This window comes from Algoriphagus sp. NF (assembly GCF_028823735.1).
Lineage (GTDB): Bacteria > Bacteroidota > Bacteroidia > Cytophagales > Cyclobacteriaceae > Algoriphagus > Algoriphagus marincola.
Genome location: NZ_JAPEIB010000005.1, coordinates 1 through 57,671, shown reverse-complemented (window position 1 = coordinate 57,671; position 57,671 = coordinate 1). Strand labels below are relative to the sequence as shown.

At 43.0% G+C, this 57,671-nt stretch carries 48 protein-coding genes (1 of these 48 running past the window's edge); 30 read left to right on the top strand and 18 right to left on the bottom strand.

The annotated features are described in order from the left end of the window. The 6 genes in view from OU792_RS03500 to OU792_RS03475 are tightly spaced (at most 60 nt apart) and all read left to right on the top strand, a layout consistent with a single transcriptional unit that may run on beyond the window. Window positions 1-1,396, top strand: the 3' portion of a protein-coding gene (locus OU792_RS03500) for a TonB-dependent receptor (protein ID WP_274669491.1). It extends 1,016 nt beyond the left edge of the window; only the last 1,396 of its 2,412 coding nucleotides appear in the window; its start codon lies off the left edge, out of view; the stop codon is at window positions 1,394-1,396. Window positions 1,397-1,446: 50 nt separating this feature from the next. After that, window positions 1,447-4,014 carry a calcium-translocating P-type ATPase, PMCA-type gene (locus OU792_RS03495; protein WP_274669490.1) on the top strand — a complete coding sequence of 856 codons (2,568 nt, stop codon included), beginning with the start codon at window positions 1,447-1,449 and terminating at the stop codon, window positions 4,012-4,014. A 60-nt stretch (window positions 4,015-4,074) separates the two neighbouring features. After that, window positions 4,075-4,932: a metallophosphoesterase gene (locus OU792_RS03490; protein WP_274669489.1), complete on the top strand. Its 858-nt coding sequence runs from the start codon at window positions 4,075-4,077 to the stop codon at window positions 4,930-4,932. A 55-nt stretch (window positions 4,933-4,987) separates the two neighbouring features. Next, a complete protein-coding gene (locus tag OU792_RS03485; RefSeq protein WP_274669488.1) occupies window positions 4,988-6,289 on the top strand; it encodes an APC family permease in 1,302 nt (433 codons plus the stop codon). A 35-nt stretch (window positions 6,290-6,324) separates the two neighbouring features. Next, a complete protein-coding gene (locus OU792_RS03480) occupies window positions 6,325-7,194 on the top strand; it encodes a cation diffusion facilitator family transporter (RefSeq protein WP_274669487.1) in 870 nt (289 codons plus the stop codon). Between the two features lie 60 nt (window positions 7,195-7,254). Continuing rightward, window positions 7,255-7,857 (top strand): methylated-DNA--[protein]-cysteine S-methyltransferase, encoded by a 603-nt coding sequence (locus OU792_RS03475; protein WP_274669486.1) that lies wholly within the window; start codon window positions 7,255-7,257, stop codon window positions 7,855-7,857. Here the strand turns inward: OU792_RS03475 and OU792_RS03470 are convergent. The 3 genes from OU792_RS03470 to OU792_RS03460 form a co-directional block, all read right to left on the bottom strand. Continuing rightward, entirely contained in the window at window positions 7,854-9,050 is a 1,197-nt protein-coding gene (locus OU792_RS03470) for an acetate/propionate family kinase (protein ID WP_274669485.1), read from the bottom strand. The two genes, OU792_RS03475 and OU792_RS03470, sit on opposite strands and share 4 nt — an antisense overlap. Beyond that, window positions 9,047-11,143 (bottom strand): phosphate acetyltransferase, encoded by a 2,097-nt coding sequence (pta, locus tag OU792_RS03465; protein WP_274669484.1) that lies wholly within the window; start codon window positions 11,141-11,143, stop codon window positions 9,047-9,049. Before pta ends, OU792_RS03470 begins: the two co-directional genes overlap by 4 nt. Window positions 11,144-11,578: 435 nt before the next feature. After that, on the bottom strand, window positions 11,579-12,712 hold the full coding sequence (locus OU792_RS03460; protein ID WP_134201873.1) for a DUF819 family protein: 1,134 nt from the start codon (window positions 12,710-12,712) through the stop codon (window positions 11,579-11,581). A 129-nt stretch (window positions 12,713-12,841) separates the two neighbouring features. Here OU792_RS03460 and OU792_RS03455 point away from each other — a divergent pair, with 129 nt between their 5' ends. The 10 genes from OU792_RS03455 to OU792_RS03410 all read left to right on the top strand — a co-directional run bounded on the left by OU792_RS03455 (window position 12,842) and on the right by OU792_RS03410 (window position 22,994). Beyond that, window positions 12,842-13,684, top strand: a complete 843-nt coding sequence (locus OU792_RS03455; RefSeq protein ID WP_274669483.1) for a VOC family protein — start codon at window positions 12,842-12,844, stop codon at window positions 13,682-13,684. A gap of 11 nt (window positions 13,685-13,695) precedes the next feature. Then, window positions 13,696-13,872: a hypothetical protein gene (locus OU792_RS03450; protein WP_166669400.1), complete on the top strand. Its 177-nt coding sequence runs from the start codon at window positions 13,696-13,698 to the stop codon at window positions 13,870-13,872. A 103-nt stretch (window positions 13,873-13,975) separates the two neighbouring features. Beyond that, on the top strand, window positions 13,976-14,521 hold the full coding sequence (locus OU792_RS03445; RefSeq protein WP_274669482.1) for a Yip1 family protein: 546 nt from the start codon (window positions 13,976-13,978) through the stop codon (window positions 14,519-14,521). 22 nt (window positions 14,522-14,543) lie between these two features. After that, window positions 14,544-14,813, top strand: a complete 270-nt coding sequence (locus OU792_RS03440; protein WP_274669481.1) for a helix-turn-helix domain-containing protein — start codon at window positions 14,544-14,546, stop codon at window positions 14,811-14,813. A 207-nt stretch (window positions 14,814-15,020) separates the two neighbouring features. Beyond that, a complete protein-coding gene (locus OU792_RS03435; protein ID WP_274669480.1) occupies window positions 15,021-15,686 on the top strand; it encodes a YdeI/OmpD-associated family protein in 666 nt (221 codons plus the stop codon). A gap of 46 nt (window positions 15,687-15,732) precedes the next feature. After that, window positions 15,733-16,326: a DUF6434 domain-containing protein gene (locus tag OU792_RS03430; RefSeq protein ID WP_274669479.1), complete on the top strand. Its 594-nt coding sequence runs from the start codon at window positions 15,733-15,735 to the stop codon at window positions 16,324-16,326. A 187-nt stretch (window positions 16,327-16,513) separates the two neighbouring features. Continuing rightward, window positions 16,514-17,206 (top strand): cyclase family protein, encoded by a 693-nt coding sequence (locus OU792_RS03425; protein WP_274669478.1) that lies wholly within the window; start codon window positions 16,514-16,516, stop codon window positions 17,204-17,206. Between the two features lie 115 nt (window positions 17,207-17,321). Continuing rightward, complete coding sequence (locus OU792_RS03420; RefSeq protein ID WP_274669477.1) at window positions 17,322-18,938, top strand: tetratricopeptide repeat protein; 1,617 nt, start codon at window positions 17,322-17,324, stop codon at window positions 18,936-18,938. 192 nt (window positions 18,939-19,130) lie between these two features. Beyond that, the gene (locus tag OU792_RS03415) at window positions 19,131-20,219 is read left to right on the top strand and encodes a phytase (RefSeq protein WP_274669476.1); all 1,089 of its coding nucleotides are present in this window, start codon (window positions 19,131-19,133) and stop codon (window positions 20,217-20,219) included. Window positions 20,220-20,225: 6 nt separating this feature from the next. Further along, window positions 20,226-22,994 (top strand): TonB-dependent receptor, encoded by a 2,769-nt coding sequence (locus tag OU792_RS03410; RefSeq protein ID WP_274669475.1) that lies wholly within the window; start codon window positions 20,226-20,228, stop codon window positions 22,992-22,994. 93 nt (window positions 22,995-23,087) lie between these two features. Here the strand turns inward: OU792_RS03410 and hflC are convergent, their stop codons facing one another. Both hflC and hflK read right to left on the bottom strand, forming a co-directional pair. Beyond that, entirely contained in the window at window positions 23,088-24,026 is a 939-nt protein-coding gene (hflC, locus tag OU792_RS03405) for a protease modulator HflC (RefSeq protein WP_026945478.1), read from the bottom strand. Next, window positions 24,023-25,000, bottom strand: a complete 978-nt coding sequence (gene hflK / locus OU792_RS03400; protein WP_026945477.1) for an FtsH protease activity modulator HflK — start codon at window positions 24,998-25,000, stop codon at window positions 24,023-24,025. The genes hflC and hflK overlap by 4 nt, the downstream gene beginning before the upstream one ends. A 264-nt stretch (window positions 25,001-25,264) precedes the next feature. On the opposite strand from hflK, the gene OU792_RS03395 reads away from it, so the two are divergent. Continuing rightward, the gene (locus OU792_RS03395) at window positions 25,265-27,160 is read left to right on the top strand and encodes an outer membrane protein assembly factor BamB family protein (RefSeq protein WP_274669474.1); all 1,896 of its coding nucleotides are present in this window, start codon (window positions 25,265-25,267) and stop codon (window positions 27,158-27,160) included. 87 nt (window positions 27,161-27,247) lie between these two features. Here the strand turns inward: OU792_RS03395 and OU792_RS03390 are convergent, their stop codons facing one another. Then, a complete protein-coding gene (locus OU792_RS03390) occupies window positions 27,248-27,919 on the bottom strand; it encodes a hypothetical protein (protein ID WP_026945476.1) in 672 nt (223 codons plus the stop codon). Window positions 27,920-28,278: 359 nt separating this feature from the next. Beyond that, window positions 28,279-28,929 (bottom strand): hypothetical protein, encoded by a 651-nt coding sequence (locus OU792_RS03385; protein WP_134201886.1) that lies wholly within the window; start codon window positions 28,927-28,929, stop codon window positions 28,279-28,281. A gap of 315 nt (window positions 28,930-29,244) precedes the next feature. Here OU792_RS03385 and OU792_RS03380 point away from each other — a divergent pair, with 315 nt between their 5' ends. The 7 genes from OU792_RS03380 (at window position 29,245) to OU792_RS03350 (ending at window position 36,237) form a co-directional block, all read left to right on the top strand. Then, window positions 29,245-31,026, top strand: coding sequence for a tetratricopeptide repeat protein (locus OU792_RS03380; protein WP_274669473.1), 1,782 nt, complete (start codon window positions 29,245-29,247; stop codon window positions 31,024-31,026). A 5-nt stretch (window positions 31,027-31,031) separates the two neighbouring features. Further along, the gene (locus tag OU792_RS03375) at window positions 31,032-32,255 is read left to right on the top strand and encodes an MFS transporter (protein WP_274669472.1); all 1,224 of its coding nucleotides are present in this window, start codon (window positions 31,032-31,034) and stop codon (window positions 32,253-32,255) included. A gap of 97 nt (window positions 32,256-32,352) precedes the next feature. Then, complete coding sequence (locus OU792_RS03370) at window positions 32,353-32,973, top strand: CatB-related O-acetyltransferase (protein WP_274669471.1); 621 nt, start codon at window positions 32,353-32,355, stop codon at window positions 32,971-32,973. A 214-nt stretch (window positions 32,974-33,187) separates the two neighbouring features. Continuing rightward, window positions 33,188-33,403, top strand: a complete 216-nt coding sequence (locus OU792_RS03365) for a hypothetical protein (protein ID WP_274669470.1) — start codon at window positions 33,188-33,190, stop codon at window positions 33,401-33,403. Between the two features lie 139 nt (window positions 33,404-33,542). Next, window positions 33,543-34,103, top strand: a complete 561-nt coding sequence (locus tag OU792_RS03360; protein WP_274669469.1) for a hypothetical protein — start codon at window positions 33,543-33,545, stop codon at window positions 34,101-34,103. Window positions 34,104-34,186: 83 nt separating this feature from the next. Continuing rightward, complete coding sequence (locus OU792_RS03355; protein ID WP_274669468.1) at window positions 34,187-35,341, top strand: serine hydrolase domain-containing protein; 1,155 nt, start codon at window positions 34,187-34,189, stop codon at window positions 35,339-35,341. A gap of 32 nt (window positions 35,342-35,373) precedes the next feature. Further along, a complete protein-coding gene (locus OU792_RS03350) occupies window positions 35,374-36,237 on the top strand; it encodes an SDR family oxidoreductase (RefSeq protein ID WP_274669467.1) in 864 nt (287 codons plus the stop codon). Window positions 36,238-36,270: 33 nt separating this feature from the next. On the opposite strand, the gene OU792_RS03345 is transcribed toward OU792_RS03350, so the two are convergent. From OU792_RS03345 to OU792_RS03335, 3 genes are all read right to left on the bottom strand, one after another. Then, window positions 36,271-37,422 carry an aspartyl protease family protein gene (locus OU792_RS03345; protein WP_274669466.1) on the bottom strand — a complete coding sequence of 384 codons (1,152 nt, stop codon included), beginning with the start codon at window positions 37,420-37,422 and terminating at the stop codon, window positions 36,271-36,273. Next, window positions 37,419-38,102: a hypothetical protein gene (locus tag OU792_RS03340; RefSeq protein ID WP_134201895.1), complete on the bottom strand. Its 684-nt coding sequence runs from the start codon at window positions 38,100-38,102 to the stop codon at window positions 37,419-37,421. Before OU792_RS03340 ends, OU792_RS03345 begins: the two co-directional genes overlap by 4 nt. Before the next feature lie 118 nt (window positions 38,103-38,220). Beyond that, window positions 38,221-39,096 (bottom strand): LytR/AlgR family response regulator transcription factor, encoded by an 876-nt coding sequence (locus OU792_RS03335; protein ID WP_274669465.1) that lies wholly within the window; start codon window positions 39,094-39,096, stop codon window positions 38,221-38,223. Window positions 39,097-39,256: 160 nt separating this feature from the next. Here OU792_RS03335 and OU792_RS03330 point away from each other — a divergent pair, with 160 nt between their 5' ends. Next, window positions 39,257-42,400 (top strand): PKD domain-containing protein, encoded by a 3,144-nt coding sequence (locus OU792_RS03330; RefSeq protein WP_274669464.1) that lies wholly within the window; start codon window positions 39,257-39,259, stop codon window positions 42,398-42,400. A 314-nt stretch (window positions 42,401-42,714) separates the two neighbouring features. Here the strand turns inward: OU792_RS03330 and OU792_RS03325 are convergent, their stop codons facing one another. Next, the gene (locus OU792_RS03325) at window positions 42,715-43,263 is read right to left on the bottom strand and encodes an outer membrane beta-barrel protein (RefSeq protein WP_024281464.1); all 549 of its coding nucleotides are present in this window, start codon (window positions 43,261-43,263) and stop codon (window positions 42,715-42,717) included. Between the two features lie 86 nt (window positions 43,264-43,349). On the opposite strand from OU792_RS03325, the gene OU792_RS03320 reads away from it, so the two are divergent. The 3 genes from OU792_RS03320 to OU792_RS03310 all read left to right on the top strand — a co-directional run bounded on the left by OU792_RS03320 (window position 43,350) and on the right by OU792_RS03310 (window position 46,386). Next, window positions 43,350-43,910, top strand: coding sequence for a Crp/Fnr family transcriptional regulator (locus tag OU792_RS03320; protein ID WP_035483143.1), 561 nt, complete (start codon window positions 43,350-43,352; stop codon window positions 43,908-43,910). Between the two features lie 77 nt (window positions 43,911-43,987). Beyond that, window positions 43,988-45,283: a parallel beta-helix domain-containing protein gene (locus OU792_RS03315; protein WP_274669463.1), complete on the top strand. Its 1,296-nt coding sequence runs from the start codon at window positions 43,988-43,990 to the stop codon at window positions 45,281-45,283. Then, window positions 45,283-46,386 carry an SO2930 family diheme c-type cytochrome gene (locus OU792_RS03310; RefSeq protein ID WP_274669462.1) on the top strand — a complete coding sequence of 368 codons (1,104 nt, stop codon included), beginning with the start codon at window positions 45,283-45,285 and terminating at the stop codon, window positions 46,384-46,386. Before OU792_RS03315 ends, OU792_RS03310 begins: the two co-directional genes overlap by 1 nt. A 1-nt stretch (window position 46,387) precedes the next feature. On the opposite strand, the gene OU792_RS03305 is transcribed toward OU792_RS03310, so the two are convergent. The 6 genes from OU792_RS03305 to OU792_RS03280 all read right to left on the bottom strand — a co-directional run bounded on the left by OU792_RS03305 (window position 46,388) and on the right by OU792_RS03280 (window position 53,095). After that, window positions 46,388-47,461: an alanine racemase gene (locus tag OU792_RS03305; protein WP_100627993.1), complete on the bottom strand. Its 1,074-nt coding sequence runs from the start codon at window positions 47,459-47,461 to the stop codon at window positions 46,388-46,390. Between the two features lies 1 nt (window position 47,462). After that, a complete protein-coding gene (locus tag OU792_RS03300) occupies window positions 47,463-47,903 on the bottom strand; it encodes a GNAT family N-acetyltransferase (RefSeq protein ID WP_024281459.1) in 441 nt (146 codons plus the stop codon). Next, the gene (locus tag OU792_RS03295) at window positions 47,890-49,341 is read right to left on the bottom strand and encodes a sodium:solute symporter family protein (RefSeq protein WP_274669461.1); all 1,452 of its coding nucleotides are present in this window, start codon (window positions 49,339-49,341) and stop codon (window positions 47,890-47,892) included. The genes OU792_RS03300 and OU792_RS03295 overlap by 14 nt, the downstream gene beginning before the upstream one ends. 338 nt (window positions 49,342-49,679) lie before the next feature. Then, window positions 49,680-50,429 (bottom strand): succinate dehydrogenase/fumarate reductase iron-sulfur subunit, encoded by a 750-nt coding sequence (locus tag OU792_RS03290; RefSeq protein WP_026945459.1) that lies wholly within the window; start codon window positions 50,427-50,429, stop codon window positions 49,680-49,682. 18 nt (window positions 50,430-50,447) lie between these two features. Continuing rightward, entirely contained in the window at window positions 50,448-52,382 is a 1,935-nt protein-coding gene (locus OU792_RS03285) for a fumarate reductase/succinate dehydrogenase flavoprotein subunit (protein WP_134201901.1), read from the bottom strand. A 29-nt stretch (window positions 52,383-52,411) separates the two neighbouring features. Then, window positions 52,412-53,095 carry a succinate dehydrogenase cytochrome b subunit gene (locus OU792_RS03280; RefSeq protein ID WP_274669460.1) on the bottom strand — a complete coding sequence of 228 codons (684 nt, stop codon included), beginning with the start codon at window positions 53,093-53,095 and terminating at the stop codon, window positions 52,412-52,414. A gap of 314 nt (window positions 53,096-53,409) precedes the next feature. On the opposite strand from OU792_RS03280, the gene OU792_RS03275 reads away from it, so the two are divergent. Beyond that, window positions 53,410-56,187, top strand: coding sequence for a T9SS type B sorting domain-containing protein (locus OU792_RS03275; RefSeq protein WP_274669459.1), 2,778 nt, complete (start codon window positions 53,410-53,412; stop codon window positions 56,185-56,187). Beyond that, window positions 56,184-56,612 carry a thiol-disulfide oxidoreductase DCC family protein gene (locus OU792_RS03270; protein ID WP_134201903.1) on the top strand — a complete coding sequence of 143 codons (429 nt, stop codon included), beginning with the start codon at window positions 56,184-56,186 and terminating at the stop codon, window positions 56,610-56,612. The genes OU792_RS03275 and OU792_RS03270 overlap by 4 nt, the downstream gene beginning before the upstream one ends. On the opposite strand, the gene OU792_RS03265 is transcribed toward OU792_RS03270, so the two are convergent. Further along, window positions 56,600-57,562, bottom strand: a complete 963-nt coding sequence (locus OU792_RS03265; RefSeq protein WP_274669458.1) for a sodium-dependent bicarbonate transport family permease — start codon at window positions 57,560-57,562, stop codon at window positions 56,600-56,602. The genes OU792_RS03270 and OU792_RS03265 overlap by 13 nt on opposite strands. Between the last annotated feature and the right edge of the window lie 109 nt (window positions 57,563-57,671).

Sequence of the window (57,671 nt, the reverse complement as noted above, 5' to 3'; positions counted from 1 at the left end):
GTTTCAGTATGGTTTTCATTATTCGGCTACCTCTAGCTATGGGCGCTATGACCGGCACAATCGTGTCCGAAATGGACTTCCCCGCTATGCTGAATGGAATTATGGCCCGCAGAAATGGATGATGAATCACCTGAAAGTTTCCAATTTTCAGTCCAACAGTTTCTATGACCGAGTGAACCTTAGTATGGCTTTGCAGAATTTCGAGGAAAGCCGAATCGACCGGGACTTGAACAACCCGATTCGAAACACACAAATCGAAGAGGTCAATGCCTACTCGGCCAATTTAGATTTTACTAAAAACTTAAATCCCCAGAATTACCTATTCTATGGTTTGGAGTGGGTTTTAAATAATGTAAACTCTTCGGGTTTTACGACAAACATCGATTCAGAAATTCAGGAAGATGGACCTTCCCGTTATCCCAATTCCACCTGGACCTCTTTTGGAGCCTATCTCAATTGGGAGTCAAAAATCCATGAAAAAGCGACTCTTCAAACAGGCCTTCGATACAGTCATTTCGGAATCGAGAGTCAATTTGATACCCGCTTTTTCCCTTTTCCATTTGAAGAGGCAAGTCTAAAAAATGGTAACCTGACAGGAAGTGTGGGAATCATTTGGAATCCGGCTGAATCCTGGATCCTCAGCACCAATTTAGGAACCGCATTCCGCTCTCCAAATGTGGATGACATCGGAAAGGTATTTGATTCGGAACCCGGGGCTGTCACCGTCCCCAACCCAAATTTAAATCCGGAGTACGCCTACAACTGGGATATTTCTATTGCCAAAGTGATCAATGAAACATTGAAGTTTGACCTGACTGGCTTCTACACGCTGCTTGATAATGCCTTGGTACGTAGAAACTTCCAACTGAATGGTCAGGACAGTATTTTCTATTCGGGAGAACTGAGCCAAGTACAAGCTATCCAAAATGCCGCCCAAGCTCGAGTTTACGGTTTACAGTTGGGCATGCAGATCAAATTGAGTAGCCGCTTTACTTTCCTTACGGACATGAATTTCCAAGAAGGGGAAGAAGAGCTGGATGATGGAAGCATCAGCGCCTCTAGACATGCAGCACCTTTTTTTGGAGTGAGCCGAATAGACTATCAGGCGAAAAAGCTTCGCGCTCAACTCTATGTGGACTATCAAGGTGAGCGTAGCTTTGAGAATCTGGCCTTTGAAGAGCAGCGAAAAGATGAAATCTATGCCAAGGACGAAAATGGGAACAACTACTCTCCAGCTTGGTACACGCTGAATCTAAAGTTTTCCTATCCTTTGACTGATTTTCTATTTCTAAATATTGGATTGGAAAATATCACGGATCAGCGCTACCGACCTTACAGTTCCGGAATCTCGGGACCTGGTCGTAATTGGGTTCTCTCTCTGAGGGGTAATTTCTAAGTATTGATTAAAGTCTGGGGTTTTCCTCAGACTTTTTTTTAATTTAATCAGTGAACACCCAGACTTTTATGATAGACTATCCCAAGTCCCCTGAAGAAATACAAGCCTACCTGAAAAATGGTCTTAGCCAGGAAGAAGCGGCTAAACGGCTGGGGCAATTCGGGCCTAATCAACTGAAAGAAAAAAAGAAGAAATCCACCTTTCAACTTTTTCTAGACCAATTCAAAGACTTTATGATTACCATTTTGGTCATCGCTGCAATATTCTCAGGTATTGCAGGAGAGTGGTCTGACACGATTATCATTTTGGTTATCGTTGTTTTGAATGCCATCATGGGCTTCGTACAAGAGTATCGTGCCGAAAAAGCTATGGAATCCCTCAAAAAAATGAGTGAGGTCCAGTCGCAAGTCATTCGGGGAGGAAAAAACCAAGTCTTACCCTCCCGGGATTTGGTGCCGGGCGATTTAGTACTCTGTGAGGCGGGGAATATGATCCCGGCAGATATTCAATTATTGGAAGAGAATGCCATTAAAGTCGATGAATCCTCCTTGACTGGAGAATCTGTCCCTGTGGAAAAAGAGGCTAGTAAATCCATCACCCCATCTGCTGAAATCGATTCTCCTACACACCTTTTTAAAGGTACCCTACAAACCAATGGGCGGGGAATGGGAATCATTTTAGCAACCGGAATGAATACCCAACTGGGGAAAATCGCCGATTTACTTCAGGAAAAAAGGCCGAACACTCCTCTTCAAATCCGAATGGAGAAATTCGGCAAAACCATTTCACTTTTTATCCTTTTGATTTGTCTGGTGATTTTTGGAATGGGTATTCTGAGAGGAGAAGATCCTATCCCTCTGATGCTGGTCAGCGTGAGTCTAGCCGTGGCGGCCATTCCAGAAGCATTACCCGCTTTGATCACCATTGCGCTATCTTTGGGCGCAGCCCGACTTGCAAAAAAAGAAACTTTGATACGCAAACTACCTGCCGTGGAAAGCTTGGGGTCCATCACCTTCATTTGCACAGATAAAACCGGCACCCTGACCAAAAACCAAATGAAGGTCGTCCGGAAAGAGGCCTCCCAAGACTCCTTACCGGAAGGAAATGTACCCCTTCAATTGGCCATGGCGCTCAATCATGACATTCAGTCCAACGAGGAAGGGGATTTCATGGGCGAAGCGACTGAATTGGCATTGGTAGAGCATATCGTAGAAGATTTGGGGCAAAAGGAGTACGAGCAAATTCAAGAAAAATATCCCCGAGTCGGAGAGATCCCTTTTGATTCGGAACGAAAGCGGATGAGTACTTTCCATCAATTTGAGGACCATGTTTTAGTCATTTGTAAAGGGGCTACTGAGACTATCCTTGACGTACTTGAAAAGGATATTTCTTCAGAAGAAATTATAAAAATGTCCGACCAATGGGCTTCTGAGGGAGAGCGGGTCTTGGCTTTTGCAGGAAAACTCATCCCCTCCCTTCCGGCAGAAGAAGAATGGGAGAATTTGGAAAAAGACCTGTCTTTTTGGGGTTTGGCGGGCATGATAGACCCTCCACGCGAGGAGGTGAAAGAAGCTATTCAGGAATGTAAAACAGCGGGTATTCAACCTGTCATGATCACTGGAGATCATCCCGAAACTGCCAAAACCATTGCTGAGCAAGTTGGTATTTTGGAGGAAGGCAGACTATCCATCAGCGGCTCGGAATTGCGTGAGCTTTCAGATGAAGATTTTGAAAAGCAAATCGAAAAAATCAGTGTTTATGCTCGGGTTTCTCCCGACCAAAAATTACGAATCGTCAAAACCCTTCAAAGTAAAGGACAATTTGTAGCCATGACAGGAGATGGGGTGAACGACGCCCCGTCCCTTCGGGCAAGTACGATTGGAGTGGCGATGGGAATTACCGGTACAGACGTGAGCAAAGAAGCCGCTCACATGATTCTGTTGGATGATAACTTTGCTACCATCGTGCGAGCAATCCGGGAAGGCAGAAGAATTTTTGACAATATCCGGAAGTTCATCAAGTACATCATGACCTGTAATGGGGCAGAGATTTTGACGATTACGCTTGCTCCATTTTTGGGTATGCCGATCCCCCTTCTTCCCATTCATATTCTGTGGATCAATTTGGTTACTGATGGCATCCCGGCATTGGCATTGGCAAAGGAAAAAGCCGAAAGCAATATCATGAAACGGCCTCCACGACCACCAAAGCAGAGTCTTTTTGCTGATGGTGTAGGGATTCACATCCTTTGGGTTGGTACCTTGATGGCTGCAGTGACGCTTTTCACCCAATATTGGGCGATCCGAAATGAATGGCATTGGCAGACTATGGTTTTTTCTGTCTTGGCCTTTTCCCAATTGGGACATGTGATGGCCGTGAGAAGCGACCGGGATTTTCTATTTAAGCAAGGACTCTTCAGCAATCTGCCTTTGATTCTCGCCGTTTTAGGAATGATTGCTTTACAGATATTGGTCATTTATGTGCCCGTTTTCAATAAACTTTTTCATACAGAAGCGTTGAATCTACCCGAGCTACTGATTTGCGGAGGGATGGGTTTGGTTGTTTTTCATGCTGTGGAAATGGAGAAATTGGTGAAAAAATGGCGAAGGAACAGCTGAATATACTTGCATAGCTAAGCATTTTGGAAAAAAAAGTCTGTGCAAGAGAAACTAAAACTCATGAATAGAAGAAAATTTTTAAAATCTGGAATCGCATTGGGAACTGCCCTGGCAGCTGGTGGAATTTATGCATGGAAAATCGAGCCTTATTGGTTGGAATTTGTTCATCTCCCCATGCCTGTCAAAAATTTACCCAAAGAGCATGTAGGGAAAACCCTCATCCAACTTTCTGATATCCATGTCGGTGATAGGGTTCCTGCTGATTACTTGATAGAATCCATGAGAAAAGCACAGGCCTTAAATCCCGATTGGGTTGTTTATACGGGGGACTTCACGCATTTCAAAAACTCCGAGCAGTACAGCCAACTCAGCACTGTGCTCCAATCAGCTACCAAGGGAAAAATAGGAACTTTCGCCTCCTTAGGAAACCACGATTATGGACATGCTTGGTCCATGCCCGAGGTAGCAGATGAAACCACTTCTATCCTCGAAAATGCAGGAATCAAGACTTTAAGGGATCAAAAATACAACTCGGAGGGATTGACGATATACGGAGTGGAAGACCTCTGGGGCACTAATTTCAATCCCGAAAAAGTGATGAAAACCTGGGATCCCAAAGAAGCCGCTCTCGTGATGTGTCATAACCCTGATGCCTGTGATCTTCCCGTTTGGAACGGTTATGATGGTTGGGTTTTGGCTGGCCATACGCACGGAGGTCAAGTCAGGCCACCTTTCCTTCCGCCACCTATTCTGCCCGTCAAAAATAGACGCTACGACCAGGGAAAAATTGACCTAGAAGATGGACGAACCCTTTACATCAATCGGGCTCTAGGAAATTACTTCCCTATCCGCCTGAATGTCCGCCCTGAGATCACCGTTTTCACCCTTACCCAAGCATTAGTCCAATTTTCCATTTAATTCTTTCCCCAATCTGATTATCTTCCGAATTCGTTTTTGCAAAAAATAAAAATCGGTGTCTTTAGAAAAACAGGAAAAACTGCCAAGAAACCTTGGGCTTTGGGGCATTTGGATGCTTGTGGTCAACGGATTTATTGGAGCAGGAATCTTTGGATTGCCTTCCGGCGCAGCGGATTTGGCAGGAGATTACAGCGTTTGGATTTATGCTTTTTGTGCACTGCTCATGCTTCCGGTGATTTTGAGCTTTGCCGAAGTTGGGAGTTACTTTAGAGGGACAGGCGGCCCGATCAAATACGGAACGCAGGCTTTTGGAGGATTTGTGGGCTTTCAAGGAGGCTGGTTGTATTACCTCGCCCGGCTGATTTCCTTCGCCGCCAACACGGTCCTTTTATCAGACAGCATCGCCTACTTTTTTCCAATTGCAGGAGAAGGTACCGGTCGTCTTTTTACCATTTTGCTTACCATTCTGGGACTTAGTTCGGTGAATATTTTGGGTTCGAGTGAGTCCATCCGATCCATGACCTTTTTCACCGTTATCAAATTTGGAGTCTTGATAAGCTTGGTTTTTGGAGGCTTTGTACTTTTGGGAGACACCATGGTCCCAACATTTGATTCAGCGCTTCCTCAGGCGGGAGATTTAGGTGCGGCAGCCTTGCTTTTGATTTATGCTTTTGTAGGCTTTGAGGGGGCGATTGTCCCTGCAGGAGAAGCTAAAAAACCCGAGCGAGACATGCCCATGGGGCTAATTCTAGGACTTATAGTTGTGGTGATTTTATACATGCTGATCCAACTAGTGGCTATGGCAGCAGTCCCAAATTTGGCAGAATCTACCACTCCACTACTAGACACAGCATCCAACCTCTTTGGGGAATTTGGAGCCTACTTTCTGATGGTTGGCGTGGCCACCTCCGTAATCGCCAATCTGATTAGCTCCATGTTTTCCGCTACGCGTGTCACCTATGCACTTTCACTAGAAAATTCCCTCCCAGCTTGGTTTGGAAAGGTCCACAATCGCTTTCTTACACCCGCCAATTCAGTCCTATTTTTCGGAATCGCAGCCTTAATCCTAGCGGCCATGGGCTCTTTCCGGTTCCTGGCGGCCATGACAGTTTTATCCCGGCTTTTCCTATTTATCATGACTTGTGCAGCCGTACCTGCACTTCGACCAAAGTTCCGTGGACAAGGAAGATTTATTCTAAAAGGCGGCTATCTAATTCCAATTTTAGGAATTTTGTCTTGCCTGTGGCTGATGATGCAAGTAAGCTGGGAATCAGTTTGGATGACAGGAATCTTTGTATTGATTGGAACGGGTCTGTATTGGATCGGAAAGCGACAAGCAGATAATTCCACAGAATAAACGCTTAGCTTTTCCGATAAATAGTAATTTCGTCCATGTCCCAGGAGAAACTTGCCATCCGTACCGTAATTTTCAGCATGCTGGGAAATGGGCTGCTCTCAGGAATCAAATTTCTGGCAGGTATTTTCGGAAATTCCTTTGCGCTGATCGCTGATGCTATTGAGTCCTTGGTGGATGTTTTTTCAAGCATTTTGGTCTTGATCGGCTTGAAATATGCACAGCGGCCGGCAGACGAAAATCACCCCTATGGACATGGAAAAGCTGAAGCCCTGATTACCTTTCTGGTGGTGGGTTTTCTAATCGTCTCTGCGGTGACCATTGCCTATCAGGCCATTCAAAATATCCGCACACCACATGAGGGACCGGCATCTTGGACCTTGGCGGTTTTGGCAGCGATTATTATGTGGAAAGAAATATCCTACCGATTTGTACTTAATCGCAGCAAAAAGCTTCAATCGAGCTCCCTCCGAGCTGAAGCTTGGCATCATCGCAGTGATGCTATTACTTCAGTAGCTGCATTTATCGGGATTTTGATCGCGATTTGGGGTGGTGAGGGCTATGAAAAGGCTGATGACTATGCAGCCATTTTTGCCGCAGGCTTCATTCTCTACAATTGCTACCTTATTTTCCGGCCGGCACTTGGGGAAGTCATGGATGAAGATACTCATGATGACTTGACTGCCGAAATCCGAAAAGTCGCACTGACGGTAGAAGGAATCACTGGTACAGAAAAATGCTTTATTCGAAAAGCGGGTATGAAATTCCACGTTGATTTGCATGCTAATGTGGACGGGGACTTGACTGTGAGAGAAGGACATGACATCGCCCATGATCTCAAGGATACTTTGAAGAAAGAAATCCCCGAACTAGGGCATATCTTGATACATATCGAGCCGTTCGATTAGAGGCTGACAATTAATGTCTTTACAAATTCTCTTCTGCGTTTTTTAAGCTAATTTGAGACCATGGAAAAAATCCTAACTACAAGTTACAAAAGCCCCGTCGGCGAATTGATCCTTGGTGCTTTTCAAGGTCGACTATGCCTCTGTGACTGGCAGTATCGGAGGATGAGAAAGGCAGTGGACGAACGTATCCAAAAAGGGCTAAATGCTGATTTTTTGAACTTTGATCTTGATTCGGAGAAGAAAAGCCCCACTTCAGCTACAGATAAGGATTTTAGACCTGAAAATATCGAAGTCATCCAAGAGGCTATCAAACAGTTAGATAGCTATTTTTCCGGAAATCGAAAAACCTTTGATATCCCTCTAAGCTTGGTTGGTACTGATTTTCAAGAGGCTGTTTGGAAGGAATTGATGAAAATTCCTTTTGGAGAAACGAGAAGCTACCTGGAACTTTCCCGGCAATTGGGTAATCCGGATGCAATCCGTGCGGTCGCTTCTGCCAATGGTGCCAATGCAATTTCCATAATTATTCCCTGTCATCGGATTATTGGTTCGGATGGAAACCTGGTTGGCTATGCCGGAGGCTTGGATGCAAAAAAGCGATTGTTGCGACTTGAGGGAGCGAAACCTTTAAAAAACCAAAACCAGCTTGATTTTTTTAACTAGGCCAATAACCCAAAACACTGCTTCGCAATTTCCAATTCTTCGTTGGTTGGGATGACCAATAATTTGACCTTAGAATCCAAGGTTTGAATCTCCTGAATTCCTTTACCTAAACTCTCATTTTTTCCCAAATCCATCTGAATTCCGAGATAGTCCATATTTTCACAAACCAATTTTCGGGTCAAGCGATCATTTTCACCCACTCCTCCTGTAAAAATCACCCCGTCCAGCCCATTCATACAAGCCGTGAATGCGCCGATGTATTTTTTGATGCGGTAAGCGTACAAGTCATAGGCAAGTTGGGCTCTAGGATCCCCTTCCTGAAGTAGCTTCTGAATATCCCGCATATCGCTGTAGCCTGTCAAGCCCAACATTCCACTTTTTTTGTTGAGCAATGTATTCACTTCCTCGAGACTGTATCCCAATTGATTTACCAAATAAAAAATGACCGCCTGATCGATGTCCCCTGCCCGAGTTCCCATAATCAAGCCATTCATAGGCCCCATTCCCATGCTGGTATCAATCGATTTCCCATTTTGAATGGCAGCCATACTACAGCCATTGCCCAAGTGGATGCTGATAAGCTTGATGTTTTGACTTCCTAAATATTCCATTGCCCGCTCGGATACATACTTATGGCTAGTTCCATGAAATCCATAGGCCCGAATCCCATGCTGCTCATACAGCTCATTGGGAATGGCCATCCGAAAAGCAACAGGAGGCTGTGTCTGATGAAAAGCCGTGTCAAAAACAGCGATTTGCTTGGCCTCAGAAAAAATCTCTTCCGCCACTTCTATACCCAAGTAATTTGCCGGATTATGTAGCGGAGCAAGGGGAAAAAGCTCCTTGATTTTTGCTTTTACCTCAGAACTGATCAGTTGGGTACTGGCAAATTTTTCTCCCCCATGCACAACCCGATGTCCAACCGCTTCTACCTGCTTTGGATCAGAAATGACGCCTATCTCAGGATCAGTCAAATATTCAGCAACCAACCTCAACCCCTCAGAATGAGAATTAATAGCTTTGGTTTCACTTCGTTCAATTTTCCCCTTTGGCAAAAAAGCCTTATAGTCAATTCGGGACTCATCCAACCCAATTCGGTCCACCATTCCTGAACAAATAACCTTCTCCTCGGGCATTTGAATCAGTTGATACTTGATGGAACTACTTCCGGAATTAATGACAAAGATTTTCATTTGGCTGATTCTTGTGCTTGAATGGCTGTAATTACAACCGTATTAAAAATATCAATGACTGTGCACCCTCGACTCAGGTCATTGACGGGTTTGTTGAGCCCTTGGAGCATAGGACCGATGGCAATAGCCCCGGTTTCCCGCTGCACGGCTTTGTAGGTGTTATTTCCTGTGTTGAGATCTGGGAAAATCAAGACACTGGCCTGACCCGCTACCTCAGAATTGGGAAGTTTCTGTCTTCCTACGATCGGATCCACTGCCGCATCGTATTGAATAGGCCCCTCAATCTTAAGTTCTGGACGTCTGGATTTGACGATTTCGGTGGCTTTTCGCACTTTCTCTACCTCCTCTCCTGCTCCGGAAGTCCCCGATGAATAGGATAGCATCGCTACTTTGGGTTCAATCCCAAACATCAAAGCGGATTCAGCTGAAGAGATGGCGATATCCGCCAATTGCTCAGAAGTGGGATTGGGCACGACTGCACAATCCCCGAAAACCGACACCCGATTAGGGAGACACATAAAGAAGACCGAGGAAACGGTATTGACACCGGGTTTGGTTTTGACGAACTGCAAAGCGGGTCGAATCGTATGTTGGGTAGTATGCACTGCTCCGGAAACCATGCCATCAGCATGACCCTTATACACCATCATGGTTCCGAAATAAGATACATCATGCATGAGATCTCTGGCTGTCGTGAGGGAAATTCCCTTTGCTTTGCGAAGCTCATACAATTCCTGCGCGTACTCCTCAAATCGATCCGAAGTAGCAGGTTCTACAATATTGATTCGGTCAAAGTCCGTGGAAATATTCAGACGAGCCATCATGGATTCGATCTCCTCTCGATTTCCCAAAAGGGTAAGCTCAACCACTTCCTGTCGCAGAAGCATGTCTGCGGCCTGCAAAATCCGCTCATCTGTTCCCTCTGGCAAGACGATGTGTTTTTTATGACTTTTGGCCCGCTTGACGATCTGATACTGAAACATCCGAGGAGTCAGAATCTCCGAACTAAATGACCCCATTCGATCATCTAGTGCCTTTTCATCCACATATTCTTCAAAAAGCCGTATGGCCAAGGCGATTTTTTCCTTATCCTCCGGTGCAATACGGGCGCGAATTTCATTGACTTTGGTCACGACCATAAAAGTCCCATCGTCCACCTGCAAAATCGGCACAATCGTCTCCAAACCTTCCAAAAGCTTGACGATGGAGGGCTCAGGATGCATTCCTCCCGAAACGATGACCCCGGCTATCTTCCCAAAATTTCTGGAGATATTGGCCTGGAGGGAACCTATCAAGATATCCCCACGATCCCCCGGAGTGACTACGAGGGTATTATCATTAATTCGATCTAAGAAATTGTGAAGCTGCATGGCTCCCACGACTGATTGATCCACCCGATTGGTCAGGTACTGCTCCCCAAAAAGCAACTTGGCTCCCAAGGAATCCATGATTTCTCCCATCGTAGGATTGCTAAGCTGCTCATGGCTAGGAATAGCGCTGATCAGAATACTTTTTGGAAGAATATGCTTGAGCCGTCTAAGGATCTCATCCCGCTTGGATGGCTTGACTTTATTTGCGATGAGGGAAAGGACCTGAACCTCCTGACTGAGGTAGCTATTGACGCTTGCCATGGCCAGATCGATGATTTCTGAGGTCGTCCGATGGGCGCAATTGAGAATAATGGCAGCAGGGATTCCCAAGTTTTTGGCAATGCTGATATTCCCGTCAAACTCAACATTGGTGCTTACGTCCGAAAAATCAGTTCCTTCCACCACGATAAAATCTGCCGATTCTTTCAGAGAATTAAACTTCTCAATAATCACATCTATAAGAAAGGCCTCGTTACGCTTATTGATTTCCTTGAAGGCATTTTTCCGGGTGAAGGCATACATTTCATCATAGCGCTGATGAAGGTTGAAGTGCTTCCCGAGCAGTTCCAAACGCCGGTCTTTATCTCTCTTATTACCTGTTATGATGGGCTTGAAATAGGCCAATCGATCCGTTTTGGCAGCCAGCATATTCATTAGGCCCAAGGCAAAAATGGATTTGCCGGAAAAGGGTTCGGTTGTGGTGAGATAAATCGCTTTGGTCATAATATTCTAAAAACTAAATGAATCTGAGGCAAAATTGCTCCCGATAAGTTTAAAAATACCTGATAAAGATCAGCTGACAAGGAAATTTTTCTTTTTCAAGATTTACCAAAGTTGGGAAGGGTTAGAAGCAACAATGGTCAGATGTTTGGGGTTCGAGGTTCGGCGTTCAAGGTTGGGTGTTTTCTGACTTTGAAAATTGACTATTGAGTTTGATAATTGATCATTATCAACTGGCTCCCACTGCCAATGAAAACAGTTTTGGCAACGACCTTTCAACTTTTCCACCTCTCCCCTTACAATTCACTATTTACCTCTCACTACTTACCAATGAGATAGCCACGTCGCTTCTAGAATTACCCGAGAATCTAATGTTTTTCGTTCCAGCTCCTCGCTATGACGGCACCTTACAACCTTCCCTCTTTAAACTTTCCAATTCTAAAAAGTCCCCGCCACCAAGAACCCAATATAGGTCCCCAAGGCATTTCCCAAGCTTCCTACCAGAACTCCGGGAATCAACAAATCAGGACGATTTAAGCTTTCAGCAGCAGCGATGGCTGTCGTATTCCCTCCCACATTGGCCTGGGAAGCAACTGCGATCACATCCCAATCCATTTTCAAAAGTGCACCGATTCCAAAAACAAAAATACCGTGAATCAAAACAAGCAAACCCACAAAAAGAATCAAGGTACCCGCCAATTCACCCACACCGGACAGCGCACTGATATCGCAAAGCGTCCCTATCACCCCCAAGAAAATCATAATCATAAAGAAGCCTAGAGTTTGCTTTCCATGCAATTGCTTGACGGCGGGAAATTGTGCTAGAATCAAAGCAATAGTCGTCAAGGTGATAATCTCAGGGACTTGAGGAAAATACTCCGCCACTATTCCACTAATAACCATGGCCAAAAAGCCCAAAGCCAGCATGGAGGCCAAGGAAGACATGGAAATCACCTCAACCCCAGTACTCTTTGGGGTGCTTTGGGCTGATTGTAGTTTTTTTCGGGGAAAAAGCTTTTGAAGGTAGCGTGGCAAAATCAAGGTGGCGATAATCCAAGGCGTTCCGATCAAATTATCCACCACGGTAGTCGCTGCGAATAGTGGCCCGTTTTCATTGACTGCATAGCTCAGTGCTACTGCATTAAAATTGATACTGCCCCCGATATAGGTACCGGTGTACATTCCTGCCACGGCCCCGGCGAGTTCGCCAATCGCCGCTTCCGGCCTCACCAGCAACCAAGAGACAGCAACCCCAACCACGGTGCCCACGGTGCCAATGCCAAACATCAGGAGTATGGGAATCCCGGCGTCTTTAAGACTTCGTAAGTCGACTTCAAGCAAGGCGATGAAAATACCCAATGGGGCTAAATACAAAAACACCCCGTCGTAGATTGGGTGCCCTTCCATCGCAGAGGGAATCAGTCCCACATTAGCAAAAAAGGCGCAGATCAAAATCACCCAAATGGGCGTACCCACCGTCCTCCCCCATGGAAAACGCGTAAACCAAATGCCAAAAAACACAGCTACACAGAGTGTAGCAGCAATAAAAAGCGGATGATCTTGAAATCCCATGTCGGGAAATTAGGGAAAGACATGGAATAAAAGCGTAAAACCCAATGGAAATGATGACTAAAAAATCGGTCAGTGATTGTTTTTGAGGACTTGCTTCACTAAATTTTGAAAAGCAAAATTGTTTAGAATATGAAAAAGTTACTATGGTCTCTAGTTTTTTCTGTCATACTAGTCTCCTGCAGCCCCAGTGCTGCACCTCCTGTACTCACTGAAGTTTCTACACCCGGCTATCATCCAGGGAGGGTAGTTTGGTACACCTTGGCTTCCCCCAATCCGGAAGTAGCCAAAAACTTCTATGAATCGGTTTTCGGCTGGACCACGACTCCCTATGGGGATAATAATCGAGAACTTTGGGTCTTTCAAAAAGATCAAAAGCCAGTAGCACTCATGGCCCGCTATAAAAGCGACAACAACTCCGGAGAATGGATAGGAAGTATCTCAGCAGAAGATGTGGAGCAGGCAAGTTCCGAAGCCAAATCCCTCGGCGCTTCCATTCTAGCCAAACCCGTAGCTGTAGCCAATCAGGGGATGATTTCCTATGTTCAAGATCCTCAAGGGGCGCATTTCTCCTTGATTCGAATGGCAGGAGGAGACCCCGAACCTAATCTTGCTTCCCTAGACAGTTTTTTGGGTATGGAGCTTTGGTCCAACGATACAGAACAATCCCAAAAATTCTACACCGATATCCTTGACTATGAGATTGAAATGCGCCAGGAGGGAGATGTAGATTATACGGTATTCAAGAAGAATAACCTCAACTGCCTTGGAATGCTACAAACCCCGGTAGAAAATGTGCGTAGTCACTGGCTTCCTTATATCAGGGTAGCAGATGTAAATGCTGCCTTGGCTAAGGCCAAAGAGCATGGAGCGACCGTATTGCTAGAACCGAGTTCTGATATCCGAAACGGCTCGGTAGCCATTATTCTTGATCCTACCGGAGCCCCATTAGCCCTTCAAGTCTACAATCCTTAAACATTCCCAAAATGAAAAAGCGCATCATCAGTTTACTGCTTATACTTGGACTATCTCTCTTTTTGCCCGCCTGTGCCAATATGCATATGACAGGAGGTGTGGGGCTCAACTTCAGCGGAGGCCCTTATGGCATGCGTGTCACCCCTTCAGTCAATGTGGGGATGTATGGGGGAGGCTATCGCTGGTAAGTAAGATTAGGATAAAAGGATATTTATGGCGTCTATCCCTCGGATTTGGGTGGATAATGGAGTGTTTATGGCGTGACAAAATAGTTAAAGCGCATATTAGAATATGAATCCGTACAAAAGCATTTGGCTTAACCCTGGAGTTACTTTTGAAGAATTAGCAAGTAGAGAAAAACAGCCTTTATTGGTGCTGCCAATAATAGGAAACGGATTAATCTTCGGGTTAGACACATTTCCAGATATAGCCTCTATTTTTGATGAGGGAGAAAGGATTTTGGCTTTCTTTTTAGCATTGCCTTTAGGAATTGGATTATCTTTTATGATGCTTGGCTTAGTTATTCCAGGACTTATTAAATTTTGTGGCAAAATTTGGAAAGGAGAATCCACTTTAAGAAAAATGGTAAATGTTTGCTCCCTTTCGTTTTTCCCATTGAGTATTATCCTAATCTATCAAATTTCAATTTTTATTTTCGGTGCAGAACCTAAATTAGAAAATGTAAATCATGGGATAATTTATTTGTTCTGGCTTTGGTCATTTGGTCTCCTAATTATTGGAGTAGCTAAAATTCAAAAATTTAAGCATGGCATAGCTTTGTTAAATATTCTGGTAAGTTATTTACCGATTTTAATTATTGGCTTGTTGAGGAATTGAAACGAGGCAAAAGCAGAACAATATGAATACGAAAAGCTGGAAAGGAATCAAAGTAACCGAACGCAGGGATAAATTAGAAATGGATTTTGAGTCTTTCAAAATAGGTTTGCTATTAAAAAAAGTAAGAGAAGATAAAAATCTAACTCAGGAGCAATTAGTGGAATTAGTAGATAAAAAGAGAACTTATATTCCAAGAGTAGAAAACAATGGTAGTAATCTGACACAGAAAACTCTTTACAAAATAGTTGAAAAGGGATTGGGCAGGAAGGTAAAAACCTCCATTGAAATCTGAAAAGAGAAAAACGCGCTGTAATCTTGTAGGGGACTTCCCATCTTTTAAGGTTACGAGGTGGGCCTAGCTCATGGCTCAAACAGTCTCACACCACTCCCGCAGGTGCCGGATTCAATCCCGATAAACCGGAACAAGTCTTGGCAATTCAAAACAATCATTAGCTAATTAAAGCATTGATTAATACCACTTAGATCATTAAAAAGCCAAATGAACAAATCAGTTGACAACTATTTTATCGAAGGCTGCGGACGCTGTCCCTTAGGAGGAAGTCCTGACTGTAAGGTTAATGCTTGGACCTCGGAACTGGCACTTCTACGAGAAATGGTTCTCAGCTGCGGCTTGACCGAAGAGTCCAAATGGGGAGTTCCTTGCTATACTTTTCAGGACAAAAACATCCTAATCGTCAGTGCTTTTAAAGACTATTGCTGCATCAGTTTTTTCAAAGGGTCGCTGCTAAAGGACGATAAAAAGCTATTGGTAAAACCTGGGCCTAATTCCCAAGCAGGAAGACTAGCCAAGTTTACAACTATCCAAGATATTATCGGCATAGAAAAAGACTTAAAGGCCTACATCTACGAAGCTATTGAAGTCGAAAATGCGGGACTGAAGGTTCCTATGAAAAAGAACCCTGAGCCAATTCCCGAGGAATTTGAAGCAGAGTTGGAACGAGACCCAGTTTTGAAAACTGCTTTTGAAGCATTGACCCCGGGAAGGCAGCGTGGCTATATTATTTATTTTTCCCAGCCCAAGCAATCCAAAACCAGAATAGCCCGAATAGAAAAATGTGAGCCCATGATCTTGTCTGGAATAGGTCTCCATGACAAGTACAAATCCATGAAAAAATCCGGAAATACCGTAAAAAAGCCTGGATAATTCTACTTTTTAAAAGGCTCCACGAATAAATCAAAATTTAATATAGATGAGTAGACCAAACTTTGAAGACATTAAATCCGGTGAGGAATTCAATAATTGGTATTGGTTAAAGGAAGAAATGGTCGCCATTTGCAAAAAGACCGGATTACCTCATACCGGTAGAAAATTTGACCTTCGAGACAGAATCATGTACGCCTTGGACCAGCCAGGCAAAGTGAAGCCTGTGCCCAAAAAGCAAAAGACAAAGTCAAGCTTTAACTGGGTAAAAGAGAGCTTAACCTTAGAGACAAAAATAACGGATAATGTATCCTTCGGCCCGAATTTCAGAGCATTTATGAAAAGTCAGCTAGGCGATAAATTTTCATGCCATAGCGACTTCATGGATTGGATGAAGTCTAATGTAGGAAAGACTCTCCAAGATGCGATCGAACAGTATAGGCTTTTTGAAATTAGGAAAAAGGATCCCAGCTTCAAACGAAGCATTGCTGAAAGCAACATGTACAATCAATACACCCGGGATTTTATGAAAGATAATCCAAATGAAAGTCTTAAAAATTTACGGAGGTGCTGGATGCTTAAGAAGCAACTACCAACCAAAGATGGTTTGGTAAGGTATGAGCGATCGGATTTAGAATTATAAAGAATAACCTCTTCATTGAATTCTTAGGAGAGCTAATAGTTATTGGATACTATTGAAAATCTATCTTTGTGCACTGGGAATATTTAGTAAGTAAAGACAAGAGAGGAGACTTTTAAGTTTAGACCAATAAAATAAATCTGAAAGTAGATGGTCTTATCTTAGAAATTCATTAAGACCAGCGTTTTCTATGATCGAAATCATTGACCTGAGCCAAGAAATCTATGAAGGAATGCCTGTCTTCAAAGATCTTCCTTCCGTGAAAATGAGTATTCATAATTCGCACGAGGAATGGAATGGAGAAAAAAATCCTACTGCGCGGACGCCAGCTGTTCACAAACTTGAGCTCGGAGAGCATACAGGCACTCATGTGGACGCCATCAATCACATGGCCATTGAGCACAAGGGAAAGTCGATTGATAAGATGCCCTTATCCATGTTTTATACAGAGGGAATCTGTCTAGATTTTTCGCATAAAGGACTCCGGGAGTTAATCGAAAAAGATGAAATAACAGAAGCATGCGGCAAAGCTGAAGTAGAGATAAAAGGAGGTGATACGGTTCTGCTATATACAGATCACTTTCGAAAGCATTTCGGATCCGAAAATTGGAAAAACGGTCCAGGAGTCTCCACCGAATGTGCAAGATGGCTAGGAGAAAGGGGAATAGCGGCATTTGGGGTGGAAACCATGTCACCGGGTGTATCGGGTGTCTCCAATCGAGAGGTTCATAATATCTGCGGAGAGCTGAACTTTACTCATTACGAAAATATGATCAACCTACATCAACTAATCGGTAGGGGTAGATTTCGATTTGTGGGCTTGCCATTGAAAATCCGTGGGGGAACTGGATCTCCGGTCAGAGCAGTAGCAATTTTTGACTAGGGAAACCCCTGCCACCATTAAACTGATAAAATTGATTTTTTCCATCCTGTGAAACTTTTACAATAAAGAAAAACTTCCTTCACGACTACTTTACATTGGAAATACATCTTGCTCGATGAATTTTCGAATCAAGCACTTTCTCACTTGGATTTTTCTGCTTCAATCGACCTATTCAATGGGTCAACAGAATCAATCAGATCTTGCCGAGATAAAAATACTAGCCGAAAAAGATCCCAAAGAAGCCTTCCAAAGACTTCAGAATCTTGAAAGACACCTATACAAAAATACTGAAGGAGAAGCCCTTTTTTTAGAAGGTCAACTATTGATGGAATTCGGCCTGTATAATGAGGCCGCAGGTAAACTCTATGAAGCAGAGGAGCTTTTTAAGAACGAAAATTGTACCAGCTGCCTGGCAAATCTTTACAATCAGCTTGGTAAGCTTTATTACAAGACAAAAAGCCCTACAGAAGCCCTACAGCTACACCATCAAGCACTTGGGCTTTTTGAGGAAATGGGTGATTTAAAAGGAATAGCCCACTCCAAAGGCTTGATAGGTTCAATGTTTGAAAAAATGGAAGATTACTCTCAAGCCTTGGCTTTTCAAAATGAGGCAGTGCAGTTGAGTAAGGAAATGAATGATTCGAGTGAACTGAGCATTCTTTTCGAAAACATCGGAAGCATTTATGAGGACTTGGAGGAATATGATTCCGCAGAGTACTATTTCCAATTAGCCTTTGAACTCAATAATGCAATAGGAAGTATCCTTCATATGCCCGGAAACATTAATAACCTGGGGGATACAAGAAGAAAAACCAATCGAGCGGCGGAATCCATCCCATACTATGAGGAAGCCTTAAGAATAAGTCAGGTGATTGGAAACACCTATTTAGAACGAAGTGCTACAGTGGATTTGGGGAAAGCCTATGCGGATCTAGGAGAATTTGAAAAGGCTTATCAGTTGTTTTCAGAAGCTCGAGAACTTAGTGAAAATATTTTTTCTGAGGAAGCCGCAAGGCAGCTAGCATCACAGGAATTTCAATATGAAATCAAGCAAAAACAGCTAGAAATAGCACAATTAGAAAACACCCACATCTTTGAGTCTCGAGTACGCTGGCTTTTAGTCAGTTTGATCGTAACGCTCCTGGGATTAGGATGGGTACTGATATCAAAGCAACGACTGAAAATAAGTGGGACGAGAAATACCCTCAAAAAGCAAGAAGAGCTCATAGAGATCAAAGAGCGACTGCTGCAAACCGAAAAAGAAAACATCAACCTCTTGGAGGCTAGAATGTCAGCTGAGGTTGCAGCCCAACAAAAAGCTCTGACTGCACAGACACTTCATGTAATTGAAAAAAACCAGATGCTCAAAGAGATCCAATCCAAACTGGAGGATATCCTTCAGCGGGATTTAAAGGAGCAGAAGAAAAGGCTAAGAAACCTGATCAAACAAATTGCTTTCAATTTGGGACAGGATCAGGACTGGGAAGAGTTCAAACACACGTTTGAAAATGTGCATCAGGATTTCATAAAAAACCTCAAAACTGAAAACCCCGACCTCACACCTGGGGACATCAAACTAGCCTGCTTGATGAAGATGAACTTGAGTAGCAGAGAAATCGCAGCAACCCTCGGAATATCCATGGAAAGCTTACGAATATCACGATATAGACTCCGAAAGCGACTACAGCTATCCGAGAGCAAAGAGCTACATCAATACCTCCACTGTTTATGATTTAAGATTTATTAATCTTGAGGTAACATAATATATAATATTGAATTTCAATACTTTACATTATTTTTTCTAGATTCTGTTTCGGTTTTGTTAACGCTTTTTTCCCGGTCTGTTACATTCATTCTTAACCTTTAATTTCCTTTTTCGGGACTTTTCATATCTAATCTTGCATGGTCAAAACAATTATAAACCATGCACAAAAAACTCAATTATTTTCTTTCAATTTTTACACTTACAGGACTTGCCTCCTGCCAAGAATCCTCTGTGCAAAAGGGGGGCTTACCCGACGAAAAAGTCGAACTAATCAGTCCCCTACACATCAGTGATTCGGTCCTTCATGATACCGATGACCCAGCTATTTGGATTAATAAATCCAATACAAGCCAAAGCCTAATCATTGGAACTGACAAAGACTCAATCGGAGCTTTATATGTATTTGACTTGACAGGAAAGACTATCGATAGTCTCGTCCGAAGAGATATTCAGCGTCCCAACAATGTGGACATTGGCTATGGATTGATTCATGGACAGGATACCATCGACTTTGCCGTAACAGGCGAAAGATTGACATCGAAAATCCGCTTTTTCTCCCTACCTGAGATGAAGGAATTAAATCCAGGAGGACTGGAAGTATATCAAGGTGAAACAGGAGAGGATTATCGGGATTTGATGGGAATAGCCCTTTATCAAAGCCCCAAATCAGGAAAAACCTACGTCATCGCAGGGAGAAAAAATGGACCTACAGACGGCACATATCTCTGGCAATATGAAGTGAAAAGCCAATACGGAAACCTCTCTCTGGAATTAGTGAGAAAGTTCGGGAATTTTTCAGGAAACAAAGAAATCGAAGCCATAGCGGTAGACAATGAGCTTGGCTACATCTATTATTCAGATGAGGGTACAGGGGTAAGAAAGTACTACGCCGAACCCGATATGGGAAATGAGGAGCTTGCACTATTTGCCACTGAAGGTTTCACCGATGATCATGAGGGAATTTCCATCTATAAAACCTCTGAAACCGAAGGCTATTTGCTTGTATCGGATCAAGGGGCAAATCTTTTCCATGTCTTTCCCAGAGAAGGCAGCCAATCCAACCCACACCAGCACTCCCTGATTACCACACTTCCATTGAGTACACTTTCGAGTGATGGGAATGAGGTCACATCAGCGGATCTAGGCGGGGAATTTTCTGAAGGACTTTTTGTGGCTATGTCCGACGATAAGACATTCCAAATCTACTCTTGGAAACAACTCAAAAAACATATTAACCAAAACCAATAATCAATTATGAACAAACAGCTACGTGTAGTTACTTCCTTGTTGCTTTTTTTCCTTTTGATGGGAAATTCATGGGCACAAGGAGTGTTGAAAGGGCGAGTGATCGATGCTGAAAATCTATCACTTCCCGGTGCTAATGTCCTTTTGAAAGGAACCAATTACGGTACAATCACCGATCAGAAAGGGGATTTCTACTTTGCCAATCTTCCTGCGGGACCTTATGAAGTCACTGTCTCTTACCTAGGGTATGGTCAACTGACAAAAAATGTGGAAATCAGAGATGGACAAACTTCGACTCTAAATTTCAAAATGGATGAATCAGAACTGGAAGCTGCAGAATTCATCGTTTTTGGAGATCGGTTAAAAGGCCAGGCAAAGGCTTTGACTCAGCAAAAAAATAATGCTAACATCACCAATATTGTTTCTTCTGATCAAATAGGACGCTTCCCTGACGCAAACGTAGGAGATGCACTCAAGCGAATCCCGGGAATCACGATGCAGAATGACCAAGGTGAGGCCCGAAATATCATTATCCGCGGAATGGCTCCACAACTCAATTCTGTGACGCTGAACGGAGAGAGAATTCCTTCTGCTGAAGGCGACAACCGAAATATTCAGATGGACTTGATCCCTTCTGATATGATTCAAACCATCGAAGTAAATAAAGCTGTTCTTCCCAATATGGATGCCGATGCAATCGGAGGTTCCGTAAACTTGGTCACCCGTCAGGCTCCAAACAGTTTGAGGGTTTCAGGAACTGCCGCAAGTGGCATCAACCTACTCTCTAATAAGCCGATCTGGACTGGAGCAGTCATTCTAGGAGACCGCTTCTTGAATGATAAATTGGGTGTTATTTTCTCCGGATCATACAACAACCACAACTTTGGATCAGACAATGTGGAAGCTGTGTGGTATGATTCTGACAATGGAGTTGTATTGGAAGAATTTGATATTCGAGAGTATCGGGTACAGCGGGTGCGCCGATCTGCAACCCTCGCTCTAGATTATGAAATTGCACCAAACCATACCCTGTTTCTTTCGGGAATGTACAATCACCGCGACGATTGGGAAAATCGATTTAGAATGCGAGTAAGTAGATTGGATGATTCCTTTGACGATGGGGATTTCACTCAGATTAGCCCGAATGTTTACGAAACAACCGGAAGGGTAGAATTCCAAACCAAAGGTGGTTTAGATAATGGAAGAATAAAAGCCGCTAGATTAGAAGATCAGCGGGTTTACAATATCACCGGTGGTGGTAAGCATTTGTTCAATAAATTACAGATGGATTGGAATCTGACCTATGCCAAGGCATCTGAAGAGCGTCCCAATGAACGCTATGCATCCTATCGCTCCTCGGGACAAGATGTCCGAGTAGATCTAAGCAATCCAAGATTTCCCTTAGCGATACTACGCAATCCTGCTGACAACTTGGGAATCGGATTCAATGGACTATCTGAACAATATGGCTATACCTTTGATCAAGATCTAAATGGTAGATTGGACTTTAAGCTTCCTTACTCTGATAAGGGAATACTTCAGTTTGGTTTAAGGTATCGTGGCAAGAAGAAGGAACGAGACAATAACTTCTTCGAATACGAGCCACTCGATGAGGATGCCTTTGGAGCAACCCTCGGAGCTGTTCCCAATATTGACTATTCCGACCCCAATTACCTTGCAGGCTCACAGTATGCAGTGGGTAGATTCATGGACCCTAAATTTCTAGGAGGGCTTGACCTCACCAATGGCGGACTATTTGAGGAATCAGATGTGCTGGAAGAATATGCTCCCGGAAACTACAATGCTACCGAAAACATCACTGCTGCCTATGTCATGGCAGATCATCAGTTGAATAGTAAGCTATCTGCCATTGCTGGTTTACGAATCGAGCACACGGCAATTGATTACACTGGAAATATTTTCGATATCGACAATGAGACTATCGCTCCTGTTTCTGGAGATCAGAGCTACACAAATTTCCTACCGGGTCTACACTTCAAATATGACCCTACAGGCAATACAGTCATTCGTCTAGCTTGGACCAATACCATCGCAAGACCGAATTACTTTGACCTGGTCCCGTATGCAGCCTTTAGTATAGAAGATGAGGAACTAGAAAGAGGTAATCCAAACCTCAAAGCAGCTACTGCGATGAATTTTGATTTGATGGCAGAGCAATATTATGAAAATCTAGGTTTGCTCTCTTTTGGAGGTTTTTATAAGGATATCGATAATTTCGTTTATACGATTACTACTCAGGGCTTCTCAGACCCGCAATTTGGTGAAGACCTTCAATATTCAAGACCAGAGAATGGGGGTACAGCATCAGTGTATGGTTTAGAGGCTTCATTTCAGCGACAGTTTTTCAAAAATTTCGGACTATACCTGAATTACACTTTCACCCAATCCTCGACTACAGGAATTGAGGATCGAGAAAACGAAGATCTTCAACTGCCAGGTACTGCTGAACATATGTTCAACGCCTCGCTTTCCTATGAAAATAAGCGATTGGTTGTTCGTCTGTCATTGAACTATGCTTCAGATTACCTAGATGAGCTAGGTGGAGAAGGATTTGAGGATAGATTCTACGATGAACAGACATTCCTTGATGTCAATGCTTCCTATGCAATCACTCCAAAATGGAGGATCTTTGCCGAAGGAAATAATCTGACCAATCAACCGCTTCGCTACTATCAGGGAATTCAGGCGAGAACCATGCAGGCAGAATATTACAATGCCCGATTCAACTTTGGATTGAAATTCGACCTTTTTGAGTAATTAACAGGTAATAATCAAAATAGGCTGCCCTTGTCAAATGGCAGCCTATTTCTTTTTCAATACGGAGAGCCTTGATACTCGTTCACTTATTTATTAATCCAACTTTCTCAAATATTTGAAAAACTCCGAATCGGTGGACAACACAATACTGGTGCTTCCATCCATGGATTTTTCGAAGCTTTCCATCGTTCTCAAAAACTTATAAAGTTCAATGGATTGACGGTTTTTATTGTATGCTGATGCATAAATCGCAGTTGCCTCGGCATCTGCCCGACCTTTGATCTCCTCAGCTTCTCGGAATGCCTCCGACTGAATCTGAGCCAAGTCCCGTTCCTTATTTCCCTCAATGACCCGGGCACGGCCCTGACCTTCCGAACGGAACTGATCGGCGATTCTGTTTCGCTCAGAAATCATCCGATCATAAACCCGATCCCGAACATCGTCCACATAATTCATTCGCTTAAATCGGAAATCAAGAATACGAACCCCCAAATCGGCTGTTCGCTCATTAGCCTTCTCTAAAACAATCCGTTCTATCTCATCTCGTCCTACCGAGATATCTTGGAGCACCTCAATCTCCTCCATGAAATCCTCGGTGATCTCCGGTTCTCGATTGGTAGACCGGACAATATCCAGCAAGTCATGGCTAGCAATGGCATTTCGAGTTTCGCCATCTAGAATGTCATCCAGTCGTGACTGGGCAGATCGCTCGTCGCGAAGACGGATGAAAAACTGCAGGGGATTCGTAATCTCCCAACGCGCATAGGTATCAATGAAGATGAATTTCTTATCCTTGGTAGGCACCTGATTCTTGTCTCCATCCCACTCCAAGTATCGTTTGTCGAAAAACTGCACCTTATGAAGGAAAGGAATCTTAAAATTCACTCCTGGATCGGTCCGAGGCTCACCCACGGGCTTACCGAATTGAGTGACAATGGCCTGCTGGGTTTCATCCAAAATAAAATAACTATTGAATAGCAAAATGGTAAAAATCGCCACGGTTACGATGCTTATTATTCTTTTTCGATTCATTGCTGCGGAGTTTTTACTTTATCAATATTCAAGAGAGGCAACACATTGTTTCCTTTTTCATCCACAATGATTTTGTTACCGATTTTCGGAAGAATACTCTCCATCGTTTCGAGGTAGATTCGCTGCTTGGTGACTTCGGGAGCCTTTACATATTCCGAATACAAGGAATTGAAACGCTCCGCTTCTCCTTTGGCCCGATTGACACGATTTAGGGCGAAAGCCTCAGCTAATTGGATCGTCTCTTCAGCTTCACCCCGAGCTCTTGGAATTACTCGGTTGTACTCAGCTTCAGCCTGATTAATGAGCGTTTCCCGCTCTTGCTGCGCTTGGTTTACTGCGTTGAAGGAAGGCTTGACTGGTTCCGGAGGATTCACATCTTGCAAAACAACCTGGTCGATTCGAATTCCATTCTCATACTCGTCGCACATTTCCTGAAGTCGAACCTCCACACTGGAAGCCACCTCTTGACGTCCGACTGTTAGCACCTCATTGACGGTCCGATCACCTACTACTTTTCGCATAACTGACTCAGACATATCGCGAAGCGTCTTTTCTGCATTCCTTACTTTAAATAGAAACTTGTAGGAATCAGTGATTCGATACTGCACCACCCACTCCACATCAGTCAAATTAAGGTCACCTGTGAGCATCATACTTTCATCTCCATAGCCAGACTTGGTATATTCAGACTCACGACCTGCACGGGTGGTTCTAAAACCAAACTCCTGCTTGAGCTGTCTCTGAACCGGGATTTTATACATTCGCTCGATTCCGAAGGGCAGCATAAAGTTCAGCCCAGGCTGCACGGTACGATTGTACTCCCCAAGCTGAATGACCACTCCCTCTTCTTCAGGACCCACGGTCCGAATACTCGAGAATAGTCCAATTAGTAGTACTACCCCAATCAGAATTTTACTGAGGTACTTCCGAATCCAGTCCGGATTGATATTGATTTGATAATTTCTGTCTTCCATATTTCTTGTTTACATCTTTTACTACGGATTCCTCAAGGAGAGGGATTGGAATAATCGTCTTAGTATCAAGATTACAATAAAAAAGGCTATGATTAAAGATTTAACCCTAAACTTTCCGCTGTCAAGTTTTTTAATATTCAGAAATAACTGATGTAAAACCTACAACTATATATGGTAAAATACGACAAATAGCGTATGGTAAATCGGGAGTCATTAATCTTTCTTTATCCTATCAATTAAAGGAATTTTATACCTCCCAAACAAATGAAAAAATTAAGCTTCTTATTATTCGCGCTGGCCTTCCTGGTAGGAAAGGCTTGGACGCAGACAGCTCCCACCTTTAAGTATACAATCGGTGGGAAAATCGAAAAAATGACCCTGACAGATGCAGGTGTATTGCTGGTAAATGGCAGTAACGGATTGGCTGGGATTAAACCTGGTGCAAGTAGTCCACACTTCAATTTTGCGGAGTATGGAAAGATCAAAGAAGAAGAGATGGAACTGGTTCCGATGAGTCCTTATGTTGTATTGACTCAGGGCGGAAAATCTCAAATTCCAGGAACAATCTTTGCCAACTCTAAGCGAACCGTGATCGATGTGATCACCGGAGAAAAAGTCTTCGTAACCGAAGAAAATGGATGGAAGCAAATTGCGCAGCTGAAGATTTTTATCCCTGAAAACAAACTGGTTGTAGTAGGCAATCGAGAGAAAAGTGAAGGGGAAGTTTTGGCTGTGGGCATCTATGATTTGGCTACAGGTAAGCAGGATGGCTTTGCCAATCTGGACCCAAATGCCGGCAAAGTGCGAAGTGGTGCAGCAATTCCCATGAGTTCAGGTGCCCCATTCCTACTCAATGATCAAGTGTTTGTTCCAACGACAAAAGGTGTGGTATCCGCCAATGTCAAAGAAGGTGGAATCATCTGGCAAAATGAAATTAAGAATATCACCAGCATGGTGGCAGATAAAACAGGAAATGAAATCTACGGATTTGAGGAACGGTCCAATGGGGACACCCGAATCCATAAATTCGGAAAAGACGGTCAGGAGCTATGGGATGACGAGCGGAAAATCAAAGGTTCTGTGACCCGTTTTCAGATTCTTCCTAATGGCTTGGCGGTAGTTAGCGATGTATTCAAAGGCGGAAGCAGCCTTGTAAGTCAAATTGGTGGTAGTGGAGAATCAAAAATTGCCTTCCTCGATGCCGCAACCGGAGAGGATCTCTGGGAAAAAGCTCCTAAAACCAAAGGCTATGTGCAGCATTTTTATGTCATGGAGGATGGAATATTATTTGGTTTGGCAGAAGGAGGAATCAACAAAATCAAGTTTGATGGCACACCGCTCTTTAAAAAGCCAATTGATACCGGAGCAAATATTCACACCATGGCCACCACCCCACAAGGAATGATCTACATCACCGATACCGATGCAAATATCATCGACCTAAATACGGGTGATGCCAAATGGAAAAAGGGTATTCAATACAAGAAAGCAACTTCAGTGACCAGTGCTTATGACCAAGCGAATGGACGATATCTGATCAGTACGGGTGAGGAGATTTTGGCAATAGATGAAAATACAGGAGACCTCAGCACACTGGCTAAGTTGAAATTTGAAGGTAAAGAAAGTCCCAACACCATGGGGATGCGATCTTCTGGCTTGTATTTGGCTTCGGATCAAAATATGATGCTACTTGATGTCGATGGTCAGGAAAATTACCATGTATTCCATAAGGCCCCCGGCCAAAGTACATTTGCAAAAGTTGCTCTGGGTGCATTGACTGTAGCCTCAGCAACAGTGGCGGCAGCGGCAGCGTCCCAATCCACCTATTCCTACTACATCGGGGAATACAGCAGTGCAGAGGCCCAGCGTGCCAATAGAAATGCAGCAGCTGCAGAAAGCTTCTCCAATATTGCTTCTGTTTCCTACGGAGAGATGACCAAGCGATTTAAAGCTACTATGGCAACTGCCAACGACCAGTTTATCCTTACCGATCTGAGTGATGGTGTAGGATTAGTCAAGGTAAATAAGGATACCGGAAATACTGAAAAAGAGATTGTTCTTAAGGATAAAAAGCCTGTTTACGAAGTCGATGATATCGAAGGCTTCCTCTACTACCTATCAGGAAGTGGCGAAATCAGTGCTTTTGATTTAAAGAATTAAACAATAGCTTGAAAAGCGAAAGCCCCTGCAAAATCTACTTGCAGGGGCTTTTTTGATTTTTAAGTCTATCTTAAGTCGGAAAAAAACTTAATCACCAAAAGAGAATTCTCCTCTATCAAAAATATCGAAGCTCAGTGAAACGTAGAAAATATTTGCTTGAAGATTTTCGTAAGGCCTAACAGCTTGGCCCATTTCAGAGATGGTAAAATCCTGATTGAAAAATCCGGTTGGATAGTATTTAAACTTAATACTGGTACCATTGGAAAGGCTAATTCCTGCGAAAACAGAACTTTGAAAGAGGTTCACTCGATCGCTAAACCAAACGTTGAATTTATCCGTCTTTCGCTCGTCTACAAAGGTTTTTTCTTTGTAATTGAAGGCCATTTCTAGTTCATAGCCCAAAAAGACAAAGGTTTTATCCAAATTCCCAAATTTCAAACCTAGTGGAACTCCTAGGTTGTAGGTTCTAAATTTCTTACGGATGGAAGGGCTCTCGTCATAGATAAAACCCACATTTCTCAGATTCACTCCGGTAAACCACCCAAAGTTTTGACTTCTGTCGAAGTTGAGAAAATTCTGAAGGTTGATCACAGGAGACCATCGTACGACATTATTTTGTCCCTCAACGTTTCCAGTAGAAAAAATCCATTCCCCTCCTGAACTCCAATACTTGCTGGGATAGGCGGGTTCGGAATCTTGGGCTTGCAAAAAAGATGTGGAAAGAAATAATACTAGTGCAAAGGAGATAAAATATTTCATGGTTGAGGTTTTTGATGATTTGAAAATTAACCAAGAATTTTAAATATGGTTCTAATCAATCAATTAAATCACAAATTTATTTATTTAAAAATTGAAATATTACCATAAACTCCACTAGGAAACGCTTTCTAGAGGAGATGTAATAGGCTGACCAAGAAATGATCTTTGTTGCCTTGAGTAGAGCAAACCGGAGTTAAATAGAAATCTTGGCTTGACTTGGCTTGGCCCAAACTCTGCATGGAAAAATCCCACCCTCCTTTAAGAATGAATCTTAAAAAAACAAGAACCTGAGCCTGCCTGAAAAAAGCTCCAGACAAACTCAGGAAATTCTACTACAAATCCTTTCACTTTCTAAGCGATCAAAACTTCAACCCTAAGTAAATATTGGGCTCAAAGAGGAAATAGTTTTTCCATTGATCATCCAACTGCTTGAAGCCATCGGGCGTATTTGTATCAAATACCCAAAACTGGGAATGAACCTGAGGCTCCACAAAGAATCGCTTTTTCTTGCCAAATGCCAAATGATAGCCAAGGTGGAAGGAATTATAGAGTTTAAATCCGTTCCCTATTTTTTCACCCTCCTCATCCAAATAGGTTTTGAACTGTGGTAGAACTTCCACGGTGGCAAAGAGACCTTTCCAGAGCATTCGCTGGTAGCTAAATCCAATTCCCGTTTCCCGCACATGCCCGGGATAAAACTCTGTCTCTGACTCCACCTTATCGAGTAGCCCATCCCACCAAAGAATCCCCATTGGTTGAAATAAACGCCAAGTGGCAAACTTCAACCCGATGATGTTTTTATTATCAAGATTTCGCTTGACGTGAAGCTCGATATGTTGGGTGTTGGTTCGGTCATCCCATGATTTGGTAAAAAACTGGGGCACAGTGATTCCGGGAGTACTGATCCTGTATTTGTAGTCTACCGCCTTTTCTCTCCCCTTCGGAAAATTGTTTTGGCCAAAGGCATTTAGTGAGGCCATTGTAAGGATTACGATGAATAGCTTTTTCATTTTTTTGTGTTTAAGTAAGACTTGTGTTTGTTTCAAATTGATAGGACAAATTTTGCCTACAGGGCAAGGTCAATCGTCCCAAAATGTAATTGCGGACGTTTTGGTGAGAATCGGGACTTTGAAAAAATGTGGATTTAAGGAATGGTTTTACAGGACGAAATGTCCTTCATGAATAAAAAAACATATGATTATTCCCTAAACATTGGTTTTTTAACTCTTTTCTTTTGCCAAAAAACTTCAGGAAGTTTTATCTTGAAAGCTGTTCAAATTTAATTCTCATTATCAAGGTATTTTTTTGGTGCCTTTTTCAATTGGATGAATCAACGCTCCATTGCTGTACTTCCCTTTGACAACCTCAGTTCTGACCCGGAAAACGAATATTTTTCAGACGGAATGGCCGAGGAAATCATCAACGCCCTGAGCAAAATCCAAAGCTTAAAAGTCATTGCCCGAACTTCCTCCTTTGCTTTCAAAGGGCAGAAAATAGATGTTCGGATCATTGGTAATAAACTCGGAGTTTCATCAGTCATCGAGGGCAGCATTCGAAAAGCTGGAAGCCGGGTTCGGATCGCTGTCCAACTCATCCGAACGGACAACGGGTTCCATATTTGGTCCGAAACCTTTGACCGGACACTCGAGGATATTTTCGATTTGCAGGATGAAATTAGTTTATTGGTCGCAGATCGAATTCGGGAGAATTTTGGGCACTTGGAAATAGAGGACAGCCTTGTGTCCAGCAAAACGACCAATCCTGAAGCCTATGACCTTTTTCTGAAAGGTAGTCATCACTTTAAGCGAAAAGATTTGGCCGATGTCAAAGAAGCTTTGGTCTTGTTTACCAAGGCGACCGAATTGGACCCTGACTTTCATGAAGCCTTTGCCTACATCGGGGAAACCTACTTGCATCATGCAGGATTCAATCTGATTTCAGCCAAGGAGGGCTTTCAGAAATCGAGGGAATATGCCCAAAAAGCTCTTGTTATCAATCCCAAGGACATGCGTGCCCATAAAGTTATGGCTTACGTTCATCTTTTTCATGATTGGGACTGGGGAGCTGCTATCAACTCCTACAATCAGGCAGTTGCGGCCGGGCTGAATAATGAGATCGACTTCATCACTAACTACTATATTTTCATCCAAAAGGACTATGACTTAGCCATTGCCATTGCCAAGGAAAATCAATCCCGGGATCCCCTCCACATCATCAGCTACTGGTGGCTGGGACTTTGCTATTACCTCTCTGGTAGATTTGAGGAAGCTCTTCCTGCCTTTGAAGAAAGCCTGCGGATTGACCCAAACTTCAGTGAGGCTCTTCGTTGGAAAGGCTTGGTTTTAGGCTATTTGGGGAGATTTGAGGAAGCCTTTCAAACCCTTGATAGAGCCGTTGACCTGACCAACGGAGAGGGATTGGTCAAACTAGACCTGATGACTGTCAAAGTACTGAGCGGAGAGACGGAAGGGGTCCTTGAGGAACTCGAAAACAGTCATTACATCGACCCCTGTGACCCTGCAGCTTTGTACAGCCTGATGAACCGACCCGATGAGGCAATACACTTTCTGAAGAAAGGATTGGAAGAGAAATCAAGCATGATGGTCAGCCTGAAATATTGGTGGGTTTGGGATAATATCCGGGAAGACGAGCGCTTTCAGGAAATCTACGATCAGATGAATTTCCAAGACCACAAAGCCCACCGTCAGCATCACTCCAATCAGCAGCTTATCATCGCCCAAAACAGTCAGATGTCCGAGGAGGAATGTGAGCATTTTCTTCAAAGCCTTCGGGAAAAAATTGCCTTGGAAGAAGTGGTGACCGACACCAACCTAACTTTAAGATCTTTGGCAGAACAAATTGAGCTGCACCCCAACAAACTTTCCTGGCTGATTAATATGAAATTGGGTCAAAACTTCAATGACTATATCAATTCCCATCGCTTGGCGATTTTCAAGCAAAAAGTAACCAATAAGGCGAATGCCCACATCACGCTTTTAGGCTTGGCCTATGAAAGTGGATTTACTTCCAAATCGGTATTCAATGACTTTTTCAAAAAATCCACCGGGCTAACACCCAAGGCTTGGGTGAAAGCTCACAGAAATTGATTTTTATGGAAAAACCGGAAAGATTCAGCACTTATCAAAAGTTAGTGATCCTGGGTCTCTCCTGTTTACTTTTCACCGTGGTACTGGATTACATGCTCCTTCCGGCCTTGAGTGCTACCTTGCTTGCTGAGCTTCAACTCAGTACGGATGAGTTTGGCCTGATTGCATCAGCCTATGCCTTGAGCGCTGGGATTTCTGCCCTGCTAGCCTCAGGTTATGCGGATCGTTTTGAGCGAAAATCATTTCTGCTGGTATTCTATTCCTGCTTTTTGATCGGCATTGTGATATGTGGCTTATCACCCTCATTCTTCATACTTTTAATTGCCCGAATCATCACCGGGGCCTTTGGAGGCGTAATGGCTTCAATCTGTTTTGCCATGGTAGCCGATTTGTTTTCGCTGTCGCAAAGAGGTCGGGTTATGGGCTGGATTCAAATGGCCTTTGCCGCAAGTCTAGTGATGGGTCTTCCCTTATCCCTGTTTATCGCAAGCTCCTTTTCCTGGCAAATGGCTTATGCGATGATTTTCTGTTTTGGAGTTTTAGCGCTATTGCTGATAACTTTTCTCATTCGTCCATTGTCAAATTCCACCGAGCTCTCACCTCCTTGGAGCCACATTTTTTCCAATTTGAGAAAATCCTCCTACTGGACCGTATACAGCGCGAATATTTTGATTGTGGGTGGAGATGTGATCTTTATGACCTTCAATGCCGCCTTTCTCACCAATAATCTGGGGCTTGAAGAAAGCCAACTTCCCTATGTGTATGGAGCTATTGGAATTACTAGCCTTTTAGCGGCTCCTATTTTTGGAAAACTAGCCGATCGATTTGGGAAATGGTCCATCTTCGCGTTCGGCACCTTGCTTTCCGTAGTAGCGGTGTTGATTTACACGGCGGGAGCAATTCAGGGCTTCGAATGGATTATTTTGGTGCATTCATTTCTATATTTTGGGGTAAACGCCCGAATGGTCTCTTCAACAGCCTTGGCTACGGCAGTCCCGAAAAAGTCTGATCGAGGCGCATTTCTGGCAATTGACTCCTCCGTTCAGCAATTAGCAGGAGGCCTTGCTGCAGCCCTTGCAGGTTGGGTTATTTATCAAGCTGCGGATGGAAGCCTGCTTCATTATCCCCAGATCGGATGGCTGATAACTGTTTTGATGATTTTTTCGGCAGGGTTGGTCTTTTTGGTCGATAGACAGGTCAAAGCAGACTCTAGATTGGAATCAGTTTGAATCGAAAAAGCTTGATGGCAAAAAGTCCGAAATCATATATCCGGACGATTGACATTGCTATTTCCTCCACCTTTGATTCAAACAAAAAACGCAGATTATGACAGGACCAGATAAAAACCAAGCCTTTCCTTTACCGGGTTATGATAGACTTTGTTTTCTCAAGAATGTGATCAAAAACCCTCAAATTCAGGTAGGCGATTACACCTACTACGATGATTTTGAAGACATTCACAATTTTGAGAAAAATGTCAAATATCTTTTCGATTTTGTCGGAGATCAATTGATCATCGGGAAGTTTTGCATGATCGCCTCGGATGTCACCTTCATCATGAACGGCGCCAATCATCTTTCCAAATCCCTTTCCTCCTATCCCTTTGCTATTTTTGGAAAAGGGTGGGAAATAGCCATGGAAGGCAAAAGCTACCCAAACAAAGGTGATACGATCATCGGGAATGATGTGTGGATAGGATATGGAGCGACCATCATGCCGGGAGTTCAAATCGGAGATGGAGCCATTATTGCCAGCAAGGCAGTGGTCACAAGAAATGTAGAGCCCTACACCATCGTGGGAGGCAACCCGGCCCAAGAAATCAAAAAGCGTTTTTCAAAGGAAAAAATCGAGAAATTACTGGCTTTGAAATGGTGGGATTGGCCAATCGAGCGAATCACCGAAAACGTGCAGCACCTCACTGGAGATCAGCTGGAAAGCCTGCTCTGAATCTAGACTAGTCTATTTACTTTTGTTCCAATGCCAAGAGGAAAACGATTTTCCTTTTGGCATTTCTTTTTAAAGAACCCTTCAAAACCTGACTTTTTCCATTTTTCTCACCTTCAAAGTCCGGGATTTCACCAAAACGTCCCGATTCATAATTCAAGACGACTGGCCTTCCCCTACTCACCAAATTTGTCCCAGTCATTAATCAAAACCAAAAATGAAAAACAAAGCAATTACACTGGGAACAGGCATAGGCGTAGCCATCGGCACGCTCATCGGTGTCGCTATAGGCACAGCTATCGGAATCATCGCGCTCGGATTACTGGGAGTGGACTTTGACAAACAAATCACTTTTTGGATCAGCACCGGAATGGCTGTAGGCGGAGGAATCAGCCTGGTCAATTTCATGCTCAGATCTGCAAAAGAGGACTGATTTTACTCCAAAGGGTAAAAGTCCGGGATTTCACCAAAAAGTCCCGATTCATAATTCAAGACGACTGGCCTTTCCCTACTCACCAAATTTGTCCCATCAATTTGAAACAAACACAAGTAAAACTTAAACAACACAAAAAATGAAAAAGCTAATCTTTATCTTCTTCGTCAGCCTGATTACAACTCTGAATATTCAGGCTCAAACCGAAAAACCACTACGCAAAGGCTTCACTGCCGGCGTCTCTTTAAATGGAAGCGTACTGCATTTCACTGAAGGCATGAGTGAGGATCCAACACAAGGCGGCATCTCCCTTCCCAACTTGAAAATGGGTTGGTTTGTATCTCCACGAACAGCCATCTATGTCAATACCGTCGGACAAATCTATGAATCCGAAGGAGTCGACAGGAGCTTTGAAGGCATTATCCCATCCATTCAATATTGGGCTACTGACAAATGGTGGATCAGTGGTGGCTACGGTGCGTCCTTGGATATGCGAGCACTTTACGAATCTGAAGCTGACTCCAAAAAAAGTGAGTGGGGGAAGGGAGTTTTGATCTCCACAGGTTATGAAGTACTGCAGCGTAAAAAGTGGGCCTTAGACATCCAAAGCCGTCTCTACATGGGCCGCGTAACTCGAAGTGAGGGTGGAAATCTAGACGCGACCAATTTCTCCGTTGGAGTGGGTATTACGCTATTTTAAAAGCCGAACCACCAAAATCAGAAGGGAAAAGTTCTGAGTTCTTCAGCTGCTTCCCCTTCTGAGTTTCTCCAACTTTGTTCACCATGAAAACCCGAACTCTTTATATCTTCCTTATAGCCATGTCCTTCTTCCAATTCCTCTTTGCACAAGACATAATCAAAACGGAGAAAAAACTAGATAGCCTTTTCCAAAAAACAGCTGGAAAACAGATGATTCAAAATGCACTCTTCAGAGTAGATTCCGAAGCCTTGGATTTTCAAAAAAGCTGGGCTTATGGGCAATTCAAGAACGGAAAAAAAGTAGAAACCAACAGTCCTTTTCATACTGCCAGCTTGGGTAAAACCTTTACAGCAGTGATCATTGCCCAGCTGGTAGAAGAAGGAAAACTGGACTATGATTTACCCATGTTTCAATTCTTGCCGGACTCAATCACTAATGGCTTGCACGTCTGGGAAGGAAAAGATTGGACTCAGGAGATTACTATCGGGCATCTTTTGCAGCACCGGTCCGGACTTTCGGATTACTTCGAAGATCAGCCTAAAACAGGAAACAACATGTTAGAAGTCGCTTTCGAAAAACCGGATAAGTTTTGGACTCCCCAAGAAATGTTGGACTTCTACAAAGCTGGGTTTCAAGCGCGTTTCGCCCCAGGAACAGATTACCACTACACGGACACAGAATATCTACTGCTCGGACTAATCATCGAAGCATTGGAGCAAAAGCCCCTTCATGAGGTATTTCAGGAACGGATCTTTTGGCCTCTTGGAATGATACACACTTCTATGCATTTACGGTCGCAGCCTTTGGAAGAGTCTGCTACTCATATGACGGAGATTTACTTCGGAAAAGCGGAAGTCTCAAGCATGAAAAGCCTCTCCAGCGATTGGGCAGGAGGTGGTCTCCGAAGCACTACACAAGACATCTCCATCTTTATGAAAGCTCATTTTGAGGGTAAATTGGTCGATACAAAGAGTTTGGGAGGCATGCAAAACTGGACTCCAGCCAGCAAAGGCACCTATTACGGCTACGGCTTAATGCAATGGAGAATCAGAGAGTTATTCCCGCTTTTACCAAATTTGACCCTTATCGGGCATCATGGCTTCACTGGAGCCTTCATGTACTATTGCCCTGAACTTGACACCTATCTCAGCGGCACTTTCAATCAATCTGAATTCCAAAAAGGATCTGTCGAGTTTTTGATCAAGGTATTAATGGAGCTAAAAAAAAACAAAAACTGATTCTCAAACACCCTAATCTAAACCACACTATTATGCAAGGAAAAATAATACTGGCAGGAGCCACCGGTTATTTGGGAAGCTTTATTGCCCAAGAGCTCAAAGACCATGGCCATGACTTTTTGGCTTTCGGACGAAGCGAAGAAAAGCTCAAAAAAATAGGCTTAACTGAAAAGGAATTCCAGGTCCTCGATGTCACAAAGTTGGCTACCTTTCCAAAAATAGAAGAACCGTTAGACACAGTAATTTCCACCGTGGGGATTACTCGCCAAAAAGACGGTTTGAGCTACATGGACGTGGATTATGGCGCCAATCTGAACCTTTTAGAGTTTGCCATGCGTCATCGGGCCAGGAAATTTATCTACGTATCAGTCCTAAACGGTGAGCAAATGCGGCATCTAAAAATTACCGCCGCCAAGGAGCGCTTTGTAGATGCTCTGAAAGACTCTGGCTTGGAGTATAGTATCATAAGACCCAATGGCTTCTTCTCTGATATGAAAGACTTCTTGGCCATGGCCAAGTCAGGCAGGGTTTACCTTTTTGGAGATGGAGAGTACAAGCTGAACCCCATCCATGGATTAGACTTGGCACGAGTGGTCATAGATAGTATTACTTCTCCTCAAGAGGAGATAGAAGCCGGAGGTCCGGACATTTTTACTCAAAATGAAATAGGCCAATTGGCTCTTAAAGCCATGGGAAAGGAAGGGAAGGTCGTTCATTTACCCGATTTTCTCCGAAAAGCAGCACTTGGCATCATGCGGACCTTTACAAGTTCAAAGACCTATGGACCAATTGAGTTCTTTCTGAGTATGATGGCTCAGGACAATGTAGCTCCCCGCCATGGCGTGCATCGCCTGGATGCATTCTTTCGGGAGGAAGGAGATAAAATCCTAGAATAAAGTCAAGAAAACCAAGGATATGGTGAAGATTTCTCAGGACTCGATCCGAATTATTGACCCATCCTCTAGTTCCAATTCGAAAACTCCCTGAGCTAGAAAATCGCGAATCCCCAATACATAATCACAATGACTTGGAAACACCTCTCTTGCTTTCTTCCCATTTATACTTCTAATTTTTTGCCCAAGCTTCAAAGGCAGTTCGGGCGTGGTTCGATCGACTACCCACAGTCCATCCGAACCGATTCCGGGTATAAAATCTAACCCTTCGGGTATTTGGACTTGCTCTCGTGGCAAGAGGGTAATTTCCTTCTTTTGGTAATCCATTAGGATCTCAAAATGCTTCAAAAAGTCTGTTCCAATCAACCCCTTACCCAAACTCGAAAACTCCACAGGGATGCTTTGCTCGAAACCTCCGAAATTGATTTTCACCTTTTTGACAAGGATGGAATCTTGGCTCGATCCAAAAATCCCGGTGGTCGATTGGTCCAAAATTACTTTTTCCACTTCCCCTGGAATCTGATCGGCTAGGGAGAGAGGCAGGACGATCCCCCCATTGTAGCCCAAATCGAAGATCAAACCGCTAACAGTCTGCTCTCCGACTACCATACTAACTTCTGGAATGCCAGTGAGCTTTTCATGGTCAAAGGGAATGCGATACTGAGCTTCCATTCTATCGGGCTGGAATGCCGAATCAGAGAAAGAAAGCATTTGATTCTGAAAATCAACCTTCCAATGGGCCAAGCGAATCAAATTTGACCCTACCAAGCCATGGGGAGCAAGACAAGGACTGCTAGAAGATGCATCATAGTCAAGCTTTCCCGCTGAGAGATTTCTGAAAGGAATCTGACCTAGCATCCATTCCTCTACTCGGGTGATTTCCAATTCCCTTGAAATACCAGCAGCAGTCGAATTATCTCGTGTAGCCAAGGTTGGCATCCCCAAGCTTTCGGCTAAGTCCTTCTCTACCTTGCAGTCAAAGGCTCCCGTATCAAAGATAAACTCACGGTTAGTATCACTTCCATTGAGTTTGGCTTGCACGACAATAATTCCTTTTCTAAGTTCAAATGGGATTTCCTCCAGGTAATTACTTTCTCCTACTTCCCCGTTTTTGAGTAGACGAACTTGCGTCAGGTAATCACAGCTGCACAGGATCAATATTAAAAAGCACCACACTAAATTTTTCATTGTACTTGTTTTGTTTTTTGCTCGAAAGAATGATTGATTTTTTGCTGCCAGTAGATAAGAAGAGGAATACCAATGAGACTCGGTAGTGCAAAGGCAAAAAATGGATCCATGTAGCCATATCTACTCACAGTAGTAGAAATGAAAGCGGTCAAGGTAGCAATATATCCCCCCATCATATTTCCGATATGGGATAGGTACCAATGCCAGGGTTTTTGAGGTTTGAAAATGAAGGATGACAAATTAGTATAGCTAATAGCTAAGCCTCCAAGCCCAAAACCAATGGACAAGAGTGCTCCGCCCGTGAAGAAGCCGTTTTTGAATACATAGAAAATACCCAAACCCAGAAAAAGAAAGTTTGCCAAGGCATTGATGCTTCCTGCTATCCAATCTATCTTTTTAGGTTTTTGACCTCGGTGAAGTTGCTTTAGCTTGAGTGCTCTCACACCCGCAAAGACCGAATAGTAACTTAGGAAAGCGATCAAAAAAAGGAAGCGATTATCACGCTCGACAGCTACCCAAACCCCAGAGACAAATACACCTGTCATAGCGATAAAATAAATCTTCCCTGATACGCGGTGTAGCTTTCCTCCTTTGGAAGCAAGAATAGCGAGCAGCCCCGAAGTCAAGGCAGAAAACCCAAATAGGATATGTAATCCAAGAACGATGCTTTGCAAGTTCATCCACTTTTCTTTTTGATTGAACAGGGGCAAAGATGCTGACAAAAAGAGCTCCAAGATCAATTCAGAAGCCTTTTGGGATGAATTGGAAGAGTTTGTTACGAAAGGGAAAGCGGCAAACCTAGGATTTAAAAAAAGCCAATAAGTCTTGGGACTTACTTCTAGATACAGGCACCCAATCCGGAAAGGACTCCAAGCGTATTTCGTAGTTTCGGGAATTGCCACGTAGTTCTTTTATGCGGTGGCGATTGACCAAAAAGCGTTTGTGAGCATGAAAAAAATCTTCTGCAGGAAGTCGCTCCACATAAGTCTTTAAGGTATTTCGGATAAGTATTTTTCGAAGCTCTCCCTCCTTAGAAAGATGGAAAACTTCCAAATAGTTGCCTTCACTCTGAAAGAGAATTATCTCCTCAGCGGGAAGCTTGGCCAATGGTTTTCCATTTTCATTTTCCAAAACGATCAAATGATTTGACGCAGGAAAGGTCTGGTCCTTTTTAGCTTCACTACTTTCCTTTGGAAAATGTGCAGCCAGGGATTTGATTTTTTTAAGTTGCTTCCGCTGCTCCAGATATTGCTCTGTCAGTACTAAAATAACTACAGGTAAAAAGCTGGCCAAAAGGGTTTTCAATACTACATCTTTGAAAACATCAACTATCGGCTGATCCGAAAACCCAAGACTGACAAATGCAATAAAAACCGACAAGCAAATGAGCAGAAGCACGGTCAAAATCAGCAGAATTTCCTTCCCCAAAGTCCATTTTTCATCTAAGTATTCCTGACTGACTACTACCCTCAAGAGCGTCACAATTCCCCAGATAGAGAAAGCAGCAACAGCCGCAATGGAAGCGGCAAAGCCCCAACGCCAGCTATCTTCCATTTCACCCAGACCGAAAGGCGCGTAAATTCCCAATATTAGAAAAGTCACCAATCCGGGGATCAGCACGCTTTTCCAGTCAAAAATAAAGGGATGAGGCTTAGACCAGAACTTTAGATTCATGATACAACTATAAGAAATTATGCTTTCTCTTCCGTTTTCATATTCCAGTCAATTGGTGTTTTTACCAGAGCTTTAAAAAAGACCTTGTAACGGATTTTACTAAGTCTTCGTAACTTCTTTAAGCAAAAGCCTTTAATTGCAAGTTATTCAGAAGCCCTCAATGCTCAGATCAGCTTTCAATTTAATTTTCTACTGGGTAAGTCTATCCATTTTTCAATTATCAAGTGTAATCGCACAAGTCCTGCCTGACACCAAAGAAGTCAATCATTATTATGTAGGGTTCATGGACAATCTCCAGCAAGGCCCACCGGTGGTCCCTACTCTGGTCATCACAGCTCTGGAGGATCAAGTCGAGGGAAGGATAGAATATGATGGAAACGCTGTCCCTTTCGCTTTGGCACTTGGTGAAGAATATATATTTGAAAGCAACGCCAGTCTGATCGTCCAAACAAATCGAGTAGTTGAAAATAAGGGCTTTCATATTTATTCTGAAGGAGAAATATCAGTTTACGCTATCAATATGAAGCCTGATTCATTTGATGGCACCTTGGTTTTACCTTTGGATCAATTGGGCTCTACCTACTTTGCCGCCTCCCATTTTGAAAATCAAACCAAGGGAATCAGGCTATCTGAAAGGCAATTCAATAATGAAAGCCAGATTCTCATCGTAGGGACAAAGGACAATACTGATATTCGAATTGTCCCAAGTTCTCCCATAGGAAATTCTCTGAATCCATTTACAATCACACTCAATCAAGGAGAGACTTACCAGATGAAATCAAAGGGAGATTTGACGGGCACAGAGATTTCAGTCATTAATTCCGCAGAAGAATGTGCTCGAATTGCCGTTTTTTCCGGAAACAAATTTGCCGACATAGGAGATCCGGAATGCGGTCCCTTTTCCACATCTCACATTTTTAATCAAAATGAACCCGTTTCGGCTTGGGGCACCAATTATTTTCACATCCCTCTTAAAGATCGGGCTTTGGGTGAGTTGGTGAAATTCATAGCGGCCTTTGACGACACGGAAATCTACAGCGGGGCTAATTTGATGGGGACCATCAATGCCGGTGAGTATCTGGAACTGGATATCCAAAACAATCTGGCTCTCCAATACACCTCCAATAAACCTGTTGGTGTGTTTGGCTTCGGAAAATCATACTCTTGCGAAATTCTGGACGAAAACTCGGTGCTTTCACCAGCCAATGTGAATAATTATGGTAACCCCCAAATGGTCAATTACTCCCCATTTGAAACCACCAAGACACAGATTACCATCAATTTCCATCGAGTTTTTTCCACACTTTTCCACTATGCCCAGCTAGTTACTCGCACAGAAAATGTCCCACAAATGGAAATTGATGGAGAGTTCGTTGCTGATGAGTTTCAACCCTTTGTCAATAATGCTGATTTTTCATATGCTCAAGTTATCCTTTCTCCAGGCTTGCATACGCTAAGTAATCCATCAGGCTTTTCCGGGTATTTTTATGCTGTTGGGCCTTCACAGTCTTATGCAGTTGACTTTGGGAAAGACTTTGAAAACGAGCAATACGAAATTCTTTCAAGTTTTGATGAACTGACAACGGGCTCGCCTCGATTAGCCTGTATCGATCAGGAAGGAACCTGGTTGGTTAATATTTCCGATCCTTCCTATACTTTTTTCACTTGGGACTTTGGAGATGATTCAGCTATCAAAACAGGCAAGGAAGTGACTCATACTTACCTGGAACCTGGAATTTATAAGGTCAAAGTTCTTGCTTCGATAGATGCGAGTGGATGCGAAGAAACTGAATTGCACGAGTTTGAGGTAGAAGTCCAGGAATTAGGTGGTGAACTCACAGGCCCACTTACCTCTTGTCCTGAAGTGGAAGAATTGACTTACTTTTTTGAAGGTGAAGGTGAAATAGAAGAAGTCCTCTGGAATGCGGTAGGTGGAGAAGTGATCTCACAAACCAATGAGCAGGCGATCATCCGATGGGGAGTAGCTAATTCTGAGGCTTTGGTGCAAGCTACTCCGGTTGGAACTAATGGATGTCCAGGAGAAAAAGTGGAGCTGGCGGTGGTCATCAAGCAGGAACTTGAGCCAGAGGCACCTATTGGCTTGGATTTTATTTGTGATTTGAATCTGGAATATACCTACAACGTAGCCCAGACCGTTCCCAATCGGAACTATGAATGGGAGATCAGTGGAGGTGTTTTTATTGGTGGCAATACTGGACCTGAAGTTTTGGTCAGATGGGATGAAAACGAAAGTCAAGGAGTTTTGAGCTACAGAGAATCCAGCACTTTAGATGAGTTTTGTGAGGGCATATCTCCAGAATTAACAGTTGCACTGAATACTGGCTTTGAAGCAAAACTATTGAGTTTATCAGATGTGACCTGCTTTGGATCGGGAGATGGGTCTATCAATCTGGAGGTAGAAGGTGGTATTCCTCCCTATACCTTCCTCTGGTCTCATGATCAAAACCTTAACGCTGCTTCTGCTTCAAATTTGGCCCCTGGTAGCTATTCGGTTATTATTCAAGATAGCCAAGGATGCGAAATATCCCTTGAGAACCTAGAAATCAGCGAACCCGCCGCTTTGGAAGCATCTATTTTGAGGCAAGAAAACCCTTCCTGTTTTGGAAATACAGACGGAAGTTTATCCTTTGAGATAGAGGGAGGCACCCCACCCTATCGACTCTCAGACCCACTTATACCCGTCGATCAAAATCAGGTCACTTTAGAAAATTTGGGAGGTGGAACATTTACTTTACTCATTATTGATTCCAATGATTGCGAGACAAAACTCAATGTGACTTTAAGCGAACCAACCCCTTTAGAAGTTGCACTTACAGTGATAAAAAATCCCTGCCCCGAGGAATCCAATGGGGAATTGATCGCTGAGTTGATAGGAGGCACCGCACCTTATATTTACGAATGGAGCGATGGAAACATCGGTCAATTGAATCAAAATCTTGAAGCAGGAATTTATGAAGTGGAAGTAAGGGATGCATCAGGCTGCGTCGGTATCGGAAGTATAAGGTTGGAAGAGACAGCTCCCATTCTACGGCTCCCTACGGGTTTCGATCCTGATCAAGGAGCCTTCGGCCCAATCTCAAATTGTGGAGAACTGAACTACAGTCTCTCAATCTTCAATCGATGGGGTCAGTTGATCTACTCAGGGATCTCAGCATGGGATGGAAGCCTTGATGGGAAAAATAGTCCCCCGGGAACCTACTCCTATCGGATTGATTATGAATTTGTATTAAACGATCAAATAGTCAGGGAGTCTCAAAGCGGATCAGTAATTAAAATTAAATAGCTCAATTTTAAATCAAGTGAAAGACTTTACAGCTGATTCTCATAGCCTAAAAACAAATTGATATACGGTTGATTTGCTGGTCTCAAACAACACTTTTACTAGGCCCAAAACACTCCCGAATTCGCATCAGTTCCCACTCTATCACACATGGAAAAGTGACCTACCTTCTTTAATCAAACATTTAACTAAACCCTAACCGAATTTGACAGGTGATAGTTTGTGGTAAAAAGCATTAAGAGAAAATCCTGACCAAGCAAAAAATAAACCCAGCTTTTGGCTGGGTCCCTAATGCTTAAGATTTGTAAGACTTGAACTTAAAAATCAAATCCAGCCGATATTTTCAACACTCTATTTTTCACATCGGTATTGAAATAATTTAAGCTACTCAAGCCCAAATCATAGCTCAACTGTAAATTGATTCCTCCGGGAATATACCCACCAATACCTACTACAGCACCTAAGTCATACCCTCTTATCGGCTCGGTACTAGTTTGGACATTTCCGGGCTCCTCATAATTTCTCGATGCCAAAACACTCAACTGTGGTCCTCCAAAGACATTGATGGCAGGAAGAAAATTAAGTCGGAAAAGAATAGGAACATCTACATAATTCAAGGTCTCTGTAATTACGTTACCATTTGTCGGATTATTGGTTTCATAGCCTTTTTGCCCAAATTGAATCCCTGGTTCCACCTCCAAAAGACTAGTGCCAAACCGATAATAGCCCCCTACGTGAAAGCCAACATTGGCATTAAAATTCGTGTCGGAGAAATTAGCCGAAGACAATCCAGCACGAACTCCGAACTGAGCTTTTGCAGAAAAAACCAATCCCAAAAGGAAGAAAACAGTCAAAATCTTTCTCATATCTGCTTTATGTTTTAAATTCCCGATAAAACTACTAGATCAATCCCGGAAGTGGACAGTTTATTGGATATTTTTTCTCCTCAACTATGACAAAACCTACCCTGTTTGAAAACATCACTGAAGTCAGTGAGGATGTAAGAAACTTCTTTATCAGCAAGCTAGAAGAAATACAGGCTGAAAAAGGCTATAAGCTTGAGACAGCAGGGGAAGTGAGCAAATACCTATACTATATCGCAGAAGGCTCAGCTAGGAGTTTTTACATCAGAGAAAACCGCGACATCACGGTGTCATTTTCCCTAGAAGGTGAATTTGTCACGGCAATGCACTCCTTTATCACCCGAAGTCCTAGCTACGAAACGATCGAGACGCTGGAAAAGTCTTTGCTTTATCGAATTTCGTACAACGACTTACAGGAATGCTTCAAAAAATTCCCCGATCTCGAACGAGTATATCGGATGATTTTGGAGAAATATTACATCGCATTAGAAGAGCAGATGATTTTCTCCAAATTCAAATCTGCCCGAGAAAGGTATTTGGAATTAATGGAAAAAAAGCCCAAAATTATTCAAAGAGCATCCGTAGGACACATTGCTTCATTTCTAGACATGACGATCGAAACACTCAGTCGTGTCCGTGCCAAAATCTGACATTTTGACTTTTGTCAAGGCTAGTTTAGGTTGAAAAAAAGTAGTTTTGAAGCAACCCTAATGCGAAACCCAAAACTATGAAAGCCAAATACATCCCCTTTTTCAGCCTTTTTCTACTAGTCATCATTACATCTTGTAGCGAGACAAGCAATGAACAACTTTTTGATTCGAGCCTTCTCGAAAAACGTTCAGCAGAGGAAGTCGAAAAAGTGGTAGAGGATTTCATTCTTGCCGAAGACAGTACGATCATAGAAATTGGTGAAGGCTTTTTTGACCTCAAAACCCAACTGATTCTTGACAGCAAAGAGAATATCACGATTCAAGGTGCAGGAATGGAAAAAACTGTTCTTTCATTTCGAAATCTGAAAACCGGAGGAGAAGGAATGAAAATCGTGGGTAAAAATATCACGGTCAAAGACCTAACCATAGAAGATGCACCTGGGGATGGGATCAAAGCCCAACACACAGATGGTTTGATCCTTCGAAGAGTACATGCCACCTGGACTCATGGCGACAAGTCCAAAAATGGAACCTACGCACTTTATCCTGTACAGTGCAAAAATGTGGTCATTGATGAATGCATTGCTGCCCACTCGCGAGATGCAGGAATCTATGTAGGACAGTCTGAAAATATCATTGTAAAGAATTCCTTGGCCTATGGAAATGTGGCGGGAATTGAAATTGAAAATTGCGATAATGCTGAAGTCTTTGGAAATACCGCCCGGAATAATTCAGGAGGGGTTCTGGTTTTCAACCTTCCGGGACTTCCTAAGTCAGATGGAAAAGGCACCAAGATTTACAACAATAAAATCATTGACAATAACCACAAAAACTTCGCAACACCCATTGGTGAAGGGCCAAATGGTAATACGGTAACCATGATTCCTCCGGGTTCTGGAGTTGTTCTTCTTGCTGCCAAAGAAGTGGAAGTATTTGATAATGAAATTCTAAGAAATAAAACGGTGGGAGTAGCCATCGCCAGTTATCAGGTTACCGGTTTCCCAACTGACGCTCCAAACTGGTCTCCATACACGCATGATATTTTCCTTCACGGAAACAGCTATGACAGAAGCGGTGGATTTCCGGACCTTAGTCGGGAATTGGGCCAATTAGTAAGTATTTACAATGCTCATGGGAAAGCCAAGACTCAAGATATTGTCTACGATGGCATCTTTGATGAAAGTAGAGGTAACTCCATTGCCCAAAACCCCATGAATATCTGTATTTCTGAACCTGGTGTGGAAAACCTTTATTTTACACAATTTGACCTCAGTGAAGGTGAAGAAAACATTAAAAGCTCAGCTGATGTTTCTCCTTTCTCAAATTGTCAGGTAAATGTGACTACTGACGTTTCATTTATATCAAGTAAGTAATGACTCGGTTTTCAAAGAAAAATATCGCTTCTTATTTATCCTTGAGTTTTTTGCTTGTCTTCTTTTTTTCTTGTCAGAAAGAAGATCAAGTCGAGCAATCAATTGTCTTTGACCCACAAAAAGATCACGAGGAAGCAGATGGTATGTATCCCTATGATTGGCTTTCTACCTACGGTTTCTTTGAGGGAGATTTAAAAAGCTTAAATCCAAGCCAGGAGTTAATCGAATATGAACCTGCCTCTTCACTTTTCACCGATTATGCCTTAAAAAGCAGGTTTGTTTGGATGCCGGAAGACTCCAAGGCAGCTATCATAAATGAAAAACTTACCCTGCCAGTAGGGAGTGTTTTGATTAAAAATTTCTACTATCCTGAAGACTATTCTAAACCCGAAGGAAAACGGCGAATCATCGAAACTCGCTTAATGATTCATCAGGAAAAGGGCTGGGAAGCTTTTCCCTATATTTGGAATGACAGTCAAACTGATGCCAAACTCAAGGTAGTAGGCGGAGAAACGACGGTAAGTTTTGTAAATGAAAAAGGTGAAGATCAGGTCATCAATTACCTCATCCCAAACAAAAACCAGTGCAAGACTTGCCACAATGAAAACGAGAAGCTCGATCCTTTGGGAGTAGAAGTAAAACATCTCAATCACAAAAAGGACTTTGATGGTAGAAAGATCAATCAATTGGCCTATTGGACAGAAATCGGGAAGTTAGAGGGATTTGAAGGCGTTGAAAATCACCCTAGCATGGTGGATTACAGCAACGAAAGCCTTCCCTTAGCTGACAGAGCCAAGGCCTACTTAGACATCAATTGTGCACATTGTCATCGGGAAGAAGGACCTGCTTCCACATCAGGCTTATTTTTAAGCTATGAGCAAACAGATCCTCTCAAATTGGGAATAAACAAAACGCCAGTAGCAGCGGGAAATGGCGCAGGCAGTCATCAATTCGATATTGTTCCGGGCAAAGCCGATGAATCTATTCTCGTTCACCGGATGAATAGCACAGCAGTAGGAGTAGCAATGCCAGAAATCGGAAGAACGAGCATCCATCAAGAAGGAGTGGAACTAATCCGTGCTTGGATCAATGAGATGAAGTGAATTAGTCTATCACTTTTTTATCCACGTAGTTAGAATTGAGGATGCCCAAGGCGCCCATATATTTCAGGTCAAAAGTCAGGACATCACCTACCTGATAGTTATTTGGATTCTCTCCCAAATTCATGATCAGCATATCCGAGGAAGCTCCTAGTATCTCAATCGAATCATCGGCTGCCATCAGATATTTTGGGTCCACATCCAGTAGCCCGATATCTACAATTGCACGGAAGGAGGTTTTTCCATAGAGACTTTCATCTATTTCCACTACTTCACCTTGAGGATTCGCAGCTAGGTTCCCAACTGGAAGTAATGGCTTTTCCTGCATTTCGATGATTTCCACATGCAGTTCAAAAACATCTCCATGCATTCCTTCAATCACCTTTTCCTCGAAAAGATCCACTCCAAAATAGAGGGTCTCCCCAATTCGGAAGTGATTGATTCCCTTTGGTAGCTGCTGTGTAAGCATCAATGGGATGGTCACAGAAGTACCTGCAGATACCCAAGGTATTTTTTTATTGAACTTCAATTCGATGATTTGCTTGTATAGTGCAAGTTGAATCAACTTATCCGTAGAAGGCATGACCCCATTTAGGCAATTGAGATTGGTCCCCAGTCCAATCACCTCAATATTCGGCAAATTGAAAACCTGAGAGTAAAAATCAAGCAACTGCTCTCCCATGACCCCTTCTCGGAGGTCACCGGTTTCTACCATAATGATAATTTTGTGCTTTTTATCCTGCCTCACAGCTTCATCACTAATCCAGTGAATGGTCTCCAATTCACTATTCAGGCTGACGTCCGCAAACTCCACCATTTTACCTACATTCCGCTTGGAAACAGGTTTGATGTATACCGTCTGTACATCAGGGTTGAGGCGTTTCACCATAGCAAGATTACTGATTCGGCTATCATGAATCTCATCCACTCCTAGACTGATCAATTCCTGTAAGAAAAGTCTATTCCCGCACATCAGCTTGGACACTACTCCCCAAGCCACGCCATTTTCATTGAATTTCTTTTTGAGAAACTCGAAATTGTCTTTAAGTTTTGTTCGATTTAAGGTCAAATAAGCCATCTTATTTTTTCAATCTCATTTCCAAATACTTATTCGTAAAGCCTAAACGCTCATAAAGTCTTTTGGCTGGATTATCCGGCTCAACGTGAAGGGCAATATCACCTTTGGCCAGTTTGATTGCTGAATCCATAATCTTAGCTCCAATTCCTTTGCCCCTTTGGGCAGCATCTACGGCTATATATACCAAAATATTCTCCGGGATGTAACCTGACATGCCTGTCTGATTCATGACGAGGGCTCCGACTATTTTTTGATTTTCACGAGCTACGACTACAAATCCTCCAGCATGCAGACTTTGGTCCAATGCATAATCGAGGCATTTCATCACATGCTCTTTAGGATCCCCATATTTCCCCAAATGCTCAACCAAAAAGTCGGCAATTTCATTCTTTTGAAGAAAGGTGGCATTATCTATCGCTGATAGGGTCTCAAGCTTTATCATATTCTTTATTTATTATTTCAGGATGAACATTAGTATCAATTTTATCTATCGCTATAAAGGCGATCAAAGAGGCTGTCAAACCATAGAGGTTCGGGTCTAGCCCTAGTGGCATTTCTAGGTCCAAAAAGGTAAGGACGGCTGTAATAGAACCTCCTAGAATCATCGAAGTAACAGCAGCTTTCCAGTTTCTTTTTCCAAAAAACAGGCCAGCTACAACGGGGACTAGCAGCCCCGAAACCATAAATGCATAAGAATATAACATTAAGCTGAGCACTTCGTTCATTTGCCAGGCCAAAAGAATAGCCACCACGCCAATTAAAAAGGTAATTAGCTGAGAAAGTCTCATCTCGGAGCGATGGGTTCGGGGCTTTTTAGAATTACCCAGCAAGTCAGTAGTCAGATTACCGGATGCAGCCATCAAACAGGAATCCGCTGTTGACAATACTGCAGAAAAATAAGCCGACATCATCAGGCCAAGGATGCCCGCAGGAAGAATTTGACTCAACAATACCGGTAATCCCATCTCGGGATCCATGGCGGTGGTAAAACCATCCAAAGCTCCTTGCTCCACTGCCACTCGCGCTAGTAAACCAAGGCTAACACCCATAAAGGCCATGATGGGCCATTCAAATAATCCAGCGATAAACCATGCCTTCTTGGCGGATTTCACATCTCTGGCAGCAAAAATTCGCTGATAGAGAGTCATTCCCACAAACCAAATGGGAATAATCGTTATGGCCCAATTGAATAAATCCTGCCAAGTAAGATTCCCAAAGGAGAAAAACTCTGAAGGAACTGTTTCTTGAATGGTTTGCCATCCTCCTACGTAGCGATAAGCCATTGGAATCCCGATAAACATTAATCCGAGCATAAGTATAATCCACTGAACCGTATCAGTGTAAATCACAGCCTTTAGACCTCCCATTACGGTATAAACCACAGCAATAGCCCCCATAATCAGTAGAGCCGTGTGCAGGTCAAGTGTTTCAAAGGTTCCTGATGCTAATTTGGCACCTGCTAAAAGCTGTGAGGCGGTAAAGCCTAAATAGCCCAAAAAACATATGATGGCAGCCACCTTTGCTGTGGTGGAATTATATAAGTATCCGATAATTTGTGGAAAGGTGAAAAACTTGGCAAAAGCCGGATCGGATTTTACGCGCGGTATCAATAAAACTGCTGCAATCCAAGCTCCCAAAAGTCCAGTAAATAGCATCCAGGATCCGGATATCCCCATCATAAAGCCTAGACCTCCAAGACCAATTGAAAAACCTCCACCTACATCCGTAGCTACGACGGAGAGGCCGATATGCCAAGAACCAATACTTCTACCTCCTACATAATAATCTTCCTGCCCGGTATTCTTGCGCATAAAAAAAACGCCCACACCGAGCATAGCTAGCATGTAAACAACAAAGATCACCAGATCTATCCAATGCATTATGTAATTGGGTTTGTATCAAAGAATTTTAAAATATAATTTTTTAAAGTTAATGAAAAGGGCTCAAAAATGAAATAAAATTGGGTTTTTAGACTTATTTTGATATAATTATCCAATTTGAAATTAGAATAGTTAAAAATCTATTTTAAACCTTTCAAGTCTCCAGTACGAGAAAACCATATTTTTTCTACAGGCTACAATGTTATGATAACGATGTTTATCTCTCTCCAAATGGGGTAAAAACCGGCACCTTCAAAAACCAAATAGATCAAAAGCCCTAAATCGTATACAACAAAAAAAGCCGGATTTCTCCGGCTCTCTTTCTGAAGTTATTTTTATTAAACGTTTTCGGTCGTAACAGCAGCAGTAAAGTATTCCCGATTCATTCGCGCAATGTTTGTCAGGGAAATACCCTTTGGACACTCAGCAGCACAAGCACCAGTATTGGTACAAGCACCAAATCCTTCTGCATCCATTTGAGCGATCATTTTTTCTGCTCTATCCTTTCGCTCTACCTGTCCCTGAGGAAGCATAGCAAGCTGGGAGATTTTAGCAGAAGTGAAGAGCATCGCTGAAGCATTTTTACATGCAGCTACACACGCACCACAACCGATACAGGTCGCCGCATCAAATGCCTCGTCAGCAATCTTCTTAGGAATCGGAATCTCATTGGCATCTGGCACACCACCGGTATTGACAGATACATAGCCACCCGCTTGGATGATTCTATCAAAAGCAGAGCGGTCTACTACCAAGTCTTTTACAACCGGGAAAGCTTTAGCTCTCCAAGGTTCGATCGTAATGGTCTCCCCATCACTAAAAGACCGCATGTGCAATTGGCAAGTAGTGGTTTGCTGAGGACCGTGAGGCTTTCCGTTGATATGTAAGGAACACATACCGCAGATTCCTTCTCTACAATCGTGATCAAAGTGAACGGGATCTTCCCCTTTTTCTGTAAGCTGTTCATTCAGCACATCCATCATTTCCAAAAAGGACATGTCTTTGGATATGCCATCTATAGGATAGGAAACAAAACCGCCTTTATCAGCATTGTTTTTTTGTCTCCATACTTTTAATGTCAATTTCATATGAATTTTGATCTTTAATTATTTGTACGAACGCTGAGTCAATTTCACATTTTCGAATTCAAGAGGCTCTTTATGAAGCTCTTCCTCTTGACCCTCTCCAAGGTATTTCCAAGCAGCGACGTAAGCAAAGTTTTCATCGTCTCTTAGCGCCTCTCCTTCTGGAGTCTGGTACTCCTCTCGGAAGTGACCACCGCAAGATTCTTCTCTGTTGAATGCATCATCGATCATCAACTCTCCCAATTCAAGGAAATCAGCTACTCGATGTGCTTTTTCCAAAGACTGGTTAAGTTCTTCGTTTTCTCCAAGGACTTTCACATCTTTCCAAAACTCCTCTCTCAAGGCTTTAATATCTGCTTTAGCCTGCTTTAGTCCTTCCGCAGTTCGAGCCATTCCGCACTCATTCCACATGATTTTACCAAGCTTTTTGTGGAAATAGTCAACTGTCTTACTTCCCTTGATGCTCAGTAGTTTTTGGATCCTGTCTTTTACCTCTTGAATAGACTTATCAAACTCAGGATGATCAGCATTCACCGGACTTGGTCCAATTTGAGCTAAATAATCCCCAACAGTGTAAGGAATCACGAAGTAGCCATCTGCTAAGCCCTGCATCAAGGCAGACGCACCTAGTCGGTTGGCTCCATGGTCAGAGAAGTTTGCTTCTCCTAATGCGTACAACCCAGGAATCGTAGTGCTAAGATTATAATCCACCCAAAGACCACCCATTGTGTAGTGCACAGCTGGATAAATCATCATCGGTACTTGATATGGATTCTCACCTGTGATCTGCTGATACATATCGAAGAGGTTTCCATATCTCGCACGAATGGTATCTTCTCCGTCTCTTTTGATAGCATCTCGGAAATCCAAGAAAACTGCCTCTCCTGTTTCGTTTACTCCTCTACCTTCATCACATACATACTTGGCATTTCTGGAAGCCACGTCACGAGGTACTAGGTTACCAAATGAAGGATACTTCCGCTCTAGGTAATAGTCTCGCTCGTTTTCGGGAATATCGTTTGCTTTGATCTGTCCTTTACGAAGCTTTTCAGCCATTTCGACAGTTGACGGTACCCATACTCTACCATCATTTCTCAAAGACTCAGACATCAATGTCAGCTTAGACTGATGATCTCCAGAGACAGGAATACAAGTAGGGTGAATTTGAGTATAGCAAGGATTAGCGAAGTAAGCACCACGCTTATGTGCTCTCCAAGCGGCTGTCACATTGGATCCCATCGCATTGGTAGAGAGGAAAAACACGTTTCCGTACCCACCGGTACAAAGGAGAACTGCATGAGCAGCATGCTTTTCGATGGCTCCTGTGATGAGGTTTCTGGTGATAATACCTCTTGCATGTCCATCTATCTTTACCACGTCCATCATTTCGGTACGTGGGTAAAGCTTCACCTTACCATTAGCAACTTGACGGCTAAGTGCAGAATATGCACCAAGCAACAACTGCTGTCCGGTTTGGCCCCTAGCGTAGAATGTTCGGGATACCTGAGCTCCACCGAATGAGCGGTTAGCCAAAAGTCCACCATATTCTCTCGCGAAAGGAACACCTTGCGCTACACATTGATCAATAATATTAACTGATACTTCCGCCAATCGGTAGACATTGCCTTCTCTTGCGCGGTAGTCACCTCCTTTGATGGTGTCATAAAAAAGACGGAAAACGGAATCTCCATCATTTTGGTAGTTTTTGGCTGCATTGATTCCACCCTGCGCTGCGATAGAGTGCGCACGTCGAGGGCTATCCTGGAAACAGAAAGCTTTGACATTGTATCCCAACTCTGCCAAGGAAGCGGCTGCTGAAGCGCCTGCCAATCCTGTCCCCACCACGATTACATCGTACTTTCGTTTGTTTGCCGGATTGACCAGCTTCATGTTGAATTTATGCTTAGTCCATTTTTCCGCTAACGGACCAGCTGGTATTTTGGAATCTAGTATCATCTATATTTGATTTATTTTCCTTTATCAGTTTATAAGCTCTGAATATACATTACGATCGGAATCAGCGCAAAAAGTGCTGGAATCAAGATCGAAAAACCTGCACCTATTTTTTGGATCAATGGTGAGTACTTGGCATGGTTTAACCCAAGGGTTTGAAAAGCACTGGCAAATCCATGTGAAAGGTGAAACGCAAGGAAGCCCATAGACACCACGTAGATCACGACATACAGGATGTTGGAATACGCTTCAGAAACAATTTTAAACCCATCCTTGTAAATCATACCTCCATATTCAGCGGTCGGCATCTCTCCAAATTTGAATTCATACCAAAAACCTCTCAAGTGAATGATCAAGAAAATCAGAATCACCGTACCCAAAATCCCCATATTTCGGGAAGACCAAGTACTGTTTGTGCTTGCTTTTGAAGTAGCATAGTTGACTGGTCGAGCACTTTTGTTTTGTCGACTAAGAACTGCCGCGTAAATGATATGGATCAAGATAAACGCGAAATTTCCGATGGATACAACCCGGATGAAAGGGTTGTTGGCCATAGTCTCTGCATAAATGTTAAAGGATTCGCCATTGTCAGGAATGAGCAATTGTAGGTTTCCTGCCAAATGAACTACCAAAAACAAAATGAGAAATAATCCTGTCAAAGCCATTAGAAGCTTCCGACCCAAGGTGCTATTCAAGGTTTTTGTAACCCAACTCATAGATTTTTTCTTTGGTTAAAACGAACTTGTTTTTCTAAACTGGAGCCAAATTTACGCCCCGAACAGCTAGTAAACAATCCATTCGTCAAGCCCAATCTTATTTTAAAAGGTTCTAAATAATTTGTGCGATTTTAGAGTCTTTTACCCATAAAATCACATCAAAATAACCTACTGTTTGATTTTATTGTTTGATATTGAAAGGATTTTCTACTTTCTTCCGTTTATTTCGTAAAGAGTTTATATACAAACCATATTGCTCGGTAACCTTTGCCCGGCAAAAGGTGTTTTGATCAACAATAGAGAACTTGAAAAATATGAAGCTCAATCATTTCTTACCACTATTTTTTTGCCTTCTGCTTTTGAGTGCTTCCAAGGCTTGGGCCACTCACATTCGGGCAGGAGAAATCATTGCAGAGCGGATTTCCGTGCAAACTTTAACCTATCTGATCACTGTCGTTGGATATACCGATACCCGGTCCAATGTGGTATTTGGTCCAGGGGTAATCAATTTCGGAGATGGCAGAGAAGAGCAACTCAATACGGAAAGTGCCTTTTCCTTAGTTGAGCTTGTGGCCCCGCAAGTGGAAAAAAACACCTTTGTGATTGAACATACATTTCAGGGACCCGGAACTTATACGATTCGCTTTCAGGAATTCAACAGAAATGACTTAACACTTAACATGGATAATTCGGTGGATACACCTTTTTATGTTGAAACCCAGATTACCATCGATCCATTTATTGGAGTAAACAACTCCCCTGTTCTCACTATTCCGCCTGTGGACAATGGAGCGGTCAATGTTCGTTTCATTCACAATGCAGGAGCTTTTGATCCGGATGGAGATAGCTTGGCTTATGAATTGGATATCCCAAAACAAGCTTTCCAAAGACCGGTAAATAACTACCGTGACCCAAATGTCGCTGAGTTTTCTACCAATCAGGAATCAGGAGCGACTCCGGCTCTTTTTGGAATTGATGAAATATTCGGTGACTTGATTTGGGATGCCCCTGGTACTGCCGGACAGTTTAATGTGGCTTTCCGCATTAAAGAATACCGAAAACTTGATGGCGTATGGACTCAGATCGGCTATGTGGTTCGGGATATGCAAATCATCATTGAAAACTCCAATAATAGACGCCCCGAATTGATTCTGCCGCCTGATCTCTGTGTGGAAGCTGGAACACTGATAGAAGAAATTATTCAAGGTCAAGATCCTGATGGCGATCCGGTGAAAATTGAAGTCTTCGGCGAACCTATGGAAATTACTACCTCTCCTGCCTCCTATAGTCCAGAAGAGGCATTTCAGTCTTCCCCCGCCGTGATCGATTTCAATTGGCAGACAGTTTGCAACCATGTACGTGCACGGGAATATGATGTACGAGTAAGAATTACGGATCAACCCCGTTCGGGACCTTCTCTGGTGGATGTGAAAACTTGGCGAATCAAGGTAATCGGACCTCCACCTGTCTGGGATGATTTGGAACAGCAACAAGGTAGAACCGTAGATCTCACCTGGGATCCATACGTCTGTGCAAACTCGGCTTCCGAAATGCAGGTTTGGCGAAGAATCAACTCCGACCCTTATGTTCCGGACAGTTGCGAGACAGGAATCCGTCCGGGTTTTGAGCTAATCGGAACCACGGATATGGAGACGATTAATTTCACAGATCTGAATGGCGGTGCAGGTTTAGCTCCCGGAAATACTTATTGCTACCGATTGGTGGCAGCCTTTCCAGAACCAAGACTTGGCGAGAGTATCGTTTCCGAAGAAATCTGTATCACGATCGACGTAGATGTACCGATCATCACGAATGTAAGCGTAGAAGAAACAGATACTGAAAATGGAGAAATCTTTGTAAAATGGACTCCTCCCTATGATATTGATCAAACACAATTCCCTGGACCTTACACCTATGAGCTCATCAGACAAGATGGCTTTACAGGGACAAGCAATCGAGTAAGCCTGGGGACGACAAGTGATACTTTATTTACAGACACCGGACTAAACACAGAAAATCTGGTCTATAACTACAAAGTTATCCTCCTGGACAACGGTACCAAAATAGACACCTCCTCCACTGCTTCTTCAGTTCGATTAGAACCAAGTATTATCAATCAAGCTATCGAGCTAAATTGGACATTTGACGTACCTTGGAATAATTCCATCTCAGAATTTAGGCATGAGGTATACCGAAATAGAACCGATGCGGATGCTCAGGATGAAGATACTTTTGAGCTCATTGCTGAAGTGGATGTCACCCAAAGCGGTTTTGTCTTCCTGGACGATGGCAGCTTCAACGGTATTCCATTAGTCAGGGATATCGAATATTGTTACTATGTCGTCACCAAAGGTGCTTACAATGTGGAAGGGCTTGTTTATCCATTGGAAAACAAATCTCAAATTGTCTGTGCCAAACCTGATGACAATAGACTCCCCTGTCCTCCAGTCCTTACTTTCGAAGGTCCTGAATGCTCCGCTTATTTAGCAGAACAGCCTTGCAACACCAACACGTTTGTTCATGATTTGAGCTGGGAACCTGATTTCTCCGGGGATTGTGATGACGAACTAGCTGGATATAGACTTTATTTCACCCCAGATGGAGAAGAAGGTCAGTTTGAATTGGTGGCTGAATTGAGTTCGCTAGAATTGGCTACAAGAATCAATAACCTTCCAACCTACAGAGGCTGTTACTACATCACTGCGGTGGACAGATCGGGTAATGAAAGTGAGCCAAGTAATGTCGTCTGCGTAGACAATTGCCCAAATTACGAATTGCCAAATGCCTTTACTCCGAATGGTGATGGTCTAAATGACACATTTATCGCCTTCGACAACCCATTCTCTCAATGTCCTAGATTCGTGACAGGGGTAGAAATATTTATTGTCAATAGATGGGGAGCTGAGGTATTCCGATACAACAGCCTGGAATCTGCCGAAAATGACATCTTTATCCGGTGGGACGGTCGTGACCAAAATGGAAATGAATTGGCTGCAGGTACTTATTTCTATTCAGGAAAAGTATTCTTCGATGTCTTAGATCCAAGTCAGCGCGAGCAGGAACTCAAAGGCACCATTCAGATTCTTCGATGAATCGCCAAAAATCAATAATCTTCTTCGATGGAGTGTGCAATCTTTGCAATAGCTCCATCGATTTTATCATCAAAAGGGATAAAAACAACCAATTTTTAGTAGGAGCGCTTCAGGATGATTTTTCTAAGAAAATCCTAAGTTTCTATGATGTCAAAGAGGATTACCTTGATTCATTGGTACTTCTTGAAGACGGCAATATTTACTACAGAAGTACGGCGGCATTAATGATTTCCAGAAAGCTTTCTGGCTTTTGGCCATTTTTTTACGCCTTCATCATTCTACCAGCCTGGCTTCGGGATCCGATTTATGATTGGATTGGAAGGAATCGCTATCGTTGGTTTGGAAAAAAAGAAACTTGCCGGCTCCCGACCCCCGAGGAAAAGTCTAAATTTCTTTCCCCTGAAAATTTTTCTCAAAAAGACTGAATGATCATCCAATAAATCGGCATTCCCAAGGTGATATTGAAAGGGAAGGTAATCGCCAAGGCCATGGGAATGTAAAGACCTTCATCCGCTTCGGGATTGGCTAGCTTCATGGCCGCCGGCACTGCAATGTAAGATGCACTCGCTGCCAAAATCGAAAAGATAAATCGATCGCCTGCTGCCGGTGCAATCCAATAGCTCAACACCGCCACGATACAACCATTTACTAGTGGAACTAATATGGCGAAAACTGTAGAGAAGTACCCATTTTTGAAAAAAGACCTCAACTTCCTGCCACTACTGATTCCCATATCCAAAAGGAAGACTGCCAGAAAGCCTTTGAAAATATCCGTGACAAAAGGCTTGATTCCTTCCGCCTGCTTTTCATCAGCGATCAGACCTATCACCAAACTCCCCAAAATCAGTAATACTGATCCATTCGTAAAGGCATGCTTGATGATTTTACTGAGACTACCTTTTGATTTTTTCTTTGTCGAATACTTCCTAAGCAAAACCACTCCTGAAATGATAGCAGGAGCCTCCATCAAAGCCATCACTGCAACCATATGCCCTCCAAATGTGACCCCTTGGGCATCCAAAAAGGAAGCTGCTGCTACAAAAGTAACTGCTGAAATGGATCCATACGCTGCCGATATAGCTGCCGAATTAGCAGTATTCAATTTGGTGCGCAGGATAAAGAAGGTATAAATAGGTACCGCTGCCGACAATACCAACCCGAAAACCAAAGCCCAAACGATGTATAAATCAAATTCACTGTGGGAAAGCTCCTGACCACCCTTGAATCCAATGGAAAGCATCAGATAGAGTGCAATAAACTTAGCTGAGGTAGGTGGTATCTCCAGATCAGATTTAAATCTTACCGCTAAGATCCCCAATACAAAAAACAGTAAACTTGGGTTGGTGAGATTGTTTATCAGAATTTCAAAATTCATGCGACAAAGATTTGCGGTAAAAAATTTAAAAAAAACAAAAACATAATTTTTTTTTATGACTATTCGTGATGTTGCACGTATGGGTAGACAGCCGCAATAATGAGTCTGT

Excerpts from the sequence above, each read along its gene's own strand:
- OU792_RS03490 (WP_274669489.1), top strand. The coding sequence starts at position 4,075 with ATGAATAGAAGAAAATTTTTAAAATCTGGAATCGCATTGGGAACTGCC.
- OU792_RS03480 (WP_274669487.1), top strand. The coding sequence starts at position 6,325 with ATGTCCCAGGAGAAACTTGCCATCCGTACCGTAATTTTCAGCATGCTG.
- OU792_RS03475 (WP_274669486.1), top strand. The coding sequence starts at position 7,255 with ATGGAAAAAATCCTAACTACAAGTTACAAAAGCCCCGTCGGCGAATTG.
- OU792_RS03470 (WP_274669485.1), bottom strand. The coding sequence starts at position 9,050 with ATGAAAATCTTTGTCATTAATTCCGGAAGTAGTTCCATCAAGTATCAA.
- pta (WP_274669484.1), bottom strand. The coding sequence starts at position 11,143 with ATGACCAAAGCGATTTATCTCACCACAACCGAACCCTTTTCCGGCAAA.
- OU792_RS03460 (WP_134201873.1), bottom strand. The coding sequence starts at position 12,712 with ATGGGATTTCAAGATCATCCGCTTTTTATTGCTGCTACACTCTGTGTA.
- OU792_RS03455 (WP_274669483.1), top strand. The coding sequence starts at position 12,842 with ATGAAAAAGTTACTATGGTCTCTAGTTTTTTCTGTCATACTAGTCTCC.
- OU792_RS03450 (WP_166669400.1), top strand. The coding sequence starts at position 13,696 with ATGAAAAAGCGCATCATCAGTTTACTGCTTATACTTGGACTATCTCTC.
- OU792_RS03445 (WP_274669482.1), top strand. The coding sequence starts at position 13,976 with ATGAATCCGTACAAAAGCATTTGGCTTAACCCTGGAGTTACTTTTGAA.
- OU792_RS03440 (WP_274669481.1), top strand. The coding sequence starts at position 14,544 with ATGAATACGAAAAGCTGGAAAGGAATCAAAGTAACCGAACGCAGGGAT.
- OU792_RS03435 (WP_274669480.1), top strand. The coding sequence starts at position 15,021 with ATGAACAAATCAGTTGACAACTATTTTATCGAAGGCTGCGGACGCTGT.
- OU792_RS03430 (WP_274669479.1), top strand. The coding sequence starts at position 15,733 with ATGAGTAGACCAAACTTTGAAGACATTAAATCCGGTGAGGAATTCAAT.
- OU792_RS03425 (WP_274669478.1), top strand. The coding sequence starts at position 16,514 with ATGATCGAAATCATTGACCTGAGCCAAGAAATCTATGAAGGAATGCCT.
- OU792_RS03420 (WP_274669477.1), top strand. The coding sequence starts at position 17,322 with ATGAATTTTCGAATCAAGCACTTTCTCACTTGGATTTTTCTGCTTCAA.
- OU792_RS03415 (WP_274669476.1), top strand. The coding sequence starts at position 19,131 with ATGCACAAAAAACTCAATTATTTTCTTTCAATTTTTACACTTACAGGA.
- OU792_RS03410 (WP_274669475.1), top strand. The coding sequence starts at position 20,226 with ATGAACAAACAGCTACGTGTAGTTACTTCCTTGTTGCTTTTTTTCCTT.
- hflC (WP_026945478.1), bottom strand. The coding sequence starts at position 24,026 with ATGAATCGAAAAAGAATAATAAGCATCGTAACCGTGGCGATTTTTACC.
- hflK (WP_026945477.1), bottom strand. The coding sequence starts at position 25,000 with ATGGAAGACAGAAATTATCAAATCAATATCAATCCGGACTGGATTCGG.
- OU792_RS03395 (WP_274669474.1), top strand. The coding sequence starts at position 25,265 with ATGAAAAAATTAAGCTTCTTATTATTCGCGCTGGCCTTCCTGGTAGGA.
- OU792_RS03390 (WP_026945476.1), bottom strand. The coding sequence starts at position 27,919 with ATGAAATATTTTATCTCCTTTGCACTAGTATTATTTCTTTCCACATCT.
- OU792_RS03385 (WP_134201886.1), bottom strand. The coding sequence starts at position 28,929 with ATGAAAAAGCTATTCATCGTAATCCTTACAATGGCCTCACTAAATGCC.
- OU792_RS03380 (WP_274669473.1), top strand. The coding sequence starts at position 29,245 with ATGAATCAACGCTCCATTGCTGTACTTCCCTTTGACAACCTCAGTTCT.
- OU792_RS03375 (WP_274669472.1), top strand. The coding sequence starts at position 31,032 with ATGGAAAAACCGGAAAGATTCAGCACTTATCAAAAGTTAGTGATCCTG.
- OU792_RS03370 (WP_274669471.1), top strand. The coding sequence starts at position 32,353 with ATGACAGGACCAGATAAAAACCAAGCCTTTCCTTTACCGGGTTATGAT.
- OU792_RS03365 (WP_274669470.1), top strand. The coding sequence starts at position 33,188 with ATGAAAAACAAAGCAATTACACTGGGAACAGGCATAGGCGTAGCCATC.
- OU792_RS03360 (WP_274669469.1), top strand. The coding sequence starts at position 33,543 with ATGAAAAAGCTAATCTTTATCTTCTTCGTCAGCCTGATTACAACTCTG.
- OU792_RS03355 (WP_274669468.1), top strand. The coding sequence starts at position 34,187 with ATGAAAACCCGAACTCTTTATATCTTCCTTATAGCCATGTCCTTCTTC.
- OU792_RS03350 (WP_274669467.1), top strand. The coding sequence starts at position 35,374 with ATGCAAGGAAAAATAATACTGGCAGGAGCCACCGGTTATTTGGGAAGC.
- OU792_RS03345 (WP_274669466.1), bottom strand. The coding sequence starts at position 37,422 with ATGAAAAATTTAGTGTGGTGCTTTTTAATATTGATCCTGTGCAGCTGT.
- OU792_RS03340 (WP_134201895.1), bottom strand. The coding sequence starts at position 38,102 with ATGAACTTGCAAAGCATCGTTCTTGGATTACATATCCTATTTGGGTTT.
- OU792_RS03335 (WP_274669465.1), bottom strand. The coding sequence starts at position 39,096 with ATGAATCTAAAGTTCTGGTCTAAGCCTCATCCCTTTATTTTTGACTGG.
- OU792_RS03330 (WP_274669464.1), top strand. The coding sequence starts at position 39,257 with ATGCTCAGATCAGCTTTCAATTTAATTTTCTACTGGGTAAGTCTATCC.
- OU792_RS03325 (WP_024281464.1), bottom strand. The coding sequence starts at position 43,263 with ATGAGAAAGATTTTGACTGTTTTCTTCCTTTTGGGATTGGTTTTTTCT.
- OU792_RS03320 (WP_035483143.1), top strand. The coding sequence starts at position 43,350 with ATGACAAAACCTACCCTGTTTGAAAACATCACTGAAGTCAGTGAGGAT.
- OU792_RS03315 (WP_274669463.1), top strand. The coding sequence starts at position 43,988 with ATGAAAGCCAAATACATCCCCTTTTTCAGCCTTTTTCTACTAGTCATC.
- OU792_RS03310 (WP_274669462.1), top strand. The coding sequence starts at position 45,283 with ATGACTCGGTTTTCAAAGAAAAATATCGCTTCTTATTTATCCTTGAGT.
- OU792_RS03305 (WP_100627993.1), bottom strand. The coding sequence starts at position 47,461 with ATGGCTTATTTGACCTTAAATCGAACAAAACTTAAAGACAATTTCGAG.
- OU792_RS03300 (WP_024281459.1), bottom strand. The coding sequence starts at position 47,903 with ATGATAAAGCTTGAGACCCTATCAGCGATAGATAATGCCACCTTTCTT.
- OU792_RS03295 (WP_274669461.1), bottom strand. The coding sequence starts at position 49,341 with ATGCATTGGATAGATCTGGTGATCTTTGTTGTTTACATGCTAGCTATG.
- OU792_RS03290 (WP_026945459.1), bottom strand. The coding sequence starts at position 50,429 with ATGAAATTGACATTAAAAGTATGGAGACAAAAAAACAATGCTGATAAA.
- OU792_RS03285 (WP_134201901.1), bottom strand. The coding sequence starts at position 52,382 with ATGATACTAGATTCCAAAATACCAGCTGGTCCGTTAGCGGAAAAATGG.
- OU792_RS03280 (WP_274669460.1), bottom strand. The coding sequence starts at position 53,095 with ATGAGTTGGGTTACAAAAACCTTGAATAGCACCTTGGGTCGGAAGCTT.
- OU792_RS03275 (WP_274669459.1), top strand. The coding sequence starts at position 53,410 with ATGAAGCTCAATCATTTCTTACCACTATTTTTTTGCCTTCTGCTTTTG.
- OU792_RS03270 (WP_134201903.1), top strand. The coding sequence starts at position 56,184 with ATGAATCGCCAAAAATCAATAATCTTCTTCGATGGAGTGTGCAATCTT.
- OU792_RS03265 (WP_274669458.1), bottom strand. The coding sequence starts at position 57,562 with ATGAATTTTGAAATTCTGATAAACAATCTCACCAACCCAAGTTTACTG.